Genomic DNA, 55178 nt, shown 5'->3' with positions numbered 1-55178 from the left:
TAAGGAAGGAACAATCATTAATATTGGCAGTGTTTCAGGAGAAGTTACCACGCCCTTCTCAGGGCTTTACTGTGCTTCAAAAGCTGCCTTCAACGCCTTTTCAGATGCTATGAGGATGGAGCTTCAGCCGTTTGGCATAAGAGTTCTGACCGTATTGCCCGGAGCCATCAAATCCCGTTTTGCAGAGAATGCCAATGAAGCTCTTGACCGGGTTTTTTCAGAAGGCTCTCTGTATTTTCCTATCGAAGAGGGAGTCAGAGCACGAGCGAATGCCTCTCAGGATAGGCCCACCCCTGCCAAAAAAGTAGCATCAGAGATTGCTGCATGGCTGGAGTCATCAAGCCAGCAGGGCATTTTAAGAGTGGGCAATGGCAGTAGGGCGCTGCCCGGGCTCAAAAGATGTCTGCCTGTTTCATGGTTTGAGGCTATTCTCAAACGCAAGTTCGGACTTAGCCGTTTAACAGTTAAGTAATTGTCCTAAAAGTAGAAAAAAAGTGCATTTTGGCTTTGCCTTTCAGACGGTCCTGCTATAAAGTACGGCTCCGTTCGCAGCAACAGATGCGGGCGACGACAATGGTGAGGTGTCCGAGTGGCCGAAGGAGCACGCCTGGAAAGTGTGTATACGGAAACGTATCGAGGGTTCGAATCCCTCCCTCACCGCCAGTGAACAATTTAGTATTACGCGCTCGTAGCTCAGCTGGATAGAGTACCTGGCTACGAACCAGGCGGTCGTAGGTTCGAATCCTACCGAGCGCGCCATCTTCAGAAAGCCCTATTTTTATAGGGCTTTTTGTCGTTTTGGGGAGTAGTTATTTCTGGCTTCCTGCCTGTTTGGTAATCATCCGCTGTCTTATAACTGCATACTTGGAAAATTCTTAAAAAAGCCGATTTTTGGCCATTTTTGGGCCGTTTTTTCTCTCTCCTCTCTAAATAACGTACTTCGGCCACTTTGAAGTACGCTCTTTGATTTCCCCTTTATAATCAGTTGGTTGCCGGTGGTTTTTGACCATTCAAACGGGTGTTTAGTTTGCACTTTACTAGCGGTATGTGCGGGGAACCTTCTACGAACCTTTTTATAGTCATTTTTGCTCAGGGTTGTAATTCCAGGCTGTCGCCCATATGAATATTTGGCGAGTGAATAAAAAACAAATTTTACTACAAGGACAGTGTAATGGGGTCAGCAGACTACCCAATAATTTTCAATATTGTTATCAGTTTAGTTTTCTTGGCTCCATTGTTGATGATGATTTGGGCTTACAAACAGCACCCACCAAAATATTTTGGGTTGTTATTCTGGAGTATCGCTATCATTTTCTGGAGTGTCGCTGGACTAAATCTTCTATCTGAGACATTAGAAAAACTTATATCCATGACTCCTCTCCCAGCTGAGCATGAAGAGGTGAATAATAAGATAATTAGCAATTTAAGACTTTGGGTTGTAGTTGCACCAGCAATTAGTCTAGCTGTTGCTGCAAATCTTATAAGTGAGTTTTTGTTTAGAAATCGTCCTGATTCAAAATAAATGATTACGCCCTTGGTCACAGAGAAAACCGATTAGTCCTCCGGTATCCTCAATGCCTTCTTCTGCTCTGACCACAAGAGCGGGAAGGGCTTCATAAAATCGGCCAGCGTCAGCCCTCCCAAGCTTCTGCCATCAATGATGGCCTCTTGAATTTCTGGTGACAGGGTGGTCAAGCGTAAGATCCGGGACGCATAGCTGACACTGGTAATCCCTTCTTTCTGAGCTAGCACTTTCAAATGCTGCTCTTTCCCTGTTTCCAATGCCTTCAACCATCGATGCGCCCTGACCAGAGCATTCCTCAAGGCCGGATCGACCTCTTCCAGTACCGGTCGACCATCCGGTGTGGTGATCTGGCTCTTGCCCTTGCGGTTGATGAACTTGATGGGGATGTGCACCAGAATGCAGTTCTCGTCTTCGAGATAGGTGCGGGTCGCCTTGCCGGTCACTTTTATGGCCATGTCACTTCTCCTTGTAACTCATTGGTAATGGTGGGTATCCCTTCCTGGTGGAAGCGAATCTCAATGCCCTGCTGGTGGACTTCTATTCGGTTGACCAACAGTTTCATTAAACGGCGCTGCTCTTGGGGAAACAGAAGGTTCCAGATATCCGCCAGATCGTTTAGGGCTTCCCTGACCTGATCTTCATTGAACGTTTCCTGATCCGTCAGCATCTGCCAGGTGGTGAAAATGATCTCTGGTTGCTTCAGTAAGTCCCGAAGATGCTCGACTACCAGAAACTCAATCTCTCTGGCTGGCAGGGTAGGCAGGGGCGAGTGTTTATGACCGTGCTTCCGGGCTGTGCTGCTGACGTAGTAGCGGTGCAGTTTGCCCTTGCTGCGGCTGGCCGTGGGGATCAGGGCTTCCTGCTCCGGCCCGAACAGAAAACCCCGCAGAAACGAAGGACTGTGCCTGTGTCGGCTGTCTGACTGTCGGTTCGAGCTGTTGCTCTGGAGAATGGTTTCTACTTTCGCCCAGACCTCCGGCTTGATGAGGGCTTTATGCTCACCCGGGTACCATTCTCCCTTGTGCCCGATCTCACCTTTATAGAGGCGGCTCTTAAGTAGTTTGTAGATGGCGATGCGGGTGAACTTCTTGCTTCCGACCACTTGGCCATCCCTGCGCGGCAGTCGCTTGGTTCGAAAGCCCATCTCATTAATCCGTTCAGCGGTTTCAACCTGTGAGCGGGTTTCAATAAAGATCTTGAAGATCTCCCGGATAATCACCGCCTCACCTTCATTGGGGATCAGCTTGCGATCCACCACGTCATAGCCCAGCGGTGGCGTCCCACCCATCCATTTACCCTTCTTCTTGGAGAGCAGAAACTTGTCCCTGATGCGCTCCCCAGTGACTTCCCTTTCAAACTGGGCAAAGGACAATAGAATATTGAGCGTCAGCCGTCCCATGCTGCTGGTGGTATTAAACTGCTGGGTGACAGCGACGAAGGATACTTTATGCTTGTCGAACACCTCCACCAGTCGGGCAAAGTCAGCCAGCGACCTGGAGAGACGATCCACTTTATAAACCACCACCACATCAATCTTGCCCGCTTCCACATCTTTCATTAATCGTTGAAGCGCAGGCCGTTCCATATTGCCACCAGAAAAGCCGCCATCGTCGTATTCGTCCGGCACCAGAATCCAGCCTTCCTGTTTCTGGGAGGTGATATAAGCTTCACCCGCTTCCCTCTGAGCGTGGAGTGAATTGAACTCCTGCTCCAGACCTTCTTCCGAAGACTTGCGGGTATAGACTGCACAGCGCTTGAGATCCTTAATCTTGCTTTTATTTCTGCCCATGGCTTTTTCCCCGCTCATGGCTGCTCCCCTTCAATCCAAAGAACACCGGCCCCGACCAGTGACTTCCAGTAATCAGCTTGGCGATACCAGAAAGGCTCCGGTATATCTGTCCGCGATACTCGAAGCCTTCCCTGGTGACAATCACCTCGTGGGTTTCACCTTCATACTCCTTAACAATCCGGGTACCTGCGGGTGGCTTATTGACTCTGGCCTTGGGCACCGATTTGTCTTTAGCTGATGGCTTTTGCAGCCGTTGCAATCGATTCTTATGCTTTTCGGAAAGGCTGCCCAGTTCCAGCTCCTGAACCCGGAAGGCCAATCTTTGTCGCAGTAGTCGTTTATTCAGCCTGGGGGCTTTGGTGCCATAGAGCTTTGGCCAGAGTTCCAGCAGTGCCTTGGTGGACATCTTCTGAATGGCAGCTACCTTGGCCGCCAGGCTTGACTGTTCCGATAATTCATTCTTCATTGTTAGACTCCTGTCGTTGAACCGTATGAGACATACAGGCTCTGGTTCCGGCATTAGTCCAGTTATCTTTCTCTCTTTCGGTGTTTTCCGGCTCTTGCTGCTTCATATGGCGACGTTCAATACCGACAGCCAGAATCTGGCAGATAGCCAGGGTATTGGGGTGCGGCTGATGGCTTGATAGGGTTTTGTTCATGGTCGGCTCCCATCCCTGGGTGGTGCGGATTTATTGATTATTGTCGGAAGCTCTGAAGCCTTTGTAAAAGGGCAATTTGACCCCGTTTGTATCCTCCGATCTGCTATCTGTTATCCCTGTCTTTGAATGTACTCTATTGACCGAATAGCTGATTATTTATACAGTGTTTAATCTGTACGAAGTTAAGGGTTAACTCACGCCATGGCAAGGAGCCAGTATGAAAGCAGTCCAACAAGTACTGCAAGGCGCTGATCTGGAGTCAGATACCTTTTTTGAACTCTGCAAGATTGACCTCAACGCCGTCTCTCCGGGTACGACCCGCATCATTACTCCCAAAGAAGTCTACAAAAATATTCTGACGCTGGATGAGCAAGACCAGGCTCGTTTGGAGTATGTGGCTATCCGGATTGTTGATCTGGCCTGTGAGGTCGGACAACAGGTTATGAGTGACTTATCTCATAATTTCACCAGCAATCCATACGACAATGCCCTTCGGCTTCTGGCAGCGAATGAAAGCGACTTCAGGAAAGCAGAAGAGATCCGCTATGTGGAGTATCACCGACATCATGGTCGCATGTGGGATGGCTATTACCTTCCCACTCCGGTGCCTCTGGATAAAGACGTTGATCTGACTGATTTTGTGCAGAAGCTCAGAGATCAGTTCAACAATGACAAGCTGGTGATCAGGCGGCAGAAGCGACAACGTCATAGTGATCATCAGGGGTTGGTCACTGTGTTGCAGTTCATGATTTACCGGGAAGGCTTACCGGTCAGCTTTGAAGTGCTCGATGAAGAAGGTAAGGATGTAGTACTGGAAACCATTCACCCCGCTCGTGAATACGCAGTGACGTATGAGCCGGAGACCGGTGTTATTGAGCTCTACGCAGAGCAGGTAGCCATTCGTAATCTGCTGAAGAAAGCCTTCTGTGAGTCGGTTCTGGAACAGGAAGACAGCCCTGAAAAGCTGAAGCTTAGGCAGATCAACCTCGAGATCTTTCGCCAGCGACCTGATTTTGAAGATAGCTTTGATCTGAAGCACGGAGTCATGGAAGTGACAGTCAAGAATATTGACATTCAGACATTGCCCGGGCGGGGTGGTGCGATCTTAAAAGCCACTTCAAGAAAATTCTTTGACAAGGATGCCTATCAAACCATCGAAGACCTTGGGATCAACCTTCTGAATCCGAACAAGCTCCGTATTCGGGGCGTGACTCTGGCATTCCTTTGTGAAGCTGTGGGCAGCCTGCCGAAAGAAACGATCACGGTTAAGTTGAGAGCCCCCAACGGTTGTTCATTACGGGATCTGTCTCAACGAGAACGCTACTTGAATCATGATCTGCTGGTGCAGATGGGGGTTCTTCTGGAGGACAAGGATGATGAAGCGACAAGCGTTTGATTTTTTACAAAGTTGTTTTGAGGCAGCTACGGATAAAGAGCGAATCAGTGAGCTGAAGTTCTATTACCCTGAGTGCTGGCAAGACATCATTGGCAATAATGCCTTTATCCCGAAAGGCCCTGCCGATGACCGGCTGATCATGGTAGATTATCCTGATGACTTGCAGGACGGCTATCGCCAGGTGCACAGGGTCAAGGATGAGTTTGTCTACTATTACAACGGCTGCCACAAGGTCACGGACGATGAATTAAGGATGTACAAATTCCGAATGGAGTGGTTCCCGGAATGGTTGGCTGAAAAGCTCAATCTGGATCAGGCAGAACCCATACTGGATGACCGGGTCTGGAAGCTGGGAGAGATCAAAGGCGTCACTGTATTACTGGTTCGAGAGCTGAACCCGAATTTTGATGACATTGCTGACTGTTTGTTTGCTCAATCCTTATCCTCCTGTGTAGTGATTTCCAGCCAAAAGCCCAAGTCCCGCTATATGATTTTACCTCCTGGGTTTCAGTTGCTGCCTCTGGGTGAGTTATTGCCAAAAGGTCCGGTCGCTGTCGACTATAATCGCTTTCTTTCGTATGTTGATCCGGATCAGGCACGACTGGAGCGGGAAGGCATTATCTGGGATGAGCATAACGGGATACTGAGAGTGTTGGGCCTTGATCCCTGGCTACTGAAAGGTGGGCCAGCCCGTTGCCAGCTGGTGGATCAGTTGGTGCAGGCCGGTAAAAGAGGGGCTCCACAAATTCTGACCCAGTTACTCCTGGAAGAGTCCAGTTCCAGTAATCTCAGCCAGTTCTTCCACAAGGAACCTCGCTGGAGAGATTTTATCGGCTACGAGCCAGGAGCTTCAGGACGATGTTGGTTAAAGGCTTTTGAAGAACTGGAGATGTTTCAAACATCTGAAGCTTGATCAATAAATCACAATGACATTAATACCGGCCAATGAGCCGGTTTTTTTTGCATTAATTTCAGCAAAAAACCTCCTCCTACAGTTTCTCCTACAGCTCCTACACTTCTCCTACAGTAACTCCCCCACTATCAGTCTTGCATGAACACGAAAAGCACGGAGGTCATCATGCAAGACACACTACCGGGAGCCGTTGCTCCTACACTTTGTCCTACACCTGAAAATCAGGTGGTTCATCTGGACTCACTCCAGCTGTCCAAACGCCTCAATATCAGCATCAAGTCTCTGGCCCGAATGCGACAGGACGGTAGCGGTCCCCGCTTTATGCGGATCGGAGCCAGAATCCTGTATCGCCTGTCGGATGTTCTGGAGTACGAGCAATCCCGGCTCTATAACGCAGTGGGCTCACCGGTGATGGAACAGGAGGGTGAGTCATGAGCAGTGAGCTGGCAAACATCCAGAATATGGGAATCGCAGAACTGGCAGCTCGTTCCGGAGCGGATTTGGCGACGTTGGTCGGGGATACGGAAAAAGCCCTGGCCCAACTCCAGCTGCAAAAAGACTGGCTGGAGTCAGTGATCGCGTACAAGTATGTCTACAAGGCTTCCCAGGTTCGAGCTCAGTTGCAGCAGGACTTCGGAACCATCAGTTTTGATGACGAAGGAACGCGTGTGCTGGTGGATTTGCCCAGAGAAGTCAGCTGGGACCAGCAAAAACTGAAGGCAATAGCCCAGCGCATTCAGGAACAGGGCGAAGACCCATCTGAGTTCCTGGATGTTCACTACTCAGTGCCTCAGGAGAAGTTTGATCTCTGGCCCCAAGAGATTCGTCGATCCTTCGAGCCAGCCTTGCAAGTGAAGCCAGGTCGTTGCACTTACCGGCTGGTGGGAGGTGTGAAATGAGCCTACCCATTCTCAATGCAGACCAGCGCAGCGAGGAGCATAAGGGCATCAAGTGCGTGCTGCTGGGCAACAGTGGGGTGGGTAAAACCACCCAGCTGTTGAGCCTTAACCCGGACACCACTTTGTTTGTGGATCTGGAAGCGGGTGATCTGGCAGTGCAGGAGTGGCCCGGTGATGCCCTTCGCCCAGCCACCTGGCCGGAGTTCCGAAACTTTGCCGTCTATCTGGCGGGTCCTAACCCAGCGCTTCGGGACGACCAGGTGTACTCGAAAGCACATTATGAGGCTGTGTGTCGCAAGTATGGTGACCCTGAGTCGTTGGAGAAATACGACACCTACTTTATCGACTCCATCACAGTGCTGGGCCGACTCTGCTTCCAGTGGTGCAAAGGCCAGCCCCAGGCGTTCTCCGAGAAAACCGGTAAGCCGGATACTCGCGGTGCTTATGGCCTGCACGGTCAGGAGATGATTGCAGCCCTGACCCACCTGCAACATGCACGAGGCAAGAACGTAGTCTTTGTCGCCATCCTCGAGGAGCGGGTGGACGACTTTAACCGTAAGCTCCACCAGCCCCAGATCGAAGGCAGTAAAACTGGCCTGGAGCTGCCCGGCATTGTTGACCAGGTGATCACCCTGGCCAGCCTGCCCGATGAAGAAGGCAACCTGCGTCGTACTTTTGTTTGCCAAACCCTCAACCCCTATGGCTACCCAGCCAAGGATCGCAGCGGTCGTCTGGATGTATACGAACCGCCTCACCTCGGACAGCTGTTTACCAAGATCCGCAGTGGATCAAGGCAACCTGTCCAGTTTGAAACTCAACCTCAAGGAACGGAGAAATAACCATGAGCCAACAAAGAGCCATAACACGCTGGAACGACTTTAACGATGCTACCGATCAGGGCAGCTACGATGTCATTCCTTCAGGCACCCTGGTCAAGGTACGTATGACCCTCAAACCCGGAGGCTATGACAACCCCGAAATGGGTTGGACGGGAGGTTACGCCACTTGTGGCGATACCGGGGCCATCTACCTCAATGCCGAGTTCACCGTGCTGGAAGGTCAGTACGCCAGACGCAAGATCTGGTCCCTGATCGGTATGCACAGCCCCAAAGGCCCGGAGTGGGAAAACATGGGCCGTTCCTTTGTCCGGGGTGTTTTGCAATCTGCTCGTAATATCAAGGCCGAGGATAACAACCCACCGGCTTATAAAGCCCGACAGTTGCAGTCTTTGTCAGAGCTGGATGGTATTGAGTTCGTTGCCAAAATCAGTACTGAAAAGGATCAGTACGATGAACCGAAAAATGTCATCAAACAGGCCATCACACCGGAGCACAAGCAGTATGCCCAGCTGATGTTTGGTCAGAATGCTCACGGCCAAGCACCCGCTAATAATCAGCAGGGTGGCCACCCTCGGGCTCAGCTGCAATCCCAGCTCTACAGTCCTCCGGACTCAGCGCCTCACCCAGCTGAAAGCTACAACAACCAGTGGGATTAAGGCTCTCACGCCCACCTGTGGGTGGGCTTTTCCCTACAGGGACTGTGACAATGAAAAACAAATGGCTTGATTTTAACGATGCCCAAGAGCAGGGCACGACACAGAAACGGGATGCAGAAGACGTTAAGCGTCGTATTCAGGAACGAATGCCTGAGTACCTGGCCTGGTTGTTTCCCAATGGCAAAAAACGAGGCCAGAAGTTTGTGCTGGGAAACGTTCAGGGCAAGAAGGGCAAGAGCCTGGAAGTGGAGCTGGGCAGTGGACTTTGGCACGACTTTGAAAGCGGCGAAGGTGGTGACATTATCAGTCTAACCTCTGCACACCAGAATCTGGATGCTCAAAGGGACTTTCCCGAAATCATTCAACTGATGGCGAGCTGGCTGGGTATGCCGTCGTTCACTCCACCAGCTCATACTAATCATCAGGAAGAGTATGAAGACTTGGGTCATCACACAGGCAAGTGGGACTACCATGACCTTGAGGGCAACCTGATCGCCTGTGTTTACCGGTACGATACGCCAGAGGGTAAAGAGTTTCGACCTTGGGACGTAAAGACCCGCAAAACCAGAGCTCCCAACCCCAGGCCACTCTACAACCAGCCAGGTATCAAGGTAGCGGACGAAGTACTGCTGGTGGAAGGCGAGAAAGCAGCACAGGCTTTGATTGAAAGTGGCTATTGTGCCACCACTGCAATGAACGGTGCCAAGGCCCCGACGGATAAAACGGACTGGTCACCTCTCACAGGCAAGCGTGTCATACTCTGGCCTGATAATGACGAAGCCGGGCTGGAATATGCTTTCAGTGCGGCTAAAGCTATCGATGATGTCGGAGCTTTGTCTGTAGTGATTCTGAAACCACCGGCAGATAAACCTGAGAAATGGGATTCCGCAGATGCCGTTCAGGAAGGCTTTGATATTGATCACTGGATGGCCACAACCGAGCGGAAGACAATCAAATCGGCAGGCTTGCAACTGTCAGACTGGAGTGCGCTCCGTTACAAAGGTGTAGCCCCTGAGCAGCACTACCTGATTGAAGGCTCTTTTCCATTAGGTGTTGTCTCAATCCTTGCGGCTATGGGAGACACAGGTAAGGGAATGCTCACACTCAAGCTCGCACTGGAAATTGCCTGTGGTGAAGACCTGACGGTCGAGGTGTTTGGTGGCAAGGTCTTACAACATGGAACAGCTGTTGTTTTCACCTCTGAGGATGATCAGGCAGAAGTACATCGTCGTCTGCAAAAACTAGACCCGACAGACTTGCGACTGAAATCTCCTGAGAAACTCTTCATCATTCCATTACCTAATGCAGGTGGCCCATTCCCCATGGTCAGGGAAACTCCGGAAGGGCCAAGAACGACATCAGAGTTTACCCAGGTAGTCCGCCAGCTTCAGGCCATTGAAGATCTCAAGCTGGTGGTCTTCGATCCCTTATCCTCTTTTGTTCATGCCGATGTGAACGCTGACCCTGCAGTGGGTAGTTACCTGACGGGGCTGTTGGCGAACCTGGCCAGTGAAACGGGTGCCACTGTGATTGTGGTTCACCATATGCGCAAACCACCAGGACAGAAACCCATCGATAGTGCAGAACAGGCCAGGGATGCCATTAGAGGCAGCAGTGCGCTGGTGGATGGTGTTCGTATGGCTTATGCCCTCTGGCCTGCACAGGATCAGATCGTGCAGCAAACTTGTCAGACACTGAACCTGATCCCCGAGCCGAGAAGTTTTTACCAGGGAGCGGTGGTGAAATCCAATGGCCCGGCGGATCGGACAATCCGTACCTATAAACGCAACAGTATTGGATTGTTGGAAGATTTAACCAGAAGGCTCACGGGAGCTGCCTCATCCGACTATGAGCTGCTGGTTTCACTTTCAGGTGCCATCAGGGAAGCAGCCAGTCGTGGACATCCTTATACGCATACCGGCGGTAATGGAATCTATAAACAGCGTCATCGTTTACCCGAAGTTTTTCACCCCATGACTCGAGGCCGATTGGAATACTTGGTTCAAGAGCTTCTGAATGAGCGACCACCAAGAGTGGTAAAAGGTGTTGCTGAAGGCTCCCGTGAGCATAAGTGGTTGGACTCCCCCTTTGGACCCTTCGCTCTTGGTAAAGGACAGTTCGGCAAAGGAGCCGATTTTCCTTCCCGGGAAAGCTAACCAGCTTCTTGGGAAGCAAATGCAAAGATGACCTGAAACTGAGGGTATCTAATTGAAAAACAATGAAAATCTGCTTCCCAAACTTTGCTGTAATCGTCGTATAAAAAAAGGTGGTCGACTTTCGGCTATCTCGGATTCAAGTGATTGAAAAGTAACAATAAAAGTGATTTTTCCGATTGTAGGAAATGCTTCCCAAAAAAACAGAAATTCTTGGGAATTCCCAAGCATTTTGGGAATAGAGTCGACTGTAAGAACAGCGTCTAATTGCTTGAAAATCATATCAAAATGGGAATCAGCCAGAGTGAAAATGCTTCCCGAAAAGTCCGGGAACGGGAAGCAGATGGGAACGGTTAACTGATTGAAAAATAATAAAAAACTGCTTCCCGGGAACGCCTTACTTATAAATAAGTAAGGGGGGGGGAATATAAAGATTCCCCCCCTTACTGAAGTGTTGAAGCAATTGCAGAAGCCAGGGAGGAAACATGTACACAACTGATGAATTGGGACATTGTTATCGGGAAGCCTGGCTGGTGGCACGACGAGTGTCGTCAGGTATTAATCTCCGGTACTCCGCTTTCTGGCCGGAGATCAATCCCAACCGCTGGGAAGTTTATCAAGGGGAAAACAAAATCCTGAGACTGCCTGAGCCCTCGGAAGACGAAGTGGATCGCATGGTGAAGTGTATGCGCTGGTTGCGATGGGTCAGCGAGGAGGAACGCAAGCTGATCTGGCTTCGTGCTTCGGGATTGCCCTGGCGAGTGATTGCTGACGACCTCGGGGTGAATCGAAAAACAGCCTATGGGCACTGGTGCAAGGCCATAAACCGGATTTCTATCCACATTTTACAAAAAAATTCAGGGTAATTTGAACCGTGTAGAGTGTTTAAAGAGGTGTTTGTCTGTCGTTGTCGCTTAAAGTCCGTATATGGAGGATTGGACACTTTCGCCAAATTTGACAAGAATTAACGCTAAGCTCGAAGCGAAGTGCACCTGAACCTCACACCTCCCCGGTCTGAGGTTTTTTTACGTCTGGAAATCACGGAAGAACCATGTCCAGAATCCTTGTCGAAGCCATAGAACATCGCACCGTCGCCACCCTGGTGCCCTACGCCAACAATGCCCGGACTCACTCCGATGAGCAGGTGGACCAGATTGCCCGGTCAATCGAGGAGTTCGGGTTTGTCAATCCGGTGCTGGTGGGCAGTGACGATGTTATCGTAGCCGGTCATGGTCGTTTGATGGCGGCGAAGCAGCTGGGCATGGAAACTGTGCCGGTGATTGTGCTGGGGCACTTGAGTGAAACCCAGCGCCGAGCGCTGATCATAGCCGACAACCAGATCACGGCCAACTCAGGCTGGGACGAAGAACTGCTCAAGCAGGAACTGGCAGAACTGGATGCTCTGGATTTTGACCTGGATCTGATGGGCTTTTCCGATGAGGAGTTGGAAGGTCTGTTGCTGGTGGACGAGCCTGAAGGGCAGACCGATGATGATGAAATTCCTGAACCGGAAGAGCATCCCGTCAGCCAGCTGGGTGATGTCTGGATTTTGGGAAGCCATCGGGTGCTGTGCGGCAGTGCTACCGAACAGGCCGATGTGGAAACCCTGATGGCAGGCCAGCTGGCGGATATGGTGTTCACCGATCCACCTTACAACGTTGACTACGCTAACCCTGGGAAAAACACCCAAGCCAAAAAAGATCGCCGTATCAAAAACGATAATCTCGGCTCTGAGTTCCACGCTTTCCTGCTGGCCGCCATGACCAACCTGCTCGGGGTCTGCAAGGGGGCGATTTATATCTGCATGTCGTCGTCTGAGCTGGATACGCTCCAGAAAGCTTTCCGGGAAGCCGGTGGCAAGTGGTCCACGTTTATCATCTGGGCCAAGAATACTTTCACCCTGGGTCGTTCCGATTATCAGCGACAGTATGAGCCAATCCTCTACGGCTGGAAGGAAGGCAACGAACATTTCTGGTGTGGTGCCAGAGATCAGGGGGATGTCTGGTTCTACAGCAAGCCTGCTAGAAACGACCTGCATCCCACCATGAAACCTGTGGAGCTGGTAGAGCGAGCTGTTCGCAACTCTTCCAAGACTCATGACATCGTACTCGATCTGTTTGGCGGCTCCGGCTCTACGCTGATCGCCTGCGAGAAGTCACACCGCAGTGCCCGGCTGACTGAGCTGGACCCCAAGTATGTGGACGTGATCGTGCGCCGATGGGAGGAGTACACAGGCAAGGAAGCCTATCTTGAATCCAATCATCTGACCTTTGAACAAACCAGAAAAGAAAGACATGGAAGAACTTTCAAGGCGACTGGATCAGATTGATTCCAAGCTCGACAAACTGAGCGATGCCGTTTCCCGTTTGTCCATGATCGAGGAACGAATCACTCACCAGACCAACAACCTCACCCGTCAGGATGAACGCCTGGACGAGCAGGAGAAACGCATCCGAAAACTGGAGTTTCAGGCCAGTCGCCGGGGTGTGATGCTGGGCTATATCGAACGCTTCGGTTGGATCGTGCTGACCGCTGCTATTGGCCTGTTGGCTTACTTTCTTAAAACATAAACTCAGGGGATGAGTAATGGGCAAGCGTAAGGAAACCAATTACATCGTCGTTCATTGCTCGGACACCCGAGCTAACCAACACGTTACTTTTGAAGACATCAAACGCTGGCACACCATGGAACGGGCCTTTCTGGATATTGGTTATCATTGGGTGATTGAGCGTGACGGTTCAGTAAAGCAAGGTCGCCCTCTTGAAGACTGGGGTGCTCATGTCAAATACCACAACCATGAGAGTGTGGGCATCTGTCTGGTGGGTGGCCTGAATGAGCACAATGAGCCGGAAGATAACTTCACCACGGATCAGAAACGAATGCTGAAGCTTCTGGTGGCTGGCCATCAAGCTATTTATCTAAACGCTGTCGTTCATGGTCATCATCACTTTAGCAAGGTGAAGACCTGTCCTAACTTTGATGTACACCGCTGGCTCAGACAGGAAGGACTGCTGGGAGGCAAACGGTGAGTCTGGTGGCTGCCATCCCGGTGATCGGGAAGGTCATCGACAAGCTTTTTCCTGATGCGAACAAAGCCAGGGAAGCCAGAGCGGAACTGAGCAAGATGCTGCTCAACGGTGAGCTGAATGAACTGGAGCAAAAGGCTGGCGTTGTTAAAGCCGAAGCTCAGGGTGAAAGCTGGCTGCAAAGGAACTGGAGACCCATGGTGATGCTGGTCTTTACGGCATTAGTCGTGTGTCGCTGGATGGGTTGGTCAGCACCAAATCTTACTGAGGCAGTGGAACTGAAACTGTTCAATATTATTCAGCTGGGTATTGGCGGATACATTGCCAGCCGTGGGCTGGAGAAGGTGACAAGAACATGGAAAGGCTGAGACTTAATTTAAGCTGCTCTGAGCGTTTCTTTTTAAATACAGGGAGCGTCTCGGGATCGAAGAGAACGCTTGATAAGTGTCTTCTGACGGCTGTTCCGGGGTCCCTGGGAGGCGTCTTCTAGTGCGGGTATGCATCAGCGCGGAATAGCGCCAGCGACAGAGCGAAAATCGGGGTTGACACTCAGGTTGACAGATTGGGCTTCAGCCCAGTAATGGCGGGGCTTTCCGGTGTCAACCAGCCAGGGATTTTGTCAACCAAACTGTCAGCCTTTGCGGCCAGGGTTGTCAACCTGGTTGACAGATCTGAGGTGCCACTAAAACTTGAGTTCAATGGCCAGTAGAATGGAGCAATAGCGACCGTCAGCCAGCCGCCTTGCAATTCGGGAGCGGGTGCTCATGCGATCTCTCCCTGAAAGAGCGCTTCCAGCCCGGCGGTGATCCGGTAAATGCGATCCTTGCCTTCAGGCTTCTCCGATTCAATGGTCAGCCCCAGTCGTTTTTTCAGGGCTCCGGCCAGGGTGCCGCGAACAGTGTGCTGCTGCCATCCGGTCTCGCGCATGATTTCGTGGATTTCCACGCCTTCGGGTCGGCTCAGCAGCTCAATTACCCTGTGGAGTTTGGTGCCAGTGCGGATCTTGCCTTTCTGGGCAGGTTGGTCATCTATCGGGAGGCCGATGGCTGTCTTGCCCTGGGGGCTGATGTCGTAGTTGTCAGCCTTTTTCATGGGGATCAGAAAGCCTTTGCTGGTCAGACTGTCCAGCACTTTCTTCCGGGCACCACCCTTCAAGGTGAGTGCGGAGGTATGGAGGGTTCCTGTCTTAGCGGCCTGCTTCAGAACAGTCTCTTGGGTAGCAGTGAGTTTTGTCGTTTTCATGGTGCTTCTCCTTTTGGGGTTATTGTTTTTGGCCTTGTTTCAGGCCCAATTGATAAGCCTGTTCCAAAGCCTTTTTGACTTGCCAGACGGCGACTTCCTCGAAGTCTTCCGAGGTGTTTCGGGTTTTGAGGGTGTCCATTAGCAGGGTCTTTTGGGCGATGGTTTCCAGGGCTTGCTCAGTCTTCTTATTCATGGCCTGTTTCCTTTTTGATGCTTGTTTGCGTTATGTACAGTAAGGCTCCATAACCGGTGGTTATCAAGGAAAAAACTATTAATAATCAATGGGTTGTCGAAAAAGGAGGGCGCATCCGGCCAAGGCGGGACAGGGGGGGTTATACAGATCGCTATGACACTCATCTCGCAATCGGAATTCGCCAAACGTCAAGGCTGGAGCCGCCAATATGTGGCCAAATTGGTCAAGTCCGGCAAGATTCGCCTGCACAAGGGCAAGGTCAATCCGGATGAGGCCCTGAAGGCGATCCAGGCCCAGGCTGAGCCCTCGACTGTGCTGAGAAAACCTGCTTCCCGAGATACCCTGCCAGTCGCCCCCACTGATTCAAGACAGGCAGTGGATTTCGTTACTGCTCGCACCATGCGGGAAGCCTTCAGAGCCAAGATGGCGAAGATGGAGTATGAGGAAAAGGCCGGAAAACTCACCGAAGCCAGCAAAGTTCGAGAAGATGCTTACCGGGCGGGAAGAATGCTGAGGGATGCTTTGTTAGGCATCCCGGATCGACAGGCGGATGTCCTGGCGGCAGAAACCGATCCTCGCAAAGTACGACAGCTGTTGATGGATGAACTGGAAGCAATCCTTTCTGAGCTGAGTGGCCAATGACTTCACCTTATCTGGATGGTTTTTTTGCAGGTCTGAAACCTGACACACGACTGACCGTTTCAGAGTGGGCCGATGAATACCGCATTCTGCCCATGAAAGCGGCCAAAGAGGCCGGACGCTGGCGAACCGCTCGGACGCCTTACCTCAAAGAAATTATGGATTGTCTGTCACCCTCTTCGGATGTGGAACGTGTCGTTTTTATGAAAGGTGCACAGGTCGGTGGCACTGAGTGTGGCAATAATTGGCTGGGCTATGTGATCCATCATACGCCCGGTCCCATGATGTATGTGCTGCCGACGTTGGATATGGCCAAGAGAACCTCCAAGCAGCGCATAGCGCCGATGATTGAAGAGATGCCGATTTTGCGGGAGCGGGTGAAAGACCCTCGTTCCCGGGATTCTGGCAATACTCAAATGGTGAAGGAGTTTCCTAACGGTGTGCTGATCATCACCGGAGCCAACTCCGCCACAGGGTTGCGCTCCATGCCTGCCCGTTTTCTTTTTCTGGATGAAATAGATGCTTATGAAGATGATGTGGATGGGGAAGGCAGTCCTATTAATCTGGCCATTAAACGGACGGCGACGTTTTCCCGTAATCGAAAAATCCTGATGGTGTCGACACCCAATATTGCCGGGGCCAGCAAGGTTGAATCGGCCTATCAGGCCAGCGACCAGCGGCAATACTACGTGCCTTGTTTGAACTGTGGGCACATGCAGCCTATTGAGTGGCAGCAAATAAAGTTTGAAAACCAGAACCCGGAAACGGCTTGTTTTGAATGCATCCAGTGTCAGCACCAAATGCAGGAACATGACAAACCCAAATTACTGGAGAATGGGCAGTGGGAGCCTCAGAATCCAGAGAGTGACGGCAAAATCCGGGGCTACCATCTGAATTCACTTTACAGCCCTAATGGCTGGTACAGCTGGAAAGACGCGGTGACGGATTTTCTGGCGGCTAAAGATGATCCGGTGCTCTTGAAAGACTGGACCAATACCGTGTTGGGCCAGACCTGGCAGGAAGCCGGAGAAACCGTCGATTACGAATTACTTTACCAGCGTCGTGAGCACTATGTTGCTGAAGTACCTTGGCCAGTAGAAGTGCTGACCTGCGGTATCGATGTTCAAGATGACCGGGTGGAGTATGAAGTAGTGGGCTGGGGTGCCGGTGAAGAGAGCTGGTCTATTGATTACATCCGGCTCTATGGCGATCTGAGTCGCCCGGAAATCTGGAAGATTCTGGCAGATAAACTGAGGACGACTTATCGGCGGCAGGATGGGGTATTGATGAACCTCGCCCAGATTTGTATGGACTCCGGTGGTCACTTTACCGATGAGGTGTATGCCTTTTCCCGTAAGAAGGGGGCCGACTGGTTGATTCCGATCAAGGGCGCATCCCAGTCTGGCAAACCCATCGCTACCTTCCCGAAAACTCGCAACAAGAAAGGTGTCTACCTGACTCTGGTGGGTACTGACACGGCCAAAGAACTGATCTATCAGCGTTACCGAATTCTGGAGCCAGGCGCAGGTTACTGCCACTGGCCGGTGAAGGACAGCTTTGATGAAGATTACTTCAAGCAGGCTACGGCAGAAGAAAAGGTGCGCAAATACAAACACGGGGTCGCTTACTTTGAATGGGATGCCCGCAAAAAGCGGAATGAAGCTCTGGACTGTCGGGTTTATGCCCTGACTGCGGTGCGTATTCTGCAGCAACACCGTGGATTGGATCTGGAGCAGTTGGCTGCTCAACGTCCTGAGCCAGAAATTAGGGTAGAAGCGTCTGAACCAGACGCTCTGACTCAAGCCCGATCCCGACGATTTTCTCGCAGCAGCTACCTGAATGGATAACGCATGATCACAGAAGCTGAATATAAGGCTTTGAAACGAGCCGTGTTACTGAGAGAAACCCGCACCGTAGAATTTGAAGGTCGCAAGGTGGAATACGCCAGCTTCTCTGAAATGGAAAGACGACTGCAGGCTATCGAACGGGAATTGATTAAACAACAGAAGCGGCCTAAACAGTTTGGTATCTATTCATCGAAAGGCATCTGATTTCACCGCCAGAAGTTGGCAATCAATGTCAGTATCAGACTGACCAGGATCATTGATGTGATCGGGATATAGATTCGAGTATTTTCTTTTTCGATCCGGATATCACCGGGTAGATGTCCAAACCAATTCAGCAGGCCCGGAGCAAAGTGCATTAACAGGCCTGCAGCAAGAACAACAAGTCCAATCAGTATCAGTGTTTTAGCCATGTTATTGACTCCCTACTCAGAAGGAGCCTAGCCTGTGTTCGCATGGATGCGCCAGCAATGGCGGGAAAAAAGAGCGTTTAAAAACCTGGCCTATACCTCCGCAGGTCAGGGGCGAAGAAGCCAGAGTTGGATTGCGCCTTCTACCGGCCCCAATAATTCACTGACCGGAAATCTTGGAACCCTGATCAACCGCTCTCGGGCTGCGATTCGTAATGATCCCTGGGCCGCTTCCGGGCTGGAAAAGCTGGTCGCTAATATTGTCGGCACCGGCATCAAGCCCAAGTCAGAAGCCCGGGATGATGCTTTTCGTAAGGAACTTCAGGCCCTGTTTCTGGACTGGACCGATGAGTCCGATGCCGATGGCCAGCTCGATTTTTATGGCCAGCAGGCTCTGGCCATGCGGTCGGTATTGGAAGCTGGAGAGTGCTTTGTTCGCTTCCGTCCCCGCAAACCCGGCGATGGTTTGAGCGTGCCGCTGCAGCTGCAATTGCTGGAAGCGGAGTTTGTCCCCTGGGATTACAACGATGAACTGAAAAAGGGCCACAAGATCCGGGCCGGTATCGAGTTTAATGCCATCGGGCAGCGTGTCGCTTACTGGATGCACAAGCAGCATCCTTCGGATTACACCACACTGGATACTGCCGACCTGCGACGGGTGCCTGCCGATCAGGTGTTGCATCTTTATGAACCGCTGCGGCCAGGTCAGCTGCGTGGGCAACCTTTGTTGAGCCAGGTACTGCTTAGAATGTATCACCTGGACAAATTCGATGATGCCACGCTGCTTCGTCAGGAAATCGCCAACCTGTTCACCGGCTTTATCACCAAACCGGCTCCGGAAACAGAAAGGGTCGATCCGCTGACTGGTCGGCCCATTGTCTATGACCTGCAAGGTGTTCCTATGGTAGCGATGGAACCGGGCACCATGCAGGAGCTATCACCGGGTGAGGAGATTACGTTTAACACACCACCAGGAGCGGCCAGCAATTACCCGGACTTTATACGTCAACAATTAATGGCGGTATCAGCGGGTATTGGTCTGCCTTATGAGATCCTGTCCGGCGATATGAAAGGCGTCAGTGACCGGGCTTTACGGGTGGTGCTTAATGAGTTCCGCCGTCGTATTCAACAGATCCAGCATAATTTGATGGTATTCCAACTTTGTCGCCCGGTCTGGAAGCGATGGCTGGAACTGGCCGTGCTCAATGGGGCTATCTCAGCCCCGGACTTTCATCGAAACCCAACGCACTATCGCAAGGTGAAATGGATTCCCCAGGGCTGGGCTTATATTCATCCAGTCCAGGATGTGCAGTCCCAGAATCTGGCAGTCCGTAGTGGTTTCAAATCTCGTTCAGAAGTGGTCTCTGAACAAGGCTACGACAGCGAACAAATTGACGATGAGATCGCAGCAGATAACCAGCGAGCCGATGAGCTGGAGCTGCAATACGACAGTGATGCCAGAGCGCAGGAAACAAACAACACCATCATGGAAGAGGGACCAGAAAACGATGAACAAAAAACCGCTCAATAAGAACCGGGCCTGGTTCACGTTGAAAAATCAGTCAGGCCAACCAGCGGAGTTGCTGATTTATGATGTGATTGGCGATTGGGCAGGACTCTCTGCTCGGCAGCTGGTCAGCAGCCTGAAAGATCTGGACACGGATGACATTACCGTTCGGATCAACAGCCCCGGTGGCTCAGTGTTTGATGGAGTCGCCATTTACAATGCTCTGCGTTACCACAAGGCTAACATCCATGTCCGGATTGAAGGGCTGGCGGCCAGTATCGCCAGTGTCATTGCTATGGCAGGCGACACGGTTCATATGGCTGAAAATGCCTTGCTAATGATTCACAATCCTTTCGGCTGGGTCGGAGGTGATGCCGGTGAGCTGCGCAAAATGGCGGATATGTTGGACAAAACCACCGAGGTGATTGCCCAGACCTACTGCAATCGCTGTGAATTAGATCTGAAAGCCATGCTGAAACTGATGGACGAGGAGACCTGGTTCACCGCCACTGAAGCCCAAGGCCATGGCCTGATTGATGAAGTGGAAGCACCGGTGAAAATGGCAGCTCATTTTGATCTTTCCAGCTTTATGCATCCACCTCAGCCCGCAAACTCTGAATCTGAAAATGGGGATAAAGGGGCTCATGCCCTGGCAGTAATGACCCTGTGTAATCAGGCCGGTTACCCGGAAATGGCAGAAGCTTTTGTCCGCCAGCAACAGGGGATCGAAGACGTCAAAGCGCGTCTGGCGGAATGTGAAACGATCAAATCCCTGTGTGCAGCAGCGCATTGTGAAGATCGAGCCGGACAGTTTATCCAGTCTGGCAAGACAGAAGCTCAGGTGCGTAACGAACTGTTTGATCTGCTCTTGCAGGATGATGACAGCATCAATAACCAGCTGACACCCGATCAGCAGGACAAAAAAATCCAGCCTCTGGTGGATACCCATGCCGTTTACCGCAAGCGTAACGGTCAATCGGCAGCCTGAAACCACTCACCCTTTCTTAACTTTCCCTTTCTTACTCAAAGGAACTGAACCATGCCTGTGATGACAGAGCCGGTGCATGCTGGCGAATTTATTGTGTCCGAAGGAAACAACAGCATCAGCCGTGAGCGGGTCGAACTGGCTCCGGATCTGGCGCTACTACCCGGCACCATTCTTGGCAAGAATACCTCTACAGATGTTTATGGCCCTATTGATCCGGCAGCTGTCACAGGTTTGCAAATGGCGGCTGGAGTGCTTTGGGATCACGTCACCACTGATGCCACAGGCGGGGAGGGCGTCATCATTGCCCGACTGGCAGAAGTGGATCAGGAGTTACTGGTCTGGCCGGAAGGCATCACTGACGAAGAAAAAACGACGGCGGTTGAGGAGCTGTCGTCACTGGATATCATTCTCAGGACAGGAGAACAGGGATGAACTTGCTGGATATTTTTAACAACGATGCCTTCAGTCTGACCAGTCTGACTGCAACTCTGAACGATATGCCCTATAAGCCGGGGCGTATCGGTGAACTGGGGTTGTTTACTGAAAGTGGCATTAACACCACCACGGCCATTGTGGAGTCAAGGAATGGTGAGCTGATCCTGCTGCCCACTTCCGAGCGCGGTGCTCCGGCTGCCCAGGCTCGCGGAGGCAAGCGGAAAGTACGCAGTTTTGTGATTCCTCATATCCCCTATGACTCTACCATCATTGCTGATGAGGTGCGCAATGTACGAGCCTTTGGTTCTGAGAGTGCTTTGGAAGGGGTGAAAACGGTGGTTAATGATCGACTGTCGTCTATGAATGCCAATCATGAAGTGACCCTGGAGCACTTGCGACTGGGAGCCATCAAGGGGCAGATTCTCGATGCCGATGGCTCCAGTGTTATTTACGACCTGTTTCAGGAATTCGGTGTCACCCAGCAAACCCATACCTTTAAATTCAGTGCGGCTGAAACGGATATCCGGTTAGAGTGTGTGGCTCTTCGCAGGAAGGTAGACACGGCTCTGGGCGCTCAGCCCTACACGGGATTAAGGGCCTTCTGTGGTGCGGATTTTTATGATGCTCTGGTCGGACACGACTACGTCAAAGATGCCTACCATCGCTATCAGGACAGCGCTTTACTGCGCAATGATCCCAAGACCGGATTCCGGTTCGGTGATATCGATTGGGAAGAGTATCGTGGGCAGGTAGGCGATATTCCATTCATCCAACCGGATGAAGCCTATGTAATCCCGGAAGGCACCGGCATCTTCCGCACCTGGTTTGCCCCAGCGGACTTTATCGAAACCGTGAATACCATTGGTCTGCCTCGGTACGCGAAACAGAAGATTCTCGACTTCGATAAGGGCGTGCAGGTCCATACCCAGTCCAACCCACTCCCCATCTGTCTTAAGCCAAGAGCCGTGATCAAATGCAAGATGAGCTAAGTGATCTGAAACGGCAGTTACTGGCTACCTTTGGAGAGGCTGTCACACTGAAAAAGTCAGATGACAGTAGGCTGGAAGTGACAGGCATTCTGACTCGGGAGCTGGTGCCTACCGGTCCTTATGAACAGGTGTTGCAAGAGGTCACCACATTGGCATTGGCCACGGATGTAAAAGTTAGTCGAGGTGATGAGGTGATCTCTGCAGCTCAACAATGGACCATTGACCGGAAACTGAAAGGCGATGGTCAGATGAACTGGTGGTCACTCCATGAAGCTGGAGCTTGAGCTGGATGACAGCATTGATGAGCTGATCCGTTTCTTCCAACACACTCCGGAAACTCTCCAGCTCGCTATACGAAGATCATTAAGGAAGTTATCCCGGTTTGCTGAACGACGAACCCTGAGAGCATTAGCCCGAGAGCAAGGCATTACTCAAAAGAAGCTGAAAGAGCTGGGCCGGGTCAAGGTTAATCTCCTGCAACCGGGTGAGCGAGGGAGTGAAGGCTACAGTCTGGTGATCTGGATTGGTGCCTGGGATATACCGGCTCATTATCTGGGCAAACCAAGACAGACGAAACAAGGCGTCAGAACCGGCAAGCATTTCTGGGAAGGGGCTTTTTTAATGCAGCCGGTCAATGCTACACATCCTATGGTCTTCAGGCGAAAAGCCAGCTGGCGGCATAAATACCAGCGCTCCAAAAAATCCGGTCGCATGATGTGGATGGGCTTGCCCCTGGAAAAGCAGACCTTACCGATTCTGAACAGTGCCATTCAGGTACTGGAAAAGCTTGAGCCCGTTTTACTGGAGCGGTTTACCACCCTGGTGCAACAGGAACTGAATTTCATCATCAACGGAGCCGGTCATGCTTAACCCAGAACAACAACTGGTTAGCCTTTTGGTAGGTGTTCTGGAGACAGTGTGTAATCAGGTATTGTTGGGCTATGCTGCCACCGGCATTGAACAGGGTCTGAAGCCGCCAGCCTTACTGGTGCAACTGGAATCAATCAGTGAGTTACAACAACAGGGCAGCCGTCGTAAAGATCAATGGCTTTTTAATCTCAGCGCTGTGGTGCCGACCAATGAACGGGCAACTTATGCCTTGCTGGAGCTCTCCAGAACGATTCGCCAAGCCCTGAGCAATGATAAAGCCCTGTCAGAACATTGCCGCAAGCTGACCATCTCTGAAACCCAGTTTGATATTGCTCCCAGTCAGGGACAATTGTCCTTTGCAGATATCACCCTAACCCTCGAAACCGTCTTTTAAATCCTCTTCAAGGAAGGAAAATTCTATGTCTACTATCGACCGCAGCTTTATCGGCGCAGGCAGTATCCATATTCAACCCTACGACAAATCCGCACCACTCTTGCCCATCGGCAATGTCAGTGAGTTTAACTTCAGCTTTGAAGAAGATCGTAAAGAGTTGAAAAACTATCTGGGCGGTGGTGGCAATCGCAATGTTATCAGCCGAGTGTCGGGTATTACTGCCAACCTGGTAGCCCATGATTTCACTGCCAGTAATATCTCCCTGGCACTTCGAGGCAGTGTTACTGAGGCTGCGATCACCCCGGTGACTGATGAAACGCAAGAAACCTATGGTGTGGCAGGTGAATTGATTCCTTTCGGGCATTTACCTGATTTGGATCAGACCATTACGGTAAAAGACAGTCTGGATACCGTATTGGTAGAAGGTGATGACTACCAACTGATGAAATCTGGCATTCAGGTCATTGAAGGTGGAGGTATTGATGACCAGGGCATCAAGGTTAGTTACACCCCTCTCAAGGCCAGTATGGTGCAAGCGCTGGTTGAGTCCGGGCGTGAGTTTACCCTGTTTATGGAAGGGTTGAATGATGCTCAGGAAGGCTTGCCCTTCAATATCCGGGTGCATCGGGTGAAGTTCTCGCCGGTGCAAAATTTGGGCTTTATCTCGGATGACTTCGCCAGCATTCCCTTGCAAGTGGATGTGCTGGCGGATACGTCGATTTCAGGCAATGGGCTGAGTGCGTTTATGCAGTTGGATCTGGCCGGGTAAGGGAGGATGCTTATGGGCGTCGTTTTCTTAAGGTCTTATAGACAGCGTCCTTGTCTCGCTTGCCGATGGCTAATACATAGACAACAATCTCCTTATCAATAACTTCATATGTCAAGCGATATCCAGCTGTCCGTAGTTTGATTTTGTATACGTTGTCGTAGCCTTTCAGTTTGGCCGAGGGAACATGGGGGTTCTCCAGACGCTCTGCCAGTTTTTTCTTAAACTGGTTACGCAATGGAGAGGCCAGCTTGTTCCATTCTTTCATAGCTGCCGGAAGGAACTTGAGCTTATAAGTCATCCAGATTCACTTCCACAGCCTGATCCAGGTCTTTACGACGTTCCTCAACCAGTCTGGATAACTCCTGGTCATCCAGGGCATCCATTAACCATTCAAAGGTCTCTGCCGGAATCAGATAAGCCGTTGGCTTATTGTGATTAAGGATTGCTATAGGTGAACCGTCTGACTGGGCCAGCAGTGCTGTCGGGTTTTTCTTGAGCTCTGAAATACTGGCCGAGCAATCTGCTAATACCTGTCTCATGATAAATGTACCTTATTTGGTTCTAAAAGCAGGTCTTATATTAGATCATTTTTGTTCTAACTGTTAACTTTATTGCGTTTGACTCAGGGAGTGGACTATGTCTACCATCAAGGAATCCGCCCTTCGGCTGGTACTAAAAGCCAAAGACTCCCTATCCAAAACCGTCCTCCAGTCAGCAACCTCCCTCGAGTCCCTCCGCAAAGAAGCCCAAACCCTCAAACAAAAACTGTTTGATTTGCAGAAGCAAGATCGTCTTCTGTCGTCTTTCCAAAAACAGACAGCAGCCGTTCGAGATACAGGCAAATCATACCGGGAAGCGGAAGCCAGGGTAGAGAAACTGGCCAGGGAGTTTCAACAGACTGAGAAGCCTTCCCGATCCCTTCAGCGTTCCCTGGAGTCGGCTCGTAAGTCCGTGGTCTCAGCCAGTCGAGCTTATCAGGCTCAGCGCCAGAAACTGTCAGGGTTACGCAGCAGTCTGGAGCAGGCAGGTCTTTCCAATCGAAACCTGTCTGTTCAGCAGCAGCGTTTGCAAAAGGAGCTGAAAGAGACGGCTTCTGCTTTGCAGAAATTGGATGCCAAAGCCAAGAGTTCCACTCACTCCTTCAAACGTTCCGGCTTCAGACAGTTAGCCCGAGATGCAGATCGGGCATCTGGTAGTATGGGGCGTTTGTCGCAGCGGTTGGGCGCTCTGGTGGCGGCCAGTGTTGGCTTATATACCATCAAACGGGCCATTCAGGGACTGCTTGCAACGGGGGATCAGTTTGAGCGCTTGCGGGTACAGCTCAATTCTGTGATGGGCTCGGTGGCTGAGGGTGAACGAGCCATTCAGTGGATCAAGCAGTTTACCCGTGAGACGCCTTATCAACTGGAGCAGGTGGCGGAGGCATTTGTACGACTGAAGGCGTTCGGTCTTGATCCCATGGACGGCAGTATGCAGGCCATGGTGGATCAGGCTTCCAAGCTGGGCGGTGGCATGGAGCGTCTGAATGGGATTTCCCTGGCGGTTGGGCAGGCCTGGGCCAAGCAGAAGTTGCAGGGCGAAGAGATTCTGCAACTGGTAGAGCGGGGTGTTCCGGTTTGGGAGTTGCTGGAAAAAGCCACTGGTAAAAATGTTCAGGAACTGCAGAAGCTCTCCACAGCGGGCAAACTGGGTCGGGATACCATTGCCCTGCTGATCGAGGAAATTGGCAAGAGCTCTGCCGGAGCTGCCGCTGAGAATATGTCCCTGTTGTCCGGTTACGTCAGCAACCTGAAAGACAGCTGGCAGAACTTTCTGGATGAAGTGGCCCAGAGTGGCGCATTGTCTTATACCAAGGATCAACTCAAAAGCCTTTCCGACCAGATCAGTATTATGTCTGAAGATGGTCGTTTGTCTCGATTGGCTCAGTCCATCAGCGATGCGTTTGTGCAGATGGGTGAAGCGATCAAAGCCAACTTTACCGGGCTGACGTTTGACGGTGTGGTGGCCAGTTTTCAATCTGCGAGTCAGCGTATTGCTTCTACTCTGGCCAGTCTCAACAATACCTTTACTCTGACGGGTAATGCTGTCCAGTTGTTGTTTAATGGCTTTACCCTGGCTGTTAAGTCTTTTGGTCTGGTGTTCAGTGAAGTTATCTCATCCGTTTCCGGGGGGATGGGCAGTCTGTTGAATGCATTAGGTGCGACAGAGTCGGCCCAAAAACTCCAGTCTTTTGGTGAGTCGCTGAAAGCGGTGTCAGCGGGTTTCAGGGAAGCGGTAAAAGAAGATGTGCAGGATATTAACAACAGCTGGCAGTCGCTGGGTGAAGCGATTGTTCAATCCAGCCAAAGTACCCAGCAAGCCATCCGTAATGAGAGCCAGAAAACGACAGCGTCCGTCGAGGAAGACGTTGTTAAACTTAACTCGGTCTACTTTGAATCCGGTCAAACTGCCAAGAAAGCCTTCAGCGATGCCGCCGATGCCCTGAAACAGATCAATGCTGCCGAAACCCGCACAGAGCTGGCTGATCTGGCCGTAAAACTGTCTCAAGCTTTCGCTGACGGTACCCTGACCCAAGAGCAATACAACGAAGCATTAGCGGCCAGCAGAGAGAAGCTGGCCGAGCTGGAAAACGGTGCCCGGTCTGCAGCAGGGGCTGCCCGGTCATTGGGTGATGCCGTGGATGAGGCCGGTGATAAACAGGCACAGGGGGCAGAACGTGCATCCGGCACACTCAATGGTTTAGTGGGTTTTTACAACAACATCACCTCCGAACTCTACGGTCTGAGCGCCCAGGCAGAAGACACTTTCCTCAACATGCAAGGCGCTACTCAGATCGATACCACTGACACCCTGGGTGAGCTGGGACAGCTGAAAGCAACACTGGCTGAAACCAAAGAGGAACTCCAGGCTCTGGCCACTGCCAATGTCGGACTGGATACCACCGGCATCGGACACTGGATGAAGGATACAGCGACCAATGCCGCTTCAGTAAGAGCTGAATTTTATGAGCAGAAGATCGCCCTGGAAGACCTGGTGCAGAGCTATGAAAACGGCTCTGTGTCGGCCCAACAGATGGCCAGCGATGGTCAGCACCTGGCTGAGAGTCTGAACCTGCTCGACCAGCAAGACCTGGATCGTTTGAATCAATCCATTGAGCAAGCCAACGACAGTATGCAACGGCTGTCAGACAGCACCCAAGGCACACTGGACAGCCTTCAGGATGAACTGGATCGCCTTCAGGGTAGGCAGGGCGATATCGAGCAACGTCGCTATGAAGCCCGAAAGAAAGACCTCGAGCTGGAGCTGGCCATCGCCAAACAGGACGGTGACTCACAGGCAGTGAGTAACCTGCAGAAAGCACTCACACTTAATCAGTCCATCCGGACCGAGAAGCAGCGCCAGTATGAGCTTCAGCAGCAAGAGAAAGTGCAAAAGCAAAGGGAGCAGCAAGCTCAACAGGAAAAATCACTCATTCAAAGCCCTCGGCAGCCCACCCAAAGTAGATCACCAGAGAAGGTCATTCGTCTGGAGTATCCGGGCGGCCAGGTGGATGTCGGCGTTAAGCCGGGTGATGAAAAACGACTGCTGGAAGCTCTGAAAAATGCCGGAATGAGGTCTGCCTGATGACACTGGATACCATCACACTGCCCGACGATTTGTTATGGATTAATGAGTTCGACTGGAACCCTGTGGAGCAGAGCCAGGATCGCAGCCTGACCGGAGGCCTGCTGGTTCAGGAGCAGTCAAAACAATCGGGTAGACCCATAGAGTTATCGGGAGGTTTGGACGCCGGTTGGGTAGATCGTTCAACAGTCGTTGAACTGCAGTCTCTCAGTGAATTAGCCAATAAAAGCATGCTTCTGAAACTTCCTGATGGGCGTCAATTTACTGTCATTTTTGACCGAACTAACGGTAGCCCAATTGAAGCAAGGCAGGTTCTACCTTCTGCATATCCTGATGACCATCATTTTTATCAGCTCTCTCTTCGATTATTGGTAGTTCAAGGCACATGAAATGGTTATCTCGACAACTATACTGTCAGAACTAGCAGAACAAGGAAGTCAGCTGATGGATATAAGGAAAACAGAGGGAAAGTCGGTTACATTTTCTGAACCCGAGAAGTCTGAAGCGCCTGAAAATGATGCTTCTTGGGAATCTCGAAAAGTTGAAAAAGCCTGCAAAAGAAAACCAGAAGAAACCAAACAAGAAGCTCCAGAGTCCAAAAAGAGTAACTTGCAGCCAACTGCAACATCTGTTTCAGATAAATCGTTGTTGGAAAGAGAACTGGAAGAAATCAACACTGCTTTAGCAGAGGCAAGGTTAAATCCTAATTCGGATGCAGACGAAGAAAGGGCTCGCGTTGATGTGAGGTGGTACAAATCAATTGTTAATCGGATGAAAGGTAAAGGGCTTTCTCTGGAATATTTATCCAATAAGAACTCAGAAGAGGTGATAACATTTTTGCTTGAAAATAAAGTTATCACGCAGACTACGTCCATGCGTATAAGAATGCAGGGAGTAGATTTGGAAGGGTCTCCGTACTGGTAATTGAATTCTTATTTAATCCTTCTCCAGCATAAAAACCACTCATTAGGGTGGTTTTTTTTCGTCTAAAGAAAAGGAATTTCTATGCCCATTAACAACGATGATGTGAAACTCTTTGAAAGCCAGCGTCTCAGTGACGAGCAAGATGGTGGCGGTCGGGCCACAGGCACTGTCGTGATCGACGGTAATGTGAATAACCTCTTTCAGGACATCTCCCGGATTGACCGTACCATCGGTGACGTGGCCCTGCGTAAAGCCTACATAGGCATCAGCACCAATAACAATGACGCCTACCTCGGCAGCCATATAATCCTCACCGATGCACCGGATGATCAAAACGTCAGTGTGCTGCTGTTCAACACCGACAGCCAGACTGATGAGCGCAATACTGCCCGGGACCGGATCGAAGCCTATGTGGTGCCAGGCACTTCTGCCAGTTTTGAACTTTTGGGTGATCAGCTGGTGGGTCAGCGCAGCATTGTCGGCATTCAGCGAGAAGAAAAAGCCCTGCCGGAGATTGGGGAAGTTTATCGGCTGTACAACAGCGATAGCAAAAAGGAGCAGTACGTCCGCATCACCAAAGTGGAACACCGCATCGAAACCTTCACCTATGCCTACAGCGCAGGCAGCTATATCGACTTTGAACGTCGGCGACTGGATATGGAGATCAGTGCGGCCCTGATTGATCGCTTTGCCGGTGGCACTGCGACACCTGCGGGGACCGTCATGCCAGTGGACGGGCAAGGAGCCAGCGAAGCGAAGACCTCGGTGCAGTCGACACAGATTGCAGACACTTCTCGCTACTACGGCATCCAGCCAACGAAAGCAGCCATTAAACAGGGTGATCTGACCCTGAAGGTCAACAGCGTTTATTCGCCTCTGGTGCCCAGCGCCCGGGTTGAAAGTCCGGTGGTCGATCAGTACGGGGGCTACACCGCCAAACGGATGGTGGCCACCTCTGCCGCACAACGCAATGTCAGCCTCTCTTTTGTGCATCTTTCTGGCAACCAGAGCCGGGCCTTTCTGCAGACGGGAGCACTGCCAGGAACCGTGACTCTGTCGTTAGAAGGCGGCACCTTTGAAGACGACAAAACCGGCCAGCTGGTACACAAAAGCGGGTCCAATAACTACAGTAACCTGACCATTGACTATGAAAGTGGTGAGCTGAACGTCTGGCGAAACAGCAGTTACTATACCAGTACGGCTACTGCCCTATACCAGCCTGCCACTGGCATCACCGGAGCCGCCATCAGTGGCACTCTGGACATCACCGCCCAGAACCGGGGCTTTAACTACACCTTCAACTTTGCCGAGGCCAAGCCCAAGCCTGGCACCTTGGTGATGAGCTATATCTCTCTGGGCAAGTGGCAAGACCTGAGCGATCCGGGCAATGGTCTGCTGGATGGATCAGGCTCAGGCACTATGGACTTCAGCACTGGCAGCGTGGCGGTGACTCTCGATGGTTTGCCCGATCCTGACAGCAAGCTGGTATTCAGTTATATCACCCAGGCGGATGATGAAATCACCCTGCGAACCGGCTCGGTGGCGGTGGATAAGTTTTCGTTTCGGCACACCACTGCTTCGCCAGGTATCAAGCCAGGCAGTGTCGTCATCACCTATCTGGCCAGTGAGCAAACCAAGACCCTGACTGATCAGGGCAACGGCCTGTTGACGGGCGATGGCTCAGGCAGTGTCTACTATGCCCCGGGTGAGCTGGGCTTTGTGTTGAATGCCTTGCCAGATCAGGGCACCGAGATCGAGATTCAGTACGAAGAAGGCGCAGTAGCCGGTGGCATTGTGGATGTGACAGTGGATGGTTCCGGTTTAATAACCGGCACCATTGCGGGTGCGCCTCTCTTGCCAGGCTCCGTTCAGGTTCAGTTTTCGGTGGATCGACAAAGTAATGTGCCACAGCATGCCAGCAGTCGCAGCAGTGACTACACCACCTACCAGACCACGTCTCAGCAATTTAAAAGTTACACTGACGATGGTAGCGGTAACTGGCGTGATATTGCCGGTACGATTGATTACCAGACCGGTGACTTCACTCTGCAGGCGACAGAGAACTACAGCTATCCAGAGTACACACTCAGAAAAGAAGTCTACAAATACCGACTGAGTTACACCAACACCACCAAGACCGAAGTTTTCTCAGACAACACAGTGACCAGCAAGGCGCAAAGCAACAGCCTTAGCCACCAGGCGAATACCGATACCCTGAGTGCGCCAGAGCTGACTATCGACCTGCTGCCACTGATTGAAGATCCACTGCTGCCCGGCAGTGTCATTCTGGAGTGGAATGGCGAGCTCTACTTTGACCGTGACGGTGTTCTGTACAAAAACGTCAGCAGTCAGACGAATGCCGGATCATCTGTGGGAACCATAGATTACACAGGAGGCTTGGCGACACTGGACGTCTATCCCTCTGGCACCGTCAACACGGCAACAGTGCAGGCGGCTGCCACCATCTCCGGTGGCTTTAAAGTCGATGCGGTCGCCTTTAGAACACCAGGTGCACCCATCCGGACCGGAAGCCTTCAGCTCACTGCAGTGCGTGTGGATAATGCCGAGATCATCACCGCCACCTCAGACTCTAACGGCGACATCAACACCTCAGAGGTCCAGGGCACCATGGATGCCACCACCGGCTGGTGTGAGCTGACCTTCACAAACGGCACCGATTCTATCTATGTCATCCCTCAAAGTGTGCGCTACAACTGCATAGTGGAAACCAGCCTGCCACTGGATGCCGAGCTGATCGGTCTGGACCCGGTACGTCTGCCACCCGATGGCCAGGTGCCGATTTATCGACCGGGGGATATTGTGGTCATCAGTCATCGCCAAAACACCGATGCAGGCACACCTACAGCGGGCCAACTGGTCACCCTGAACCGGGATCATCAGGCAGAGATCACTGTGGAGGACAGCCAGGGCCAAACCCTCGATCCAGCCCAATACACGACGGATCGTGAAGCAGGCACCGTCACCTTTGCCGATCCACTCCTACTACAAGATGCAGAGAGCAACAGTCTGACAGCGCCGTTTACCATCAAGGATCGGGTCGAGCATATGAGCGTGGCCAGCGACGTGCAGATAAATGGCGAGATCACCATCATCGCTCCGGTGCCCTGGAACTTACCAGCCAATGAAACCCAAGTCAGCAGTGCTGTGGTTTATGGTGACTTGCAAGCCAGGGTTCACAACTTCTTCAGTCAGAAAGTCTGGGACGGTGGCGATCCCAACTGGACCGATGAGCGCATCGGCGATAACACCACTGCCCAGTACAACACCATTAACTATCCATTGGTGGTGACCAACAAAGGAGCCATCTTCGGAAAGTGGGCGATTATTTTCACGTCCGGCTCTGCCTTCCAGATTGTGGAAGAGAAACTCGGGATTATTGATACGGCCACCACTGCCGCTGATGCCGCACCCATTAATCCGGAAACTGGTACACCTTACTTCACCATCAAAGCTGAGGGTTGGGGAACCGGATGGGCTGTGGGCAATGTTATTCGTTTTGATACAGACGGTTGTCTGGCTCCGGTGTGGATCTGTCGAACTGTGCTGGCCGGGCAGGGCACAGAAACCAGTGACCAGTTCACATTGCAGATTCGGGGGGATGCTGACTGATGGCAGGGATATGGTTCGCTAAAGAGAACACTCTGGGTCGGCTGGAAGGTCCTGTTACGGATAAGAATGCAGGTATTTATTTTGGCTCAAACAGGAGGCTTTATTTCTACGCTTTGATTTATATAGACAGCAGCAATGCTGACAAGAACATCCCGTTGCTGACCACCTTGTCTGATTCCAACAATAGCCCGTCCCGCTATAAGACCCGAATCTATTGTGAGAATGGCCAGATCAAAGTGTACGGCACCCGAGACAGTACATTAGTGCTGAGAGGATACTGCGATAACGTCATCCCAATGGACGAACTGGTTGAAATAGTGGTTCAGGGAGATTCAGGAGGTGGTAGTAATGCAGTTAATATTTACTATAACGGTGTCGCCCAAAGCGTATCCTCCAAATTCGGGAGGTACAGCATTTTTGACCGATATACCCAGGTCATTCTGGGCGGAGATACGACAGCGACCGGGAATGCAAAGGGAGTGCTGATCTCAAAATTGGTCATCACTGATGACTGGGATAGTCCACCTGTCGCACCACCACTAATCCCTAATAGTACGGGGGTAGTTTGGACTTCTGACTTTGAAGATGTCAATGCACCACTGAAGATTAAGGGCCAGTCAAACAGTCAGGAATACGAACTAGTCTGGACTAACACCGACGCCACCAACGTCGTTTGGACCGACACCAACGCTCCACCTTCTTCAGGCAGCGCCGGTGGCATCATCATCCCAGGCAATGGTAACACGACCCGCATCCAGGGCAGCGTCATGGAAGACGATCTGCCAGTAGCTCGCCAGGTCTTTGCCATCACCCAGGCACAACTGGCAGTCGATGGCAGCCAGGAAACAAAACATGCCGTTCTGAACAGTGTGCTCAGCGACAGCATCAGTGGCAGTTACTCCCTGGACACCAGCCCCTACGAAGGAGCCGTGATTGTGGTGGCCATGGATGACTATGGCGAAGTCTGGCTGGCCAACAGCACCTATGATGTGGGCAATGTAATCCGTCCGGCCAGCTTCCAGGGCTACGTTTATATCTGCACTGTGGCTGGTACAGGTGACGGTACCGAACCCACTTGGTGGTTTGATGACAGTGTTCAGGCCATTGGCACCGCGCAATTCAAAGCCAAGCCCTACACTCGTCCACTGGCCCATGGCCCGGTGATACCCGAGATCGTACCGGAGAGTTAAGTGGCCTACTTTCCAGAGAAGACACAAGACTTCAACTTTACCCGGGCGGCTTATCAACCCGCCTCCCTTTTTGAGTTTTATCCGCAGCCCACCTATGCCTTTATTCCACCACCCACTGTCGTTAGTGCCTGCCAGAGCCAGTGGCAGACAGGCAACACCTGCCAGGTATCTGCCCGGGGACTGTTCCAGCACTCAATGACGATTCAGGCCAGTGTTCAGCAAAATAGTCATCAAGGCACCGTTCTGGAAGCTCCACAGATCGGACTGTTCTGGGGCAAGGTGCCTGAATTGGAGGAAGAAGTCAGGATTAGTCACCAGCAAACCAGTGATCTCCAGAGTCAGCAACAGGCTCTCTGGCAGCAACCACCTACAAAAGAACTCAGCATCGATGAGTCCAGGGACCAGAGTATCCAGCCAAGAGAGCAGCAAAGTTCTGAACAGTGGCAGCAAGGCAGACAGATAGATCGGCAGAACACAGAGCGTTTTGATCGCAGTGACGAGTACGGCCCGGCGCATCAGATCACGATTAATGGCTACCAGTTACCAGTACCTGCAATGCTGAACTTTACCTTTGCGGCCAAACGTTACTCACCATTGACCACCCCAGACGTGTATTTCAATCTGGGTGAGAGCACTCCCAATAGAGCCATTCAGCCGAAAGACTCTCTGCAGCAGTCAGCCTTCAGCAGTAACCGCACTCAGGATGAACCCGTCATCATCCCGTGGGGACCCGGCAGAAAAGCCAAAGATGACACAATCGACAGTGACTATGGCGGTGAGATCGATGTCATCGAAAAGCCACAACCCGAAGAACCAGAGATCAGGGAGACTTATCTGCTTATGAACACCATCAGTGTAGTGACGCTGCCCGACAGGACACCGATAGAGATGAGCAACATGGACATCAGCCTCGACATCGACAGCTTCAGCTGGGCACTCAGTGGTGAGCTTTGGGGAGCCAGCAGCCTGGCATTAGTAGAACCCGATCAGGATGGCCCCAAACAGATCGAGGTCGACATCAATGGCTGGAAGTGGGTCTTCATTGTGGAGCGCTACACCGGCTCAAGAGCGTTCGGTCAAGAAAAATACTCGATATACGGAACCAGTCGTACACAACTGCTGGCAGCTCCCTATGCACCCAAGCGCAGCAAATCCAACAGCAGCAACCTCAATGCCAAACAGGCGATCACTGAAGAGCTGGCCAATACCGGCTTCTCTGCAATCTATCCGGAGCTGGATGATTACAGCACACCCGACTGGATCATCCCCGGAGGCAGCTTCAGCTACCAGAGTGAAACCGCCATGACCGTCGTTGCTCGACTGGCCAGCACAGCAGGTGCTGTGATCATTCCTTCCAGGGAAGTCGACCAGCTGAACATCAAACCCCGTTATCCTGCCAGCCCCTGGAACTGGAATACTGCCACCATGGACAAGATCATACCGGCCAGCATGGTCATCAATCTCAGTGCCAGCTGGAGGCCAGAGCCGGAATACAATGCCGTCTATGTGTCAGGCACCCATGCGGGCGTAGCGGTCGATGTAAAACGGCAGTGCACTGCAGGAGATAAACCAGCGCCGGATATTTTAGAAGACTGGCTGACGGAAACACAGGTGAATACTGAGCGAGGCAGAAACGAACTGGCCAAAGGTGGCCATCAAAGTATTACCACATTGGAGATGCCGCTGACAGACAGCACAACTGCGCCCGGGCTGATTGAGCCGGGTATGCTGGTAGAGGTTCAGGATATAACGGGAAACTGGCAAGCCCTCTGTCTGGGGACCAGTATCAGTGCAAGCGGCGTTGGAACCGTTATTCAATCGGTTGACTTGGAACGTCACTACGGAGGTTGAGTAATGGCTACCACTAATATCTGGCAACAATTCAAGGCATTAATACCTGAAGGAGTGAGAGTTATTGCCATCATTTCCGCAAATAATGGCAATGGCACAAGTCAGGCAGAGCTTCGGGGTGGTTCGGTTATTACCGTCAAAGGGGAAGTGGGTGTTGGTGAAAAGGTATTTATTCAAAATGGGGAGATAAAAGGTATTGCGCCAAGTCTGGCGCAGTACGAAGTAGAGGTTTAAGTTAAAGCCCAAGATCCCTTAATGATTGCTGATGATCATTGACCCAGGAAGTCGGACCATTAGTACTTCGCCCCCTAAGCGTACAGGCAGCTGCACTAGGGCTACTGAACTCATAATCTTCGGTGAAGACATAACAATTATCACTTTCCGCGAGTATGCCTTTTTCAATTAGCCTGGTTCTACTGGCTCGCAATCGTTCTGGGCAAGAATTAACAGGGTGTCCAACCGCCTGTGAGCCTTTAAAAACGGTAAAGCCACCCTCAGAGCGCTTACCAGTTGCCATAAGCGAGCCTTTGACCTTGCAATGAAATAACGATGAACTCTCTGATGCAAGAGCTGTAGTGGTGCTGCCAGACTTGGTGGCTGGCAAAGAATATACCAAGTGGTGAATCCCCAACACAGGTAGTAGCTGCAACATTCGTTCAATATAAACATCCATTTCTGCACGATCCGCTTCAGGCAATGAAGAGCCGCTTGCAGCATTATTCATGATAATGGTTCGCTTATTAGTTTGAGCCAACTGAATCAGTTTTCCCTCTATGTAGCGTATATGGGCTTTCGTCAGGTTATCGTCTTTGCTGACAAAGGCAGAGGTATGAATCCAGTAGTCTTTATCCTCATTTTTGGCATGCTGTTTCAGCCGCTTGGAAACGTCCTCTGCTTCGCCTATATAAAAAACGGGATCACCAGATTCAGAATCAGTGCCTGTTAGTAGATAAACCCCTGGGCTGCTCAACTCTGGCCGAGTCAGAAAATCATCAAGATCACTTCGAGGTCCGGCAATGACCTTGCCTGTCCAATTGGAAATTTCGGCGGTACGCAGTCCGGTTGGGCTGCCTTTGACAAGAAACAGTTTAATAGTGGCTGGCTGCATGTGCGAGAATCACGTTTAATAAGTATACAAGCCATATCGACTCCATTAACTTGATCATTATTGATCGGCAACGATTTTGGAGAGTCTGTCAACTACATAAATGTCCTGCAGCAGTTCAAGGCATTGATACCTGGAGGAGTGCGGGTTTTGGCTACCATTATCGCCAATAACGGTTGTGGTACCAGTCAGGCCACGCTCCGTGATGGTTCGGTTATAATCGTCAAAGGGGGTCAGTATCTTCCGGACAGAAGGCATTTATTCGGGATGGAGAGACAAAAGGTACTGCACCGAGTTTGGGGCAATATGAGGTGGAGGTTTAAAGTATCTGATAATCCTCGGTGGTTTTGCTGTTCAGGAATCAACGCAGCGAAAAGTGAATGATTCTGAAAAAATTTACTTTTAACTGCAGCTCTCCATCACCAGTTTACAAAATCCAGAATATTATCCATGGGGATATAGTTCTTTTGAAGCCGGGTACCCAGTACATTCTGCCAGAATGATCGCCTGTCTCCCTCAGAGCCTGCCCACTCAACTACTCTGCATGATCTGGCCTTCAAATAGGGTTTAATCAGTTCATTAAGATGTTTATCCAAGCCTGAGTAACCAAACAGAATGATCTCATCCACTTCAGATAAGGCAAAACGCAAGTAGTCCCAATAGGTTCTCAGGATGTAAGATGCCGCAATAACCGATGGCTTGTGATCGATATGGCTGAGAACAATATGCTGACCAGTTCCTGAATTAAGGGTTAGCTGATGTCTTTGCAGTTTACTTGAGGTGCTACCACTGCCCATAAATAAAGGCGACCCATGCAGATGCAGGTAATAGCCAAAGTCATTGCCATACTTTCGCTCTAAAGAATCGCTACTCAGCCCTGTATCAGTCATCCCATCAATCAAAGACGCAATGTCGTAGCGACCAACTATATTGCTATCGATAAACGGGCCATACAGTAGCTTGTCATAGTTCAGCGTGGCTACATGGGACTTTGTCTCTCTGATAAATTCCAGCAGCGGCTGCATAAAATCTTGCGGTAATTCACCCTCATAGTTGTGAAGGTGTGTTGCCACTTTGTGTAAATAAGTGGCTGTGGTTGAGGGAAAAGCCTGTCCATCGTCAGTAAGCCAATGAACATTTCCATCTCCAATACGATCCAGTGTCTTACATGCGTTGATAGCGAGATGAAGCTTATCAAGTTCATCTTCACCTTGTGGAGCCTGATGTCTGCCAGTGCAGCGTAAAATCAACTGTCTTTGGTTGGCATTCAGTACATTAGAGTTATTCCAGATTACTTCCAAAGCGTCGCTGAGCAAAAAATGTTGAGGGTCCAAGGCCATCCCCAGACCATTACCAAAAATTAACAGCTTCCTGGACACACTGAATACTCCCTATCGTTCAGGCGTTAAAAATGCAAAATATTGCCAGTGCTGCGCCAAGAAAGACACAGCAAAGAGCTTTTGTAGAAAATATACCGGCAGTTAATATATCTCATCAGGGCTTCGTTCTATAGATTGAATTACCGCAGTAGCTGTCAGCTTTTTACCAGACCGACTGCCTTCTATACGCCGAGCCAATGATTCCATCGCTGTTTTCTCTACCATCACTGGCGGATCAATTGTACCGTTGCCTTGCCTAGGAAAGTGCGGTTCAACCAGTCCTGCACTGAGTCTATGTTCCAACTGTCTTGGAACATTGGTAATTCTCATTACTGCCTCTCTTCCTGCCAGTTTTGTTTCCAGTACCTTCAGTAATGCATTGGCATTATCATCAGAGTTACTGTTGTTTAATACGGAGTTAAGCAGAGAACGAATAATCTGGTTATTCAGAACAACCTGCGCTTTTGCCTGAATCTGATTATAACTCTCAATGAGTGAGACGTTATCCAAAGCCTGCTTCTGAGCCTTACAGTATTGCTCAAGTTTGCTGGTGGATCGCTTAATAGCCTCTACATCTGGTTTGTCACCAAAGTCGCTGGTCTTTAGTGCATCAGAGACAGATGCAATCATCTGAAGGCGTCCACCGGAATTCACAACAATCGATGCGCCCACAACTCCCTCATGCTCAGCTTCAATAAGGCTGAAAGGTACTTCGTCTTTCTGCTCCATTACAAAAGATAAAAGTCGTTCAAAAACAGGATCACCATAAGTGGCAAAATAGAGCGGTTGTTTATTCTCAAGGCCTGAATCAAAAAGAGCACGATCTGTGGTGATAGCAACGCCATTCTCAATCATGTCTATACCGTTCAGAGTCATGTACCGGCCACAATGACTCACTTCACAGCCCAGTTGTTGCAAGAATTCAGACTGGCTCACTACTTGCCAAATATCATCCAGGGTGACTGAGAGAGGTTTCTTTCTATAGTGTTCTGCCAGTCGGAGATACACATCAAACATCTCCGTCACCGGTACTTCCATCAGTTTATTGTTTTCCTGTTGCTGTGCGGCACGTTTTCGGGCTCGAGTTTCCACTTCCTGCTGGCTCATGGTGCCATCAGCCAAAGCCTGGAACTCTTCGGTCATTACTGGCAGCATGGAAAACTGCTGAGAACCCACCACAAGATTAGCCTGAGCTAACCGGCTAAGCAGTCTCTCATAAACGAATTGTTCAGCAGAATCCGCAAAGCAAAGGTTCAACACAAATATCTCATTGTACTTCTGCCCGATACGGTCAATACGACCAATTCGTTGTTCTACTTTCATCGGGTTCCAGGGCAGGTCGAAGTTAATCAAAAGGTCTGCAGTTTGCAGGTTCAAACCTTCCGCAGCGGCATCGGTACAGAGCAGGACATCAATATCACCCTGAACAAACCGGTGTTTAATGTCATCCCGTTCTACCCCAATCATGGTGTTTTTGACGGGGTCAAAGTAACTGCCACCAGCTCCTGAATAAGTTCCCACCAGCAAGTTCGGCATCCTGATTTTCAAGCGCTCCTGAATATCTTGGAGTGTATCGAGAAAACGAGTGAAAATTACCGTCTGCTTAATTCGCTGACCTTCCTGCCTTTTCTTGAGGATTTTCAACAGTTCAACAATTTTATTGGAATCACTATTAATGTCCCCAAGCTCACTGAGCAGGATGGCCAGCTGGTCACGCTCCCAGCGTAAATCTTCTGGCGTCCGGTTATTGAGCATGACTTCCAAGGCATCAAGATCATCATCTCCACCATCCATTAATAGCTCTTTCAACTCTTCAAGATCATCAGGATCACTGAGGGTTTTCAGATGATGGATCAGAGTGGTTTCCACTTTGGCCTTTCGCCTTTCAAGAGTCAGCTTCAATGCAGAAAGACTGGAGGCAAAACGCAGACGCAAAAAACTAAGATAGAAACCCAGAGCCGTCTGAGCTGACTCCGTTAAACCACTGGCTAAGAGCTGCTCCTTCAGCCCTATGCAATATAGACCAAGCAGCTCATCCACTCGTGCTTCCTGAGCGGTAAAGACAATTTTCGGCATAGGGAGAACGGTGCGATCAGCCAAGTTGGCACTGAGCTTTCCTTCTTGCCGGTATATTTTTAGCAACCCTCTCGTGTGCCGTTGCATCACTCGGGAAAGCGGTGCCGCCGCAAATAGCAAACGGGCAAGAGACTTTAACTCAAAGCTCATTGGCTGTATTCCCTGTTCCAGCCAGCGAACCAGAGATAAACGGGCGATAGGATCAATCACCGTCTCGGAGAGGTACTTCCACAGCTGAGGATCAAGCTGCTCAATGGTGGTAACGGCTTTGCGAATCAGTATCCATTCATCGTTACTCACTTGCTGTTGATTGGCGATGGCATTGACCACCCGGTAATACGCGAGCATCAGCGAAGGGTCATACTGAAATGCGCCAACCCGATTACTCAGCCGAATCAAATCACTCACCTCGACCGGGTCCAGCTGCATAGGTGTTGCCGTCGCTAACAGCAATGAACGACTGCTGCCCCGCAGGTGCTGGTTGATGGTCTGATATAGCTGATTGTATCGTGGGAATCCCCGGGTACCCTTGGGAGAGTTGGAACGCCGGGCGTAATGAGCTTCATCCACCAGAGAGATATCAAAGCTTTCTGCCTGATCGATCAGCTTTCGCCGCTCTTTGCGGGCCATTAAGCCAGTAGAGATAATGGCCAGGTCAGGCTCATATAAACTGCCAATAGATTTTTTCTGAACTACCGGGATCAGTGACTCGCTGAAAGTATTGGGCGAAGCACCTACCCGTTCAAAAGGCAGAAAGAACTTGCTGGTCATTTCTCGTTGCCACTGACGGGTCAAACTGGCCGGTGCTGCAATCAGAATTCGCTTTGCCCGTTTACTCAGGTGCAGGGCACGAAAAGCCAGGCCCGCCTCAATGGTTTTACCCAGTCCCACCTCATCACACAAAAGATGAGATGCCGGATACTGCTCAATAATCCGCCGAGCAACCACCTCCTGATGTGGCCAAGGTTCCACTGGTGCCGTGTACATGCCGGTGTACTGACCGTTCGGCATCAGAGGAGCATAACGGATAGCAGCAAATTGAAGCGCTTCCCGATCAGAGAGTTGTGGTAATACCGATGCCTGCTGGTTTGGCGAACGGCCATTAATTTCAACTGGAATCGATATTTGATCAGAAAAGGTTAAGAGCTTTTCGCGAACCGCATCCGGCAGATCTTTCACCACAAAAGCGCTGTGCTGGTTTGCCCACAATGCTGCAAAGCTCAGTTCGGCTTTATTGATTTTGTCCCGCTCTTTTTCTCCCTGCCAGGAACCATCCACATCGACATTTTCGGCATTTCTTTTCAATGCGGTTTCCGATTCATTCCATGAACCGCTGGCGTACAAGGTTTCGCCTTCGTCATCATACCCCAGCGCCCATTTCTCATGGACATAGCCGTCTTCGCCTGAATCCAGCACCAGCCCTGCGCCAGTCTCAGAATAAAGAATAATAGGACACCCTTATATTTGACAAAAAAACCAGTTCGTCTATTTTTTTCCTGTCGCTGATATTTAGTTCCGGCAGGAGAGGTTATGACCCGTGCACGAAGTTCTTTGATCGACCCAGGTTCCACGCCTTATTATCACTGTATAGCTCGATGTGTGCGCAGAGCGTATTTGTGTGGAGAGGATTATTTAACGGGCAAAAACTACGAGCACCGTCGGCAGTGGGTTGTAGATAAGCTCAGGGAACTGGTTTCAATCTTTTCTATAGAAGTCTGCGCCTATGCTGTTATGTCGAATCACTACCATGTGGTTTTGCATATCAATCAGAAACCTGCCAGAGAGTGGACACGAGATGAAATTTTGAGTCGATGGACAAGGCTTTTCTCAGGGCCGCTTCTGGTTCAGAGGTATCTTGCTGCTGACCAGCTGAGTCATTCGGAACTGGCTCGCGTGGACGAATTTGTTGAAGAGTATCGAAATCGTTTAACCCGCCTTTCACCACCCCTATCAGGAATACATGGACTCGTAAAAAATGCCCAAAATTTGAATGATCGTCCACTGCCTTTCCTTCAAACCAACCACATGTTCCTCCTGATTATTGACCGTTAATACACTAAGCCCCTGAAAACAGAAAAATACCCATCTTGCTGTTGGGTTCTGGCAGGGCTTTTTTTTCTGGTCTGGAAATACACGACTTTGCTTTTTCAGTTCCTGCCTGATTCTGTGCTGGATAGCAGCATAGACCATCAGGCACAGAGTCATCACCATTAACAGGGCTTCAATACGTTCCGCTTTCTTCAAATAGAGCGAAGAGACCAGAAAGTCCGGGCTCTTCAGGAACCGAAAGCCGCCTTCAACTTTTTGTTGCGACTTATAGATAGACAACAGCTCAGAGGCATTCAAACTATTTTTATCCAGCTCATTGGTGCTTAGGATAAAACAACCCAGTGAGGCCTCTGCATGCTCCCTCTTCTCGCAGGAAACAAAGCATTCAGCCTGCACAAAGTACTCGAAGTGATCAGGCTTGCTATCCGGCGATGGTCTTCCTTTGCCCGAATAGCAGGGTTTACAGATAACCTCAGGCTCTGTTTCGCTTTGGCAAAGTTTCGATTGTTTCTGCCACAAGGCAAAAGCCTTCAATGCATCGTCCCGGCACAAAAAGGCCTTTTTGCTCAGCTTCTCCAGATCACGGGCCTCTTTCAATGACTGTTTTTGCATCTTTCGGGTCAGTGTTTTCCGTTCACTAAGCCCGCGCTTTTTGTTGAGAAACAGGAACCATCGTTGTTGAACCCCTCCGTAGCAGGAAGGCACTTCAGCTGAGTAATAATCTTCATAGCCTTCAACAGGCTCCAGCGACATGGTTGGCGCTTTGCAGACCAGCTCCTTTGCCTCCTTGATGTTCAGGGGTACCCGGGAGATAAACAGCTGCTTTTGCTCATCAAGCGACTGAAGGGTTTCTGCAACATACATGGCAGCATCAGCAACCAGATAGCGGCTATTCAAAGCAGCCTTAAAACATGACAGATGATTTTTGATAATTTCCTGAAAACAGGTTTTGTCGTTTACATTACCGCTGGCAGGGGCCATAAACACAGGGATGCCCGCCTGGTTTTCAGTCATTAACTGTAAGACTACCTGGTTCAGGTCAGGCCGGTGGTCACGGCTGTAACCTTGGCAGATATGAATACAGTTCAAGTCGTCTGGATTGTCATGACTGTTATAGACTCCATCCACATGAAAGCTGGTGCCATCCAGATTTAATGCCTTGCAAGGAAGTTTCAGATGATTGACGACCTTGACGGCCAGATTGAGATACAAGTCGCTAACACCAGCGTCGTACAAACTGTCGAGAGCCCGACCAAGTACCTTATCGTTCAAGTGTTCAGCCTGTATACCTTCCCCGATAAGGCGGTCAATCGGCTTATCCTCAAAAAACTCAGGGAGCATGTATAGAGTTTGCCCCGTAAAGCCCAAGCCATTGATGATCATTGCAACTACAGCTTGTCCAATAGTGACATTACGAACATCGGAGTCATTTGTGATACGGGCATCAATGTATTCGGCTATCTTTAACTCCCGACACATAGCGGCAACCAAGCCAAGGTGGTTGAGGTTCTTAGACTGGTATTGAGCTTGAGACATGTTGGTGTACCTGAATGTCTGTTTATTTCTTTGACAACAGATTTTAGGCAAATATCAATCGGTGTGGTGAAAGGCAGTTTAACGAATATCAGCTGGTTCATGCGTTGCCTGAACGAATATCTTGCTCGTGAGGCTAACCAGGAAGATGGCTGCAAAGGTCGCTTCTGGGAAGGGCGGTTTAAAAGTCAGGCGCTGTTGGATGAGGCTGCGTTGTTGACCTGCATGGCCTACGTTGACCTGAATCCGCTCCGTGCCGAAATGGCGAAAACTCCAGAAAAATCAGACTACACGTCGATCCAAGAACGAATAGAAAATTTGTCAGGTTCTGATACCCGAAAGCAGCCAATCACCCTTATGCCTTTTCGATCACAGGGGCAAAATCCGGATAAGGCATTGCCTTATATTCTTCACGATTACCTTGAGCTGGTTGATTGGAGTGGACGTGCAGTCCGATCCGATAAGAAAGGTTCAATCCCTTCAGATATCCCACCCATTCTGACCCGACTGGAAATTGATTCAAATGAATGGCTCAAAACCATGAAATGGAATAATCGCTTTTATCGGGCAGTGGGCAGGCTGGAAGCGATGAAAACCTTTGCTCGGGAAATGGGGCAGCAATGGGTACAGGGGTTGTTTACATGTAGTCGTTTATTTCGCTGTGTAAGTTGATTGCCTGATTTTTCCATTGTTATTTGTTGCTCCTGTCATCTGGGGAGCTTTGCTATTTCTGACTTTTCCCCTTTTTGAGCGATTCGCTGTTGTTTGTTATGACAAACGATTAATATCCTTGCGTATTCTGGTCAGCTTGAACACCCATTCTGGTTCATTTGAACACCCTGGATCTCCTACGCATCACCCAGTCTGATTTTTAGTCCAAGTGTTCAAGTGTTTCCAGTTTTCCCAGCTTCTTGCGCATGGATTCCCCTTTCAGCGTAATCCTGTGGGCGTTGTGCATCAGGCGATCCAGAATGGCGTCTGCCAGAGTCTCATCACCGATGCTGCCATGCCATTGCCGGGTCGGTAGCTGGCTGGTAACCAACGTTGAACTTTGTTCGTGACGGTCATCCATCACTTCCAGTAAATCGTTGCGTTGCTGCTGGGTCAGAGGTTCCAGCCCCCAGTCATCCAGTATCAACAAATCCACCTTCGCCAGTTGCTTGAGTTGCCTGCTGTAGCTGCCATCACCATGGGCAAGGCTCAGCTCTTCCAGTAAGCGCGAGAGTCGGTAATAGCGGACACTGTAACCCTGTATGCAGGCCCGGTGTCCCAGTGCACAAGCCAGGTAACTTTTACCACTGCCACAAGGTCCGGTAATCAGCAGGTTCCTGTGCCTGTTTAACCAGTCCTCGCTGGACAGTGTGGCTATTTGGACTTTCTTCAACCCCCGGGGATGTTCGTAGTCAATGTCGTCTACCCGTGCAGCCAGCTTAAACCTGGCCGCCCTCAGTAACCGGGCAAGACGTTTGTTATTGCGCTCGGTCTCTTCCTGTTCTGTCAGGAGGGCCAGCCGCTCCACAAAGCTCAGGCTGTCGTAGGTGCCGGGCTGCTCCAGTTGCTGAGCCAGGGCATCGGCCATGCCTGTCAGGCGCAGTGACCGCAGACGGGTCAGAGTTTGATTCATCATGATACGTCTCCGGTTACTGATAGCTGGCTGCACCACGAACATTTTCGTGGCTGTCATGAAGAGGTAGTGTCGTTTGTTTCACCTCAGGTTGAAGAGCCTGTTTGTCTTTACCTGATTGCAGGATCGCCCGGATATTCTTGAGTCGGTAACCTTTGATTTTCCGGGCATGGGCGCAAGCATTGTTTAACCGGTCAGCTCCGTAATCCCGTTTGAGGTTCAATAACCCCAGGCAAGACCGATAAGCCTGCTCCGGATGCTCACGACTGTTCAACAGATACTGAGTTATCCAGTGAACATCGGGGCCCAGCTGTTTTGCCCACTCCAGCAGTCGTTCCGGTGTCCACTCCTGGTGCTTGCTATGTCGTTCAGGCATATGGGCTGATTGAGTGGTAAAACCGGTTGTGAACTTACGGGGGTGACAGGCCACAACTTCACCTTTGCAGAAGACAGTGACCGTATGTTCTGTTGCCTGAACTTCCACCTCTTTCTTGACCAGCTGATGAGGCACTGAGTAGTAATGGCCTTTACAGTGAATGTGATAGTCAATGTTCACCCTGGCTTTGCTGAACTCAGCGTACTCAAAGGCCTGTTTGGGCAAAGGTCGCAAAGCGGGTTCATCCAGTTGCTCAAAGGTACTTCGTCGTGTACCTGGCAGTTTTTGAAAGGGCTTAAGGTTGAGTTCAGTCAATAGCTCCCGTATACGACTGTTCAGTTCTGCCAGGGTAAAAAAGGTCTCATGACGAAGTCTGGCCAGTATCCAGCGTTCAACCAACTGCACACCCACTTCGGCTTTCGCCTTGTCCTTGGGCTTGTAGGGCCGAGCTGGAATGACCGCCACCTGGTAGTGGTTGGCCAGGTGTTGGTAAGCCGGGTTCAAGTCCGGTTCATAACGGCAAGACTTACTGACACCGCTCCTGAGGTTGTCTGGTACCACGACAGCTGGAATACCTCCAAAGAACTCAAAGGCCCGAACATGAGACCCCAGCCAGTCTTCGGACTTCTGGGATAGGGTGGCTTCTGCGTAGGTGTAGTTAGAGGCTCCCATCACCGCTACGAAAATCTGGGCGTTATGGGCGATCTCACCGGTCTTTGGATTAACGACAGGGACCGTAAGACCAGCGTAGTCTACAAACAATTTTTCACCCGCCTTGTGATGCTGTCGCATGGAACGTTTCTGGCAGCCCAGCCACTGGTTGTAGCGGTGACAGAACTGCGAGTAGCTGTAGGCATTGAGAGTGCTCTCCTGGCAGTACTCCTCCCAGAGTGTTTGCTTGGTCACCTCCTTGCGCTTGAGTGACTGGTGAATAACGCCCCAGTCCGGGTCGACCAGCCCCTGGCGGCTCGACAGGGGGGCCTCAGGGAACAATGTTTGCACCAGGGTAGCCTCAGAGCAATCGGAGGACAGAGGCCAGCTCAGTGGGGACCGCTCAAAGGCCTGAACGTAGTTGGACACAGTGCCAACACTGACCCGCGTGCTGCGAGCTATTTGCCGGATGCTGAGGCGGTACTCAAAGCGCATCCGAAGCATTTCTTGAAGTTTTCGCATGGAAATCCTGTTATTTGGCATGGCTGCTGTCCTTACTGTTTAGAAAGGTCAGCGGCTAAAGTTCATGGAAATCAATGCGTAAGAGATAATCTACCGAAAGAAGAGGTTTCAGATTCTGGAGGCTTGAACACGGATTCTGGGCAGTTGAACAGCGATTCTGGTAATCTCGAAAAAGTGTTCAAGAGTTAACAGAATGAGTGTTCAAGCGCCGCCAGAATAGGTGTTCAAGAGTTAACAGAATCAGTGTTCAAGCGATGCCAGAATATGCAATCCTCATTTGAGTGGCTGTCAGGGCTTACTGGACTGCTGGGCTCGCGGCTTTTGGGCCGTACTTATTAGGGTTTATTTTATATGGATGTCCTGTTTTTTATTCCTAGCGAAAGCAGCGTGCAACTGTTGTTCAAGGATCATCTGGGCAGTATTCACACGATCATGGACGGCAACGCCATGACCCTGCTGCAACGGCAGAGTTTTGATCCCTTCGGCCAGAGAAGGAACGCCACCAACTGGCAGGACCTACTGGACAGCCAGCTCAGCAGCTTCAACACCAGCTATACGACCAGAGGCTTCACCGGCCACGAGCAGCTGGACGAAGTGGGTCTGATCCATATGAATGGTAGGGTGTATGACCCGAAACTGGGGCGTTTCCTGCAAGCCGATCCATTTATCCAGGCAGCGGGCAACACCCAGAGTTTTAACCGCTATAGCTATGTGCTGAATAATCCGTTGAATGCGGTTGATCCCAGTGGATACTTCTTCAAGTGGGTTAAGAAGAAAATAAAGAAAATAACTCGCAGTGTTATAAAAGGACTCTCAAAAGTATTTGGCCCTGAGCTTGTAAATATCGTAGGTAGTTTCGTTGCCGGATATTACGGTGGGGCTGCTGGTGTTGCAGCCTGGAACTATGAATTTGCCAGAGCCATGGGAGCCAGTTCAGGCGATGCTCTAAAATCAGGTGCTATTGCAGGTGCTTCAGCTTTTGCCTTTAATGCGATAGGGGCAAAATTTAATGGCGCAGAGGGTACTTGGAATGCTGCTGGTGGGGCTGCACATATAGCAGCACACGCAATTACTGGAGGAGTGATTTCAGAATTGCAAGGAGGTAAGTTCGGCCATGGCTTTATCTCTGCGGGCTTTACCAAGTTTGCTACGAGTAACATGAATGTTATACAGGGTAAATCAGCAGCAGCCGTCGCAGGGCGAACGACAGTTGCTGCACTTATTGGAGGTACTGCTTCAAAGCTGACCGGAGGCAAGTTTGCCAATGGAGCCCAGACAGCAGCTATGGCTCATTTGTTCAACGCTGAGGGTAAGGTTATAGCTAAAATCGGTAAGGACGTATTTACATTCTCTGGTAATACTGAAGATTACTATTGCGGCAGCACTGGAAATACAGAGTGCAAAGCTAACCTTGCGGGTGGAACAATGCTTAAGAGGTTTGGAAACTTATATGTTAGCGAAGACTCTCAAGGGTACAAGGCATATTCAGATGCTGTCAAAGTTAATCTAGCTTCTCATGTATCAGATGGGATGACTCTTATCACAGTTGTTTTTCCTGCATCGGCACCAGTGGCAGGAGGGGTTGCGCTCTTTGCGGATGGCGTAAAGATAATATATTCCGATAACCCGGCTGAAACAGCTGCCCAGATAGCTATTGGAAAAATTGGAGGAGGTCTATCAGGTAAGGCTGCCATGATGCGAAATCCATCAATTTCAGGCCATAATGTACAGAGGATAGAAGCCATAGGAGGAAAGGTTTCAGAGGAGTCTCTCAAATGGTAAAGGTGTTTGAAGCTTCAATTAGTAAGATATTTAATAAAAACATAGAAAAATGCGTTGGAAAGTATAAAATTCAATATGCTTTTAGGCTTATAGTTATTTCTTTGATGGCCTTTTTGATATCGAGTTTAAATCATAATTTTGCTGTTTCAATAATATTAAGCTTGGCAATAGAGCTATATATTGTTGATTTATATACAGATAGGATAATGCCGCCTGCATTCTTGTGCAAAAGCACTTATATGCATGAGTTAAATAACTCTCATATATTGATTAAGTCACTTTTTTTGATCGTAAATGGAGGCGTAATAATTTTCTTGTTAATGATCTTACTCCTCTAATCTTTATCTGATGCTACTGGAGTCTTTCAGGTTGGGAGTAAACTTTAAAACTGCATAGACTCTTTCCCAGCCTGAGGGTGATATACTGCGCGTTTAATCGTGTTTTTATCATAAATGTTTGTGGGCGGTTCCCCACCCACCGCCAGTGAACAATTTAGTATTACGCGCTCGTAGCTCAGCTGGATAGAGTACCTGGCTACGAACCAGGCGGTCGTAGGTTCGAATCCTACCGAGCGCGCCATCTTCAGAAAGCCCTATTTTTATAGGGCTTTTTGTCGTTTTGGGGATGGGTTTTTCTGGCTCTCTGTTTGTTTGATAATCATCCCCTGTCTTATAACTGCGTACTTGGAAAATTCCTGAAAAAGCCGATTTTTGGCCATTTTTGGGCCGTTTTTTCTCTCTCCTCTCTAAATAACGTACTTCGGCTACTTTGAAGTACGTTACTTGATTTCCTCTTTATAATCAGTGATTTGCAGGTGTTTTTTAGTTTCTGGGACGGGTGTTGGGTTTGCACTTTTATAGCGGTGTGGGCGGGGTGTTGTCGGCGAACTTTTTGATTATTTTTTACTGCTTTTTTTCTCCACAGAGGAACTGTATTTGTTCTAAAGTGTACAATATTTTATACAGAGTGCTAAGCTGTTGGATAACGAAAAGCAGATTTTCTGGATGGGTAGCTCCCTGGAAGACCTGCTTGAATTCCTGGGTATGGCCAAGCGAGAAGCGGGTTATCAATTAAGCCGGGTACAGCATGATCTCGACCCTGAACACTGGAAGGATTTCAAGACAGTGGGAGCGGGTGTCAGGGAAATTATCATCTCGGAAGAAGGTGGTGCTTTTCGAGTGATGTATTTGGCCAAGTTTGAGGAAGCTGTATACGTGCTTCACAGTTTTCAAAAGAAAACCCAACAAACCAGTAAGCACGACAAGCAAGTAGCAGCTCGCCGTTACAAGCAGGTTCTGGCAGAACGGAGCAAAAGGAGGAAGGACGGATGAGTATTAAGAACATCGGACATACGACACCAACAGGTGGCAACGTTTTTGCCGACCTGGGCTTTTCCCCTGAAGAAGCAAAGAAACTGAAAGAGGAAGCTGAGGGTAAAATTAAAGCGGATCTCAAGATTCAACTGATGGTAGAAATTACAAAGGCCATCAGAGATCGCCAGCTGAAGCAGGAAGAAGCTGCACGGTTGTTGAATGTGAGCAGACCCAGAGTCTCTGATGTGATGACAGGGAAGGCCAGCAAGTTCACCATTGATGCATTGGTGGACATGCTACAAAAACTGGGTCTTTCAGTGACACTCAAAGTCGCTTGAGGCAGGGAGGGAGTAAATCAATCTTCCGATACCCCCAAAGCCTTCTTCTGCTCAGACCAGAGCAAGGGGAAAGGGCTTCATTTTCTATAGAAGTCTGCGCCTATGCTGTATGCCTTTTCGATCACAGGGGCAAAATCCGGCTAAGGCGTTGCCTCATATACTTTACGATTATCTTGAGCTGGTTGACTGGAGTGGGCTTGCAGTCCGATCCGATAAGAAAAGTTCAATCCGATCAGATATCCCACCCATTCTGAGCCGACTGGAAATTGATTCAAATGAATGGCTCAAAACCATGAGATGGAATAACCGCTTCTATCGGGCAGTGGGCAGGCTAGAAGTCATGAAAACTTTTGCTCGGGAAATGGGGCAGCAATGGGTACAGGGGTTGTTTACCTGTAGTCGTTTATTTTCATGGCGTAAGCTGATTGTCCGACTTTTCCGTTGTTAGTTTGTTGCTCCTGTCATCTGGGGAACTCTGCTATTTCTGATTTTTCCCCTTTTTAAGTGATTCGCTTGTTGTTTGTTATGGTAAACGATTAATATCCTCATTTGAGAGGCTGTCAGGGCTTAATGGACTGCTGGGCTCGCGGCTTTTGGGTTGTTGCGGAACATAATCAGCCTTAACCTTCGAGATATAGCTTCACATTTGCTTTTTTTGCAGCTTTCGCTAGTGCATCATCCAGAGTAGCAAGTGGCAGTCCTTCACGAATAGCCAATTCTAAATAGGCTGCATCATAACTACTGAGATTGTAATTTCTGGCAAGCCCCAGTGTTCGACTAAACGCCTGATTAGACGTTAATGGATCGGCGAAAATAGGCAGATTTTCCAGTTGAGCAAGAAAACCTTCAGACAGGGCAATGTCTATATCACCTCTGCGCTCTGACCGAGACACTACATTACACACTTCCAGATGCCAGAGATTTGGGACAATTGCATCAACCGAAGCCAGTGCTGCCATAACATCTTCGGCATACTGCTGATCAGAAGTATCTTCTGTTTTCAATAGCCAGCGCATTGTTACAGAATTGTCCAACACGAAGTCTGTCTTCATCTGCGACCTTCTTCACGAAGAGCTTTCAAATCTACATCAGATATTGTTGGCTTCTTCATCTTTAGTAGATTATTGATGGCTGCTTGAGCCTTCAAACGACTTTTTGCTCGACTGGGGATGAGGTCAGCAATCGGTTTGCCACGGTTTGTTATAGTAAAAGCTTCTCCAGCCTCAACACGGCGAAGAATTTCTGGGAGTTTGGTTTTGGCATCATAAGAGCCAATTTCTTCAAGCATTTGAGTAGCCTCTTTTTTTTGGTTTATATAGACCAGTATACTAGTCTATTAATGTTATGCAATAAAGAAAAAAGAACACCCTTATATTTGACAAATAAGCCAGCTTGCCCAGTTTTTCCCTGTCGCTGATATTTAGTTCCGGCAGGAGAGGTTATTCCTGTGCACGAAGTTCTTTGATCGACCCAGGTTCCACGCCTTATTATCACTGTACAGCTTGATGCGTGTGCAGAGCGTATTTGTGTGGAGAGGATTATTTGACGGGCAAGAACTACGAGCATCGTCGGCAGTGGGTTGTAGATAAGCTGAGGGAACTGGTTTCAATCTTTTCTATAGAAGTCTGTGCCTATGCTGTTATGTCTAATCACTACCATGTGGTTTTGCATATCAATGAGAAACCTGCCAGAGAGTGGGCAAGAGATGAAATTTTGAGTCGATGGACAAGGCTTTTCACAGGGCCGCTTCTGGTTCAGAGGTATCTTGCTGCTGACCAGCTGAGTCACTCGGAACTGACTCGTGTGGACGAATTTGCTGAAGAATATCGAAATCGTTTAACGAATATCAGCTGGTTCATGCGTTGCCTGAACGAATATCTTGCCCGTGAGGCTAACCAGGAAGATGACTGCAAAGGTCGCTTCTGGGAAGGACGGTTTAAAAGTCAGGCGTTGTTGGATGAGGCAGCATTGTTAACCTGCATGGCCTATGTTGACCTGAATCCGCTCCGTGCCGAAATGTCGGAAACTCCAGAAGGATCAGACTACACGTCGATTCAGGAACGAATTGAAAATTTGGCAGGTTCTGATACCCGAAAGCAGCCAGTCACCCTTATGCCTTTTCGATCACAGGGGCAAAATCCGGCTAAGGCGTTGCCTTATATACTTCACGATTATCTTGAGCTGGTTGACTGGAGTGGGCGTGCAGTCCGATCTGATAAGAAAGGTTCAATCCCTTCAGATATCCCACCCATTCTGAGCCAACTGGAAATTGATTCAAATGAATGGCTCAAAACCATGAGATGGAATAACCGCTTCTATCGCGCAGTGGGCAGGCTGGAAGCCATGAAGACTTTTGCTCGGGAAATGGGGCGGCAATGGGTACAGGGGTTGTTTACCTGTAGTCGTTTATTTCATGGCGTAAGCTGGTTGCCCGACTTTTCCGTTGTTATTTGTTGCTCCTGTCATCTGGGGAGCTCTGCTATTTCTGACTTTTCCTCTTTTTGAGTGATTCGCTTGTTGTTTGTTTTGATAAACAATTAATATCCTCATTTGAGTGGCTGTCAGAGCTTAATGGACTGTTGGGCTCGCGGCTTTTGGGCGGTGTTTATTACGGTTTATTTTATATGGATGTCCTATTTTTTTTATATGGATGTCCTATTTTTTGGATGTCCTATTTTTTATTTTTTATCACAATGTTATCAGTCGGGTCTCGGGCATTACTGCCAATCTGGTAGCTCATGATTTTACCGCTGGTAATATCTCCCTGGCACTTCGAGGCAGTGTTATTGAGGCTTCTCGCCGGTGACTGATGAAGCGCAAGAAACCTTTGGTGTGGCGGGTGAATTGATTCCTTTTGAGCATTTACCTGATTTGGATCAGACCATTACGGTAAAAGACAGCCCGGATACCGTATTGGTAGAAGGTGACGACCACCAACTGATGAAATCTGGCATTCAGGTCATTGAAGGTGGTGGTATTGATGACCAGGGCATCAAGGTCAGTTACACCCCACTTAAGGCTAATACGGTACAAGCCCTCGTAGAGTCCGGGCGAGAGTTTACCTTGTTTATGAAAGGGTTGAATGATGCTCAGGAGGGGTTGCCCTTCAATATCAGAGTACATCGAGTGAAGTTCTCTCCGGTACAGAATCTGGGCTTTATCTCGGATGACTTCGCCAGCATTCCCCTACAAGTCGATGTGCTGGCGGATACGTCGATTTCAGGGAATGGGCTGAGTTCTTTCATGCAACTGGATCTGGCGGGCTAGTCGCTAAAATTTCCACGTGTTCCTTTTTGATGGGCAATACAAAATCTGTGTGATAAACGAGGTGCACTTTTCTTTTTTGGTGCTAATATGGTGCATATATGAACCAAGGAGAGAGTCTCATGCCCAGACAGAGCATCACGTTTACCGAGCCCAACGATGAGTGGCTCAAGGCTCAGGTTGACAGCAAAGAATACAGTAGTAAAAGCGATGTCATTAATGACCTGATCAGACAAGCCCGATCCAGAAAAAGTGAACTTGAAGCGATTCGTGAAGCACTGATCAAAGGAGAAAACAGTGGTATCAGCGAATTAACTCCTGAAGACATAGTGACCCAGGTACTGGAGCGAAAACGTAAAAATGGCGAGTTATAAGCTATCAAATGAAGCTGCTTTGGATATAGGACGTATCCTTGAGTTTGGCATTGATAACTTTGGTCTGGATCAGGCAATTCATTACCACGATAGCTTGCAGGCCCGTTTGACAGAATTAGCGAGTTTTCCACTTCACTACCCGGCAGTGGAGCATATCCGCAAGGGATACCGTATGAGTGTGTACGGTTCTCACTCCATTTATTACCAAATTCAGGAAGATTATGTCCTGATTGTTCGGATTATGGGGAGACAGGATATCTCTGAAACATTTCAGGCGTAAGACGGCTATCAGTCTGCAGATCCACACCCACCACCTTTTCACGACACTGATGTCGCTCCTCTAAAAAAAAAAAGATAAAAAATAGTGTTAAAAAATAGGACACCCTTATATTTGACAAAGATAAAAAATAGGACACCCTTATATTTGACAAACAAGCTAGCTAGTCTAGTTTTTCCCTGTCGCTGATATTTAGTTCCGGCAGGAGAGATTATGACCCGTGCACGAAGTTCTTTGATCGACCCAGGTTCCACGCCTTATTATCACTGTATAGCTCGATGCGTACGCAGGGCGTATTTGTGTGGAGAGGATTATTTAACGGGCAAAAACTACGAGCATCGTCGGCAGTGGGTTGTAGATAAGCTGAGGGAACTGGTTTCAATCTTTTCTATAGAAGTCTGTGCCTATGCTGTTATGTCTAATCACTACCATGTGGTTTTGCATATCAATGAGAAACCTGCCAGAGAGTGGGCAAGAGATGAAATTTTGAGTCGATGGACAAGGCTTTTCACAGGGCCGCTTCTGGTTCAGAGGTATCTTGCTGCTGACCAGCTGAGTCACTCGGAACTGACTCGTGTGGACGAATTTGCTGAAGAATATCGAAATCGTTTAACGAATATCAGCTGGTTCATGCGTTGCCTGAACGAATATCTTGCCCGTGAGGCTAACTAGGAAGATGACTGCAAAGGTCGCTTCTGGGAAGGACGGTTTAAAAGTCAGGCGTTGTTGGATGAGGCAGCATTGTTAACCTGCATGGCCTATGTTGACCTGAATCCGCTCCGTGCCGAAATGTCGGAAACTCCAGAAGGATCAGACTACACGTCGATTCAGGAACGAATTGAAAATTTGGCAGGTTCTGATACCCGAAAGCAGCCAGTCACCCTTATGCCTTTTCGATCACAGGGGCAAAATCCGGCTAAGGCGTTGCCTTATATACTTCACGATTATCTTGAGCTGGTTGACTGGAGTGGGCGTGCAGTCCGATCTGATAAGAAAGGTTCAATCCCTTCAGATATCCCACCCATTCTGAGCCAACTGGAAATTGATTCAAATGAATGGCTCAAAACCATGAGATGGAATAACCGCTTCTATCGCGCAGTGGGCAGGCTGGAAGCCATGAAGACTTTTGCTCGGGAAATGGGGCAGAAATGGATACGGGG

Annotated in this window: 62 protein-coding genes and 3 tRNA genes (2 of these 65 cut by a window edge); 48 read left to right on the top strand and 17 right to left on the bottom strand. The window is 49.9% G+C overall.

Annotated elements, in window-relative coordinates; all coding sequences use genetic code 11:
- From ACOJUO_RS04290 to ACOJUO_RS04275, 4 genes are all read left to right on the top strand, one after another.
- Positions 1 to 472, top strand: the 3' portion of a protein-coding gene (locus ACOJUO_RS04290; protein WP_422139042.1) for an SDR family oxidoreductase. 362 nt of this gene lie to the left of the window's left edge; 472 of the gene's 834 nt are visible here — the last part of the coding sequence; its start codon lies beyond the left edge, outside the window; the stop codon is at positions 470 to 472.
- Between the two features lie 103 nt (positions 473 to 575).
- Positions 576 to 663 (top strand) — tRNA-Ser (locus ACOJUO_RS04285).
- Between the two features lie 19 nt (positions 664 to 682).
- Positions 683 to 759, top strand: a tRNA-Arg gene (locus ACOJUO_RS04280).
- 412 nt (positions 760 to 1171) lie between these two features.
- Positions 1172 to 1522 (top strand): hypothetical protein, encoded by a 351-nt coding sequence (locus ACOJUO_RS04275; RefSeq protein WP_422139041.1) that lies wholly within the window; start codon positions 1172 to 1174, stop codon positions 1520 to 1522.
- Positions 1523 to 1554: 32 nt separating this feature from the next.
- Here ACOJUO_RS04275 and ACOJUO_RS04270 read toward each other — a convergent pair whose 3' ends face one another.
- The 4 genes from ACOJUO_RS04270 to ACOJUO_RS04255 are packed head-to-tail and all read right to left on the bottom strand — an operon-like array spanning position 1555 to position 3973.
- A complete protein-coding gene (locus ACOJUO_RS04270; RefSeq protein ID WP_422139040.1) occupies positions 1555 to 1980 on the bottom strand; it encodes a hypothetical protein in 426 nt (141 codons plus the stop codon).
- Positions 1971 to 3332 (bottom strand): recombinase family protein, encoded by a 1362-nt coding sequence (locus tag ACOJUO_RS04265; RefSeq protein ID WP_422139039.1) that lies wholly within the window; start codon positions 3330 to 3332, stop codon positions 1971 to 1973. The genes ACOJUO_RS04270 and ACOJUO_RS04265 overlap by 10 nt, the downstream gene beginning before the upstream one ends.
- Positions 3301 to 3780, bottom strand: a complete 480-nt coding sequence (locus ACOJUO_RS04260; protein WP_422139038.1) for a DUF2924 domain-containing protein — start codon at positions 3778 to 3780, stop codon at positions 3301 to 3303. The genes ACOJUO_RS04265 and ACOJUO_RS04260 overlap by 32 nt, the downstream gene beginning before the upstream one ends.
- Positions 3770 to 3973 carry a hypothetical protein gene (locus tag ACOJUO_RS04255; RefSeq protein ID WP_422139037.1) on the bottom strand — a complete coding sequence of 68 codons (204 nt, stop codon included), beginning with the start codon at positions 3971 to 3973 and terminating at the stop codon, positions 3770 to 3772. Before ACOJUO_RS04255 ends, ACOJUO_RS04260 begins: the two co-directional genes overlap by 11 nt.
- A gap of 217 nt (positions 3974 to 4190) precedes the next feature.
- Here ACOJUO_RS04255 and ACOJUO_RS04250 point away from each other — a divergent pair, with 217 nt between their 5' ends.
- The 12 genes from ACOJUO_RS04250 to ACOJUO_RS04195 all read left to right on the top strand — a co-directional run bounded on the left by ACOJUO_RS04250 (position 4191) and on the right by ACOJUO_RS04195 (position 14224).
- Complete coding sequence (locus ACOJUO_RS04250) at positions 4191 to 5369, top strand: hypothetical protein (RefSeq protein ID WP_422139036.1); 1179 nt, start codon at positions 4191 to 4193, stop codon at positions 5367 to 5369.
- A complete protein-coding gene (locus tag ACOJUO_RS04245; protein ID WP_422139035.1) occupies positions 5347 to 6282 on the top strand; it encodes a hypothetical protein in 936 nt (311 codons plus the stop codon). Before ACOJUO_RS04250 ends, ACOJUO_RS04245 begins: the two co-directional genes overlap by 23 nt.
- A gap of 165 nt (positions 6283 to 6447) precedes the next feature.
- Positions 6448 to 6717, top strand: a complete 270-nt coding sequence (locus ACOJUO_RS04240) for a helix-turn-helix domain-containing protein (RefSeq protein WP_422139034.1) — start codon at positions 6448 to 6450, stop codon at positions 6715 to 6717.
- Positions 6714 to 7181: a hypothetical protein gene (locus ACOJUO_RS04235; protein WP_422139033.1), complete on the top strand. Its 468-nt coding sequence runs from the start codon at positions 6714 to 6716 to the stop codon at positions 7179 to 7181. Before ACOJUO_RS04240 ends, ACOJUO_RS04235 begins: the two co-directional genes overlap by 4 nt.
- Positions 7178 to 8020: an ATP-binding protein gene (locus tag ACOJUO_RS04230; RefSeq protein ID WP_422139032.1), complete on the top strand. Its 843-nt coding sequence runs from the start codon at positions 7178 to 7180 to the stop codon at positions 8018 to 8020. The genes ACOJUO_RS04235 and ACOJUO_RS04230 overlap by 4 nt, the downstream gene beginning before the upstream one ends.
- A gap of 2 nt (positions 8021 to 8022) precedes the next feature.
- Positions 8023 to 8676 carry a hypothetical protein gene (locus ACOJUO_RS04225; RefSeq protein ID WP_422139031.1) on the top strand — a complete coding sequence of 218 codons (654 nt, stop codon included), beginning with the start codon at positions 8023 to 8025 and terminating at the stop codon, positions 8674 to 8676.
- 50 nt (positions 8677 to 8726) lie between these two features.
- Positions 8727 to 10832, top strand: coding sequence for an AAA family ATPase (locus ACOJUO_RS04220; protein ID WP_422139030.1), 2106 nt, complete (start codon positions 8727 to 8729; stop codon positions 10830 to 10832).
- Positions 10833 to 11314: 482 nt separating this feature from the next.
- On the top strand, positions 11315 to 11695 hold the full coding sequence (locus tag ACOJUO_RS04215) for a DUF6362 family protein (RefSeq protein ID WP_422139029.1): 381 nt from the start codon (positions 11315 to 11317) through the stop codon (positions 11693 to 11695).
- 185 nt (positions 11696 to 11880) lie between these two features.
- Positions 11881 to 13158: a site-specific DNA-methyltransferase gene (locus ACOJUO_RS04210; protein ID WP_422139028.1), complete on the top strand. Its 1278-nt coding sequence runs from the start codon at positions 11881 to 11883 to the stop codon at positions 13156 to 13158.
- The gene (locus tag ACOJUO_RS04205; protein WP_257276409.1) at positions 13124 to 13399 is read left to right on the top strand and encodes a flagellin; all 276 of its coding nucleotides are present in this window, start codon (positions 13124 to 13126) and stop codon (positions 13397 to 13399) included. The genes ACOJUO_RS04210 and ACOJUO_RS04205 overlap by 35 nt, the downstream gene beginning before the upstream one ends.
- Positions 13400 to 13415: 16 nt before the next feature.
- The gene (locus tag ACOJUO_RS04200; RefSeq protein WP_422139027.1) at positions 13416 to 13859 is read left to right on the top strand and encodes an N-acetylmuramoyl-L-alanine amidase; all 444 of its coding nucleotides are present in this window, start codon (positions 13416 to 13418) and stop codon (positions 13857 to 13859) included.
- Entirely contained in the window at positions 13856 to 14224 is a 369-nt protein-coding gene (locus ACOJUO_RS04195) for a 3TM-type holin (protein ID WP_422139026.1), read from the top strand. The genes ACOJUO_RS04200 and ACOJUO_RS04195 overlap by 4 nt, the downstream gene beginning before the upstream one ends.
- A 394-nt stretch (positions 14225 to 14618) precedes the next feature.
- Here the strand turns inward: ACOJUO_RS04195 and ACOJUO_RS04190 are convergent, their stop codons facing one another.
- Entirely contained in the window at positions 14619 to 15098 is a 480-nt protein-coding gene (locus ACOJUO_RS04190) for a DUF3489 domain-containing protein (protein WP_422139025.1), read from the bottom strand.
- Between the two features lie 19 nt (positions 15099 to 15117).
- Complete coding sequence (locus ACOJUO_RS04185) at positions 15118 to 15291, bottom strand: DUF6900 domain-containing protein (protein WP_422137678.1); 174 nt, start codon at positions 15289 to 15291, stop codon at positions 15118 to 15120.
- Positions 15292 to 15444: 153 nt separating this feature from the next.
- Here ACOJUO_RS04185 and ACOJUO_RS04180 point away from each other — a divergent pair, with 153 nt between their 5' ends.
- Genes ACOJUO_RS04180 through ACOJUO_RS04170 form a run of 3 tightly spaced genes read left to right on the top strand, consistent with a single transcriptional unit; the run spans position 15445 to position 17981 of the window.
- Positions 15445 to 15933, top strand: a complete 489-nt coding sequence (locus ACOJUO_RS04180; RefSeq protein WP_422139024.1) for a hypothetical protein — start codon at positions 15445 to 15447, stop codon at positions 15931 to 15933.
- Complete coding sequence (locus tag ACOJUO_RS04175) at positions 15930 to 17777, top strand: phage terminase large subunit family protein (RefSeq protein ID WP_422139023.1); 1848 nt, start codon at positions 15930 to 15932, stop codon at positions 17775 to 17777. The genes ACOJUO_RS04180 and ACOJUO_RS04175 overlap by 4 nt, the downstream gene beginning before the upstream one ends.
- A 3-nt stretch (positions 17778 to 17780) precedes the next feature.
- Positions 17781 to 17981 carry a phage head-tail joining protein gene (locus tag ACOJUO_RS04170; RefSeq protein ID WP_422139022.1) on the top strand — a complete coding sequence of 67 codons (201 nt, stop codon included), beginning with the start codon at positions 17781 to 17783 and terminating at the stop codon, positions 17979 to 17981.
- A 2-nt stretch (positions 17982 to 17983) separates the two neighbouring features.
- Here ACOJUO_RS04170 and ACOJUO_RS04165 read toward each other — a convergent pair whose 3' ends face one another.
- A complete protein-coding gene (locus ACOJUO_RS04165; protein ID WP_257291590.1) occupies positions 17984 to 18187 on the bottom strand; it encodes a DUF2905 domain-containing protein in 204 nt (67 codons plus the stop codon).
- Between the two features lie 34 nt (positions 18188 to 18221).
- Here ACOJUO_RS04165 and ACOJUO_RS04160 point away from each other — a divergent pair, with 34 nt between their 5' ends.
- Genes ACOJUO_RS04160 through ACOJUO_RS04125 form a run of 8 tightly spaced genes read left to right on the top strand, consistent with a single transcriptional unit; the run spans position 18222 to position 24136 of the window.
- Complete coding sequence (locus ACOJUO_RS04160) at positions 18222 to 19715, top strand: phage portal protein (protein ID WP_422139021.1); 1494 nt, start codon at positions 18222 to 18224, stop codon at positions 19713 to 19715.
- Positions 19693 to 20679, top strand: a complete 987-nt coding sequence (locus ACOJUO_RS04155) for a head maturation protease, ClpP-related (RefSeq protein ID WP_422139020.1) — start codon at positions 19693 to 19695, stop codon at positions 20677 to 20679. The genes ACOJUO_RS04160 and ACOJUO_RS04155 overlap by 23 nt, the downstream gene beginning before the upstream one ends.
- A 51-nt stretch (positions 20680 to 20730) precedes the next feature.
- The gene (locus ACOJUO_RS04150) at positions 20731 to 21111 is read left to right on the top strand and encodes a head decoration protein (RefSeq protein ID WP_422139019.1); all 381 of its coding nucleotides are present in this window, start codon (positions 20731 to 20733) and stop codon (positions 21109 to 21111) included.
- The gene (locus tag ACOJUO_RS04145; RefSeq protein ID WP_422139018.1) at positions 21108 to 22103 is read left to right on the top strand and encodes a major capsid protein; all 996 of its coding nucleotides are present in this window, start codon (positions 21108 to 21110) and stop codon (positions 22101 to 22103) included. Before ACOJUO_RS04150 ends, ACOJUO_RS04145 begins: the two co-directional genes overlap by 4 nt.
- Complete coding sequence (locus ACOJUO_RS04140; RefSeq protein WP_422139017.1) at positions 22088 to 22387, top strand: hypothetical protein; 300 nt, start codon at positions 22088 to 22090, stop codon at positions 22385 to 22387. Before ACOJUO_RS04145 ends, ACOJUO_RS04140 begins: the two co-directional genes overlap by 16 nt.
- Positions 22371 to 22973 carry a hypothetical protein gene (locus ACOJUO_RS04135; protein ID WP_422137689.1) on the top strand — a complete coding sequence of 201 codons (603 nt, stop codon included), beginning with the start codon at positions 22371 to 22373 and terminating at the stop codon, positions 22971 to 22973. The genes ACOJUO_RS04140 and ACOJUO_RS04135 overlap by 17 nt, the downstream gene beginning before the upstream one ends.
- A complete protein-coding gene (locus ACOJUO_RS04130; RefSeq protein ID WP_422139016.1) occupies positions 22966 to 23367 on the top strand; it encodes a hypothetical protein in 402 nt (133 codons plus the stop codon). Before ACOJUO_RS04135 ends, ACOJUO_RS04130 begins: the two co-directional genes overlap by 8 nt.
- Positions 23368 to 23392: 25 nt before the next feature.
- Positions 23393 to 24136, top strand: a complete 744-nt coding sequence (locus tag ACOJUO_RS04125) for a hypothetical protein (RefSeq protein ID WP_422139015.1) — start codon at positions 23393 to 23395, stop codon at positions 24134 to 24136.
- 10 nt (positions 24137 to 24146) lie between these two features.
- Here the strand turns inward: ACOJUO_RS04125 and ACOJUO_RS04120 are convergent, their stop codons facing one another.
- Together ACOJUO_RS04120 and ACOJUO_RS04115 are read right to left on the bottom strand one after the other, a co-directional pair.
- Positions 24147 to 24434, bottom strand: a complete 288-nt coding sequence (locus tag ACOJUO_RS04120) for a type II toxin-antitoxin system RelE family toxin (protein ID WP_422139014.1) — start codon at positions 24432 to 24434, stop codon at positions 24147 to 24149.
- Complete coding sequence (locus ACOJUO_RS04115) at positions 24424 to 24675, bottom strand: type II toxin-antitoxin system Phd/YefM family antitoxin (RefSeq protein ID WP_422139013.1); 252 nt, start codon at positions 24673 to 24675, stop codon at positions 24424 to 24426. Before ACOJUO_RS04115 ends, ACOJUO_RS04120 begins: the two co-directional genes overlap by 11 nt.
- Positions 24676 to 24772: 97 nt before the next feature.
- Between ACOJUO_RS04115 and ACOJUO_RS04110 the strand changes: the two genes are divergently transcribed.
- The 7 genes from ACOJUO_RS04110 (at position 24773) to ACOJUO_RS04080 (ending at position 35589) form a co-directional block, all read left to right on the top strand.
- Positions 24773 to 27760: a tape measure protein gene (locus ACOJUO_RS04110; protein WP_422139012.1), complete on the top strand. Its 2988-nt coding sequence runs from the start codon at positions 24773 to 24775 to the stop codon at positions 27758 to 27760.
- Positions 27760 to 28149 carry a hypothetical protein gene (locus tag ACOJUO_RS04105; RefSeq protein WP_422137693.1) on the top strand — a complete coding sequence of 130 codons (390 nt, stop codon included), beginning with the start codon at positions 27760 to 27762 and terminating at the stop codon, positions 28147 to 28149. The genes ACOJUO_RS04110 and ACOJUO_RS04105 overlap by 1 nt, the downstream gene beginning before the upstream one ends.
- Before the next feature lie 55 nt (positions 28150 to 28204).
- The gene (locus tag ACOJUO_RS04100) at positions 28205 to 28684 is read left to right on the top strand and encodes a hypothetical protein (protein ID WP_422139011.1); all 480 of its coding nucleotides are present in this window, start codon (positions 28205 to 28207) and stop codon (positions 28682 to 28684) included.
- 81 nt (positions 28685 to 28765) lie between these two features.
- Positions 28766 to 32314: a hypothetical protein gene (locus ACOJUO_RS04095; RefSeq protein ID WP_422139010.1), complete on the top strand. Its 3549-nt coding sequence runs from the start codon at positions 28766 to 28768 to the stop codon at positions 32312 to 32314.
- Positions 32314 to 33504, top strand: coding sequence for a hypothetical protein (locus ACOJUO_RS04090; protein ID WP_422139009.1), 1191 nt, complete (start codon positions 32314 to 32316; stop codon positions 33502 to 33504). The genes ACOJUO_RS04095 and ACOJUO_RS04090 overlap by 1 nt, the downstream gene beginning before the upstream one ends.
- The gene (locus ACOJUO_RS04085; RefSeq protein ID WP_422139008.1) at positions 33505 to 35355 is read left to right on the top strand and encodes a hypothetical protein; all 1851 of its coding nucleotides are present in this window, start codon (positions 33505 to 33507) and stop codon (positions 35353 to 35355) included.
- A gap of 3 nt (positions 35356 to 35358) precedes the next feature.
- Complete coding sequence (locus ACOJUO_RS04080; RefSeq protein WP_422139007.1) at positions 35359 to 35589, top strand: hypothetical protein; 231 nt, start codon at positions 35359 to 35361, stop codon at positions 35587 to 35589.
- Position 35590: 1 nt separating this feature from the next.
- On the opposite strand, the gene ACOJUO_RS04075 is transcribed toward ACOJUO_RS04080, so the two are convergent.
- From ACOJUO_RS04075 to ACOJUO_RS04065, 3 genes are all read right to left on the bottom strand, one after another.
- Entirely contained in the window at positions 35591 to 36463 is an 873-nt protein-coding gene (locus tag ACOJUO_RS04075; RefSeq protein ID WP_422139006.1) for a GIY-YIG nuclease family protein, read from the bottom strand.
- A 416-nt stretch (positions 36464 to 36879) separates the two neighbouring features.
- Entirely contained in the window at positions 36880 to 37839 is a 960-nt protein-coding gene (locus tag ACOJUO_RS04070; RefSeq protein ID WP_422139005.1) for a hypothetical protein, read from the bottom strand.
- A 102-nt stretch (positions 37840 to 37941) separates the two neighbouring features.
- Positions 37942 to 41331, bottom strand: coding sequence for a helicase-related protein (locus tag ACOJUO_RS04065; RefSeq protein ID WP_422139004.1), 3390 nt, complete (start codon positions 41329 to 41331; stop codon positions 37942 to 37944).
- 114 nt (positions 41332 to 41445) lie between these two features.
- Between ACOJUO_RS04065 and ACOJUO_RS04060 the strand changes: the two genes are divergently transcribed.
- The gene (locus tag ACOJUO_RS04060) at positions 41446 to 41967 is read left to right on the top strand and encodes a transposase (RefSeq protein ID WP_422139003.1); all 522 of its coding nucleotides are present in this window, start codon (positions 41446 to 41448) and stop codon (positions 41965 to 41967) included.
- Here the strand turns inward: ACOJUO_RS04060 and ACOJUO_RS04055 are convergent.
- The gene (locus ACOJUO_RS04055) at positions 41866 to 43500 is read right to left on the bottom strand and encodes an IS1634 family transposase (RefSeq protein WP_422137299.1); all 1635 of its coding nucleotides are present in this window, start codon (positions 43498 to 43500) and stop codon (positions 41866 to 41868) included. The two genes, ACOJUO_RS04060 and ACOJUO_RS04055, sit on opposite strands and share 102 nt — an antisense overlap.
- Positions 43501 to 43599: 99 nt before the next feature.
- Here ACOJUO_RS04055 and ACOJUO_RS04050 point away from each other — a divergent pair, with 99 nt between their 5' ends.
- Positions 43600 to 44169 carry a transposase gene (locus tag ACOJUO_RS04050; RefSeq protein ID WP_422139002.1) on the top strand — a complete coding sequence of 190 codons (570 nt, stop codon included), beginning with the start codon at positions 43600 to 43602 and terminating at the stop codon, positions 44167 to 44169.
- Positions 44170 to 44368: 199 nt separating this feature from the next.
- Here ACOJUO_RS04050 and istB read toward each other — a convergent pair whose 3' ends face one another.
- Together istB and istA are read right to left on the bottom strand one after the other, a co-directional pair.
- A complete protein-coding gene (istB, locus tag ACOJUO_RS04045; protein ID WP_317146525.1) occupies positions 44369 to 45127 on the bottom strand; it encodes an IS21-like element helper ATPase IstB in 759 nt (252 codons plus the stop codon).
- A gap of 10 nt (positions 45128 to 45137) precedes the next feature.
- Positions 45138 to 46691, bottom strand: a complete 1554-nt coding sequence (gene istA / locus ACOJUO_RS04040) for an IS21 family transposase (protein ID WP_422138318.1) — start codon at positions 46689 to 46691, stop codon at positions 45138 to 45140.
- Between the two features lie 330 nt (positions 46692 to 47021).
- On the opposite strand from istA, the gene ACOJUO_RS04035 reads away from it, so the two are divergent.
- From ACOJUO_RS04035 to ACOJUO_RS04015, 5 genes are all read left to right on the top strand, one after another.
- The gene (locus ACOJUO_RS04035) at positions 47022 to 48452 is read left to right on the top strand and encodes an RHS repeat domain-containing protein (protein WP_422139001.1); all 1431 of its coding nucleotides are present in this window, start codon (positions 47022 to 47024) and stop codon (positions 48450 to 48452) included.
- Positions 48453 to 48954: 502 nt separating this feature from the next.
- Positions 48955 to 49031: transfer RNA gene (locus ACOJUO_RS04030), tRNA-Arg, on the top strand.
- A 398-nt stretch (positions 49032 to 49429) separates the two neighbouring features.
- Complete coding sequence (locus tag ACOJUO_RS04025) at positions 49430 to 49783, top strand: type II toxin-antitoxin system RelE/ParE family toxin (protein WP_422139000.1); 354 nt, start codon at positions 49430 to 49432, stop codon at positions 49781 to 49783.
- Entirely contained in the window at positions 49780 to 50103 is a 324-nt protein-coding gene (locus tag ACOJUO_RS04020) for a helix-turn-helix domain-containing protein (RefSeq protein WP_422138999.1), read from the top strand. The genes ACOJUO_RS04025 and ACOJUO_RS04020 overlap by 4 nt, the downstream gene beginning before the upstream one ends.
- Positions 50104 to 50212: 109 nt before the next feature.
- Entirely contained in the window at positions 50213 to 50551 is a 339-nt protein-coding gene (locus tag ACOJUO_RS04015) for a hypothetical protein (protein WP_422138998.1), read from the top strand.
- Positions 50552 to 50723: 172 nt separating this feature from the next.
- Here ACOJUO_RS04015 and ACOJUO_RS04010 read toward each other — a convergent pair whose 3' ends face one another.
- Both ACOJUO_RS04010 and ACOJUO_RS04005 read right to left on the bottom strand, forming a co-directional pair.
- Positions 50724 to 51155, bottom strand: a complete 432-nt coding sequence (locus tag ACOJUO_RS04010; protein WP_422138997.1) for a type II toxin-antitoxin system VapC family toxin — start codon at positions 51153 to 51155, stop codon at positions 50724 to 50726.
- Positions 51152 to 51391, bottom strand: a complete 240-nt coding sequence (locus ACOJUO_RS04005; protein WP_422138996.1) for a type II toxin-antitoxin system Phd/YefM family antitoxin — start codon at positions 51389 to 51391, stop codon at positions 51152 to 51154. Before ACOJUO_RS04005 ends, ACOJUO_RS04010 begins: the two co-directional genes overlap by 4 nt.
- A 254-nt stretch (positions 51392 to 51645) precedes the next feature.
- On the opposite strand from ACOJUO_RS04005, the gene ACOJUO_RS04000 reads away from it, so the two are divergent.
- The 7 genes from ACOJUO_RS04000 to ACOJUO_RS03970 all read left to right on the top strand — a co-directional run.
- Positions 51646 to 52608 carry a transposase gene (locus ACOJUO_RS04000; protein WP_422138995.1) on the top strand — a complete coding sequence of 321 codons (963 nt, stop codon included), beginning with the start codon at positions 51646 to 51648 and terminating at the stop codon, positions 52606 to 52608.
- A 157-nt stretch (positions 52609 to 52765) separates the two neighbouring features.
- On the top strand, positions 52766 to 52909 hold the full coding sequence (locus ACOJUO_RS03995) for a hypothetical protein (RefSeq protein WP_422138994.1): 144 nt from the start codon (positions 52766 to 52768) through the stop codon (positions 52907 to 52909).
- On the top strand, positions 52906 to 53370 hold the full coding sequence (locus tag ACOJUO_RS03990) for a hypothetical protein (RefSeq protein WP_422138993.1): 465 nt from the start codon (positions 52906 to 52908) through the stop codon (positions 53368 to 53370). Before ACOJUO_RS03995 ends, ACOJUO_RS03990 begins: the two co-directional genes overlap by 4 nt.
- Before the next feature lie 119 nt (positions 53371 to 53489).
- Positions 53490 to 53741: a ribbon-helix-helix domain-containing protein gene (locus ACOJUO_RS03985; protein ID WP_422138992.1), complete on the top strand. Its 252-nt coding sequence runs from the start codon at positions 53490 to 53492 to the stop codon at positions 53739 to 53741.
- Positions 53742 to 53760: 19 nt separating this feature from the next.
- Complete coding sequence (locus ACOJUO_RS03980; RefSeq protein ID WP_422138991.1) at positions 53761 to 54021, top strand: type II toxin-antitoxin system RelE/ParE family toxin; 261 nt, start codon at positions 53761 to 53763, stop codon at positions 54019 to 54021.
- Positions 54022 to 54231: 210 nt separating this feature from the next.
- Entirely contained in the window at positions 54232 to 54690 is a 459-nt protein-coding gene (locus ACOJUO_RS03975) for a transposase (protein ID WP_422138990.1), read from the top strand.
- 51 nt (positions 54691 to 54741) lie between these two features.
- A protein-coding gene (locus ACOJUO_RS03970; protein ID WP_422138989.1) for a hypothetical protein crosses the window boundary here: on the top strand, positions 54742 to 55178 show its 5' portion. Its footprint extends 40 nt past the window's final position; 437 of the gene's 477 nt are visible here — the first part of the coding sequence; the start codon lies at positions 54742 to 54744; its stop codon lies beyond the right edge, outside the window.

Origin of the sequence: Endozoicomonas sp. ALC020 (assembly GCF_049275935.1) — a bacterium.
In the GTDB taxonomy this organism is placed as follows: Bacteria; Pseudomonadota; Gammaproteobacteria; order Pseudomonadales; family Endozoicomonadaceae; genus Endozoicomonas_A.
The sequence above is the reverse complement of the archived record's forward strand: the minus strand, read 5'-3'. Positions and strand labels throughout refer to the sequence as shown.

Excerpts from the sequence above, each read along its gene's own strand:
- ACOJUO_RS04275 (WP_422139041.1), top strand. The coding sequence starts at position 1,172 with ATGGGGTCAGCAGACTACCCAATAATTTTCAATATTGTTATCAGTTTA.
- ACOJUO_RS04270 (WP_422139040.1), bottom strand. The coding sequence starts at position 1,980 with ATGGCCATAAAAGTGACCGGCAAGGCGACCCGCACCTATCTCGAAGAC.
- ACOJUO_RS04265 (WP_422139039.1), bottom strand. The coding sequence starts at position 3,332 with ATGAGCGGGGAAAAAGCCATGGGCAGAAATAAAAGCAAGATTAAGGAT.
- ACOJUO_RS04260 (WP_422139038.1), bottom strand. The coding sequence starts at position 3,780 with ATGAAGAATGAATTATCGGAACAGTCAAGCCTGGCGGCCAAGGTAGCT.
- ACOJUO_RS04255 (WP_422139037.1), bottom strand. The coding sequence starts at position 3,973 with ATGAACAAAACCCTATCAAGCCATCAGCCGCACCCCAATACCCTGGCT.
- ACOJUO_RS04250 (WP_422139036.1), top strand. The coding sequence starts at position 4,191 with ATGAAAGCAGTCCAACAAGTACTGCAAGGCGCTGATCTGGAGTCAGAT.
- ACOJUO_RS04245 (WP_422139035.1), top strand. The coding sequence starts at position 5,347 with ATGATGAAGCGACAAGCGTTTGATTTTTTACAAAGTTGTTTTGAGGCA.
- ACOJUO_RS04240 (WP_422139034.1), top strand. The coding sequence starts at position 6,448 with ATGCAAGACACACTACCGGGAGCCGTTGCTCCTACACTTTGTCCTACA.
- ACOJUO_RS04235 (WP_422139033.1), top strand. The coding sequence starts at position 6,714 with ATGAGCAGTGAGCTGGCAAACATCCAGAATATGGGAATCGCAGAACTG.
- ACOJUO_RS04230 (WP_422139032.1), top strand. The coding sequence starts at position 7,178 with ATGAGCCTACCCATTCTCAATGCAGACCAGCGCAGCGAGGAGCATAAG.
- ACOJUO_RS04225 (WP_422139031.1), top strand. The coding sequence starts at position 8,023 with ATGAGCCAACAAAGAGCCATAACACGCTGGAACGACTTTAACGATGCT.
- ACOJUO_RS04220 (WP_422139030.1), top strand. The coding sequence starts at position 8,727 with ATGAAAAACAAATGGCTTGATTTTAACGATGCCCAAGAGCAGGGCACG.
- ACOJUO_RS04215 (WP_422139029.1), top strand. The coding sequence starts at position 11,315 with ATGTACACAACTGATGAATTGGGACATTGTTATCGGGAAGCCTGGCTG.
- ACOJUO_RS04210 (WP_422139028.1), top strand. The coding sequence starts at position 11,881 with ATGTCCAGAATCCTTGTCGAAGCCATAGAACATCGCACCGTCGCCACC.
- ACOJUO_RS04205 (WP_257276409.1), top strand. The coding sequence starts at position 13,124 with ATGGAAGAACTTTCAAGGCGACTGGATCAGATTGATTCCAAGCTCGAC.
- ACOJUO_RS04200 (WP_422139027.1), top strand. The coding sequence starts at position 13,416 with ATGGGCAAGCGTAAGGAAACCAATTACATCGTCGTTCATTGCTCGGAC.
- ACOJUO_RS04190 (WP_422139025.1), bottom strand. The coding sequence starts at position 15,098 with ATGAAAACGACAAAACTCACTGCTACCCAAGAGACTGTTCTGAAGCAG.
- ACOJUO_RS04185 (WP_422137678.1), bottom strand. The coding sequence starts at position 15,291 with ATGAATAAGAAGACTGAGCAAGCCCTGGAAACCATCGCCCAAAAGACC.
- ACOJUO_RS04180 (WP_422139024.1), top strand. The coding sequence starts at position 15,445 with ATGACACTCATCTCGCAATCGGAATTCGCCAAACGTCAAGGCTGGAGC.
- ACOJUO_RS04175 (WP_422139023.1), top strand. The coding sequence starts at position 15,930 with ATGACTTCACCTTATCTGGATGGTTTTTTTGCAGGTCTGAAACCTGAC.
- ACOJUO_RS04170 (WP_422139022.1), top strand. The coding sequence starts at position 17,781 with ATGATCACAGAAGCTGAATATAAGGCTTTGAAACGAGCCGTGTTACTG.
- ACOJUO_RS04165 (WP_257291590.1), bottom strand. The coding sequence starts at position 18,187 with ATGGCTAAAACACTGATACTGATTGGACTTGTTGTTCTTGCTGCAGGC.
- ACOJUO_RS04155 (WP_422139020.1), top strand. The coding sequence starts at position 19,693 with ATGAACAAAAAACCGCTCAATAAGAACCGGGCCTGGTTCACGTTGAAA.
- ACOJUO_RS04150 (WP_422139019.1), top strand. The coding sequence starts at position 20,731 with ATGCCTGTGATGACAGAGCCGGTGCATGCTGGCGAATTTATTGTGTCC.
- ACOJUO_RS04145 (WP_422139018.1), top strand. The coding sequence starts at position 21,108 with ATGAACTTGCTGGATATTTTTAACAACGATGCCTTCAGTCTGACCAGT.
- ACOJUO_RS04140 (WP_422139017.1), top strand. The coding sequence starts at position 22,088 with ATGCAAGATGAGCTAAGTGATCTGAAACGGCAGTTACTGGCTACCTTT.
- ACOJUO_RS04135 (WP_422137689.1), top strand. The coding sequence starts at position 22,371 with ATGAAGCTGGAGCTTGAGCTGGATGACAGCATTGATGAGCTGATCCGT.
- ACOJUO_RS04130 (WP_422139016.1), top strand. The coding sequence starts at position 22,966 with ATGCTTAACCCAGAACAACAACTGGTTAGCCTTTTGGTAGGTGTTCTG.
- ACOJUO_RS04125 (WP_422139015.1), top strand. The coding sequence starts at position 23,393 with ATGTCTACTATCGACCGCAGCTTTATCGGCGCAGGCAGTATCCATATT.
- ACOJUO_RS04120 (WP_422139014.1), bottom strand. The coding sequence starts at position 24,434 with ATGACTTATAAGCTCAAGTTCCTTCCGGCAGCTATGAAAGAATGGAAC.
- ACOJUO_RS04115 (WP_422139013.1), bottom strand. The coding sequence starts at position 24,675 with ATGAGACAGGTATTAGCAGATTGCTCGGCCAGTATTTCAGAGCTCAAG.
- ACOJUO_RS04110 (WP_422139012.1), top strand. The coding sequence starts at position 24,773 with ATGTCTACCATCAAGGAATCCGCCCTTCGGCTGGTACTAAAAGCCAAA.
- ACOJUO_RS04105 (WP_422137693.1), top strand. The coding sequence starts at position 27,760 with ATGACACTGGATACCATCACACTGCCCGACGATTTGTTATGGATTAAT.
- ACOJUO_RS04100 (WP_422139011.1), top strand. The coding sequence starts at position 28,205 with ATGGATATAAGGAAAACAGAGGGAAAGTCGGTTACATTTTCTGAACCC.
- ACOJUO_RS04095 (WP_422139010.1), top strand. The coding sequence starts at position 28,766 with ATGCCCATTAACAACGATGATGTGAAACTCTTTGAAAGCCAGCGTCTC.
- ACOJUO_RS04090 (WP_422139009.1), top strand. The coding sequence starts at position 32,314 with ATGGCAGGGATATGGTTCGCTAAAGAGAACACTCTGGGTCGGCTGGAA.
- ACOJUO_RS04080 (WP_422139007.1), top strand. The coding sequence starts at position 35,359 with ATGGCTACCACTAATATCTGGCAACAATTCAAGGCATTAATACCTGAA.
- ACOJUO_RS04075 (WP_422139006.1), bottom strand. The coding sequence starts at position 36,463 with ATGCAGCCAGCCACTATTAAACTGTTTCTTGTCAAAGGCAGCCCAACC.
- ACOJUO_RS04060 (WP_422139003.1), top strand. The coding sequence starts at position 41,446 with ATGACCCGTGCACGAAGTTCTTTGATCGACCCAGGTTCCACGCCTTAT.
- ACOJUO_RS04055 (WP_422137299.1), bottom strand. The coding sequence starts at position 43,500 with ATGTCTCAAGCTCAATACCAGTCTAAGAACCTCAACCACCTTGGCTTG.
- ACOJUO_RS04050 (WP_422139002.1), top strand. The coding sequence starts at position 43,600 with ATGCGTTGCCTGAACGAATATCTTGCTCGTGAGGCTAACCAGGAAGAT.
- istA (WP_422138318.1), bottom strand. The coding sequence starts at position 46,691 with ATGCCAAATAACAGGATTTCCATGCGAAAACTTCAAGAAATGCTTCGG.
- ACOJUO_RS04035 (WP_422139001.1), top strand. The coding sequence starts at position 47,022 with ATGGATGTCCTGTTTTTTATTCCTAGCGAAAGCAGCGTGCAACTGTTG.
- ACOJUO_RS04020 (WP_422138999.1), top strand. The coding sequence starts at position 49,780 with ATGAGTATTAAGAACATCGGACATACGACACCAACAGGTGGCAACGTT.
- ACOJUO_RS04015 (WP_422138998.1), top strand. The coding sequence starts at position 50,213 with ATGCCTTTTCGATCACAGGGGCAAAATCCGGCTAAGGCGTTGCCTCAT.
- ACOJUO_RS04010 (WP_422138997.1), bottom strand. The coding sequence starts at position 51,155 with ATGAAGACAGACTTCGTGTTGGACAATTCTGTAACAATGCGCTGGCTA.
- ACOJUO_RS04005 (WP_422138996.1), bottom strand. The coding sequence starts at position 51,391 with ATGCTTGAAGAAATTGGCTCTTATGATGCCAAAACCAAACTCCCAGAA.
- ACOJUO_RS03985 (WP_422138992.1), top strand. The coding sequence starts at position 53,490 with ATGCCCAGACAGAGCATCACGTTTACCGAGCCCAACGATGAGTGGCTC.
- ACOJUO_RS03975 (WP_422138990.1), top strand. The coding sequence starts at position 54,232 with ATGACCCGTGCACGAAGTTCTTTGATCGACCCAGGTTCCACGCCTTAT.